Here is a 45,754-nt window from a genome sequence, read left to right as displayed (position 1 = left end):
GCGCGGCGGCGACCGCGCCGGCCCACGGCGCCCAGGTGCGCGCGGCGCCGTGCCGGACCCGGTCCACTGCGAGCGCGAGCAGCACCCCGAGCACCGGTACGCAGACCAGCGCGAACCGCGCCGGCACCACCAGGTCCAGCAGCGGCACGCCGGCGAGCAGGCGGTACGGGCCGGGCAGCCCGGTGTCGTGCCGGTTCACCACCACCGGGGAGCCGAGCGACAGCAGCGCGAACAGCAGGCCGCACGCGGCGAGCGCGCGCACCAGCGGCCGCCGCCACAGCCGCACCACCACGAGGACGGCCAGCAGCGGCAGGAACGGGCCGAAGAACGAGTTCTGCTCGGTCGGGTTCGGCGACAGCAGCCCGGCCCGGTGGGCGTCCCCGGCGACCGTCTGCCGGGCGGTGGCGGCGAACGAGACCACGTCCAGCCGGTAGCCCTCGGTGTGGAACGGCATCCCCCGGTAGTGGCCCGGGCCGGCGAACTGGAACCACAGCGGGTACGCCAGCAGCACGCCCGCCACCAGTGCGCCGACGCCCAGCCGGCGGGCCACCACCGGCGCCAGGCGGCGGGCGGCGGCCCGGTCGGCGAGCGCGTACGCCCCGGCGAACACCCCGGCTGCCAGCGCCAGGAAGACAAGCACCTCCTCGCCGAGGAACACCTGGTACGCGACTGCGAGCCCGAGCAGCACGCCGTCGCGGCGGACCCGGTCGGTGGCCGGGCGGAACACCAGCGCGAGGATCACCGGCACCAGGAACTGGGCGGCCATGTGCAGGTGCGCCCCGGCCTGCGCCACCATGCCCGGGGCGAAGCCGCAGAACAGGCCGCCCACCGCGGCGGCGGACCGGGAGCGGACCAGCCGGCGGGCGAGCAGCGCGTACCAGGCGGTGGCGGTGCCGGCGAGGCTGAGCGTCACGGCGACGAGGAAGGCCGCCTGGGAGCCGAAGACGACTGTGACCGGGGTGAGCGGCACGCCCAGCCCGAGCACCGACGTGTTCGCCATCAGGTTCACCCCGTCCGGGGCGTTCAGCGCGCCGCTGTACAGCGGGTTCTCGCCGCCGGTGACCGCGCGGGCGGCCCGGGCCAGCATCCACTCGAACAGCATCTGGTCGCCGGCCTGGTGGAACAGCCGTTCCGGCCGGCGCCACTGGCCGGTGGTGAGCAGCACGGCCAGGCCGAGGTAGCCGGTCACCACCAGCACGTCGACCGGGCGGGGCCGGCGGCGGCGGGGCGCGGGGGCGGGGACCGCCGGTTCGGTCAGGCGGACCGGCTGGTCAGTTTCCGCACGTCCCACAGCCACACGTCCAGCTCCTGCCGTCCGGGGCCGACCAGCTGCTCCACGGTGCGGCGCAGCGGCTCGGCGTTCTGCTCGTCGCGCGGCAGCACCACCACCGCCGCGTTCCAGTGCCGCAGCTCGTCCAGGTAGCGGCGCCGCTGGCGGTCGTCCAGCTTCGGCATGCGGCCGGTGGACGATACCTCCCGCAGCATCTCGCCGATGCCGCTGGGGCGGCCGCCGAAGCGTCCGGGATCGCCGGTGACGCCGTTGCGCGGCGCGAGGAAGTAGCCGCCGGGGATCTTGAAGTCGAGGTTGGTGCTGGCCGCCCAGCGCATCGGGTCGGTGTTGCCCATCGCGGGCACCGGCACGGACACGAGCGTCTGATCCGGCCCGACGTACTTGCGCCACCGGTCGGCGGTGATGAACTCCGGCACCGGCTCCCGGGTGGTGACCTGCAACGGCATCGGCGCGATCGGCAGCAGCGCGAGGACCAGGCCCGCGGCGGTGAGCCTGCGGGCGGTCCGCCGGTCCACGCCGCGCAGCGCCCAGGCGCGCCGGACCGCGTACGCGAGCAGGATCGCCACCGTCACGCCGGTGATCAGGCCGAAGCGGGTCGGGACCACGGCGTCGAGCAGCGGCAGCCGTACCAGCAGCTCCCACGGGCCGGTGGCGATCTCCCGGTCCCACCAGGAGATCCGCTCGCCGAGGGAGAGCACGGCGAAGAACAGCCCGGTGGCGGCGAGCGCGCGGACGATCACGTCCCGCCGCAGCCACACCACGATGCCGACGACGAGCAGCGACAGGCTCCAGCCGAAGAACGCGTTCTCCTCCGAGTAGTTCGGCGCGAGGTTGACGTTGGCGCGTTCGTTGCCGCCGAACGTGGGCGAGCCGGGGGCGAAGAACGCGGCGATGTCGTTGCCGTAGTCGCGCACCGCGTCGCTGAGCCCGTGGTACGCCATCGGGCCGGCGAACTGCACCCACAGCGGGTACGCCAGCAGCGCCCCGGCCAGCGCCGCGCAGACCGCCAGCCCGGCGCCGAGCGGCCGCCACGCGGTGCTCCACCGCTCCCGCTGCTGCACCACCACGGCGATCAGGAACACGCCCAGCGCGAGCGCGGTGAAGAGCAGGATCTCCTCGTTGATGAACGCCTGCGCGGTGACCAGCAGCGCCAGCAGCACGCCGTCGCGGACCGGCCGGGTCGAGCGGGTCAGCACCAGCACCCGCCACACGATGAACGGCAGCAGGAACTGGCTGATGATGTTCGGGTGCCAGTTGGCGTGCGACAGCATGGCCGGTGAGAAGCCGCAGAACCAGGCCGCCACGGCGGCGGCCGGGCGGTGCCGGATCAGGTGCCGGGACAGCACCCGGTACCAGGCGGCGGCGGTGCCGGCCAGGCCGAGCGTGACCAGCGTGACGAACGAGACCGCCGGTCCGAACAGGAGGGTCACCGGCACCATCGGGATGCCGAGCGCCAGGATGGCGGTGTTCGCCATCAGGTTGACGCCGTCGGGGTAGTTGAACTGCTCGGTGAAGAACGGGAACTCGCCGTGCAGCACCACCCGCACCGAGTGGGCGAGGAAGAACTGCACCTGCGCCGGGTCGCTGCTGTAGAGCGCGGCCACCCGTCCGGCCGGGTCGACCCAGATGCCGCTGGTGACCCAGATCGCGGCGAGCAGGAATCCGCCGTACACGGTGAGGTCGATCCGGCGGCGCGTCCACCGCCACCGGCGCGCGCGCCGTGCGCCCGGCGCCTCCGGCTCGGCCGGCGCTTCGGGCGGGGTGGTGGTCGCCGGCTCCGGCTCGGCGGTGATGGTGACCGATGGTGGGTCCAGGGTGACGGCGCGGTGGCCCGTCGGGGCGGCGGCGTCCGGCGTCGAGGCGCCGCGGGTCTCGGCAGGCGTCACAGTCGGCGGAGTCTACCGGAGCCGGATATTGGTACCCGAATCGCCCGTCACGTTCCGCAGTGGCCGATCGGCCGAAAGGGTGAGCCGGGCGCGGCCGGGTGACCGGTCGTCTCGTACCATGTGGGCTTCCGACCGACGACCGGCGAGGGGATCAGGGTGCTTTCAGCCCGCCGAGGCGCTACGACGGGCATCGCGCTGGCAGCTCTGCTGCTGGTCACGGCCGGTTGCGGACCGGTCGCCGAACGGCGGCCGGCGGACCTGCGGGTCGGCTACGACAGCCTGGACGGCACCCTCGCGGTGTGGCCGCCGCGCGGCAGCCTGGCCCGCGACGCCGAGGCTACCGCCGCGATCACGACAGCGGTACGCGACTGGCGCTCCCCGGTGGACGACCGGGTGCACGTGCCCACGTCCGGCATCCTCTTCTCCGGTCAGGTCGCCGGGTCGGCGCTCGCGCTCGTCGCCGCCGACGTGCCCGGCGAGTCGGCCTCCTGGCTGCTGCAACTCGACCGGGACGGGCAGCGCTGGCGGGTCGTCCACGCCACCGAGTACACCGACCCCGGCTACCTGGTCTACTCCGACGTGCTGCCGGTGCGGGAGCCGTCCGGCCGCCGCTACCTCACCTCGGCCCGCGTCGAACGCCTGACCGGGCCCGACGGCAAGGTGCTCGGCGGCACCGACGGCGTCAGCGACCCGGTCGCCGTACCGGCCTGCCGGGCCGTCGAACTGACCGCGACGCTGCGGGCCACACCGTCGCTGCCGCGCGGCAAGGCCGCGGACCGCGTCCTCGACCTGGGTACGGCCACCGAAGCACCCCGCTACCCCCTGGTACGCGACGAGACGGGCGCCGGCAAGCGCGCGCTGACCGGGCTGGACACCTGTGTGCTCGCCGGTGAGCGGGGCCCGTTCGGCAGTGTGCCGCGCCGCATCGGCGACCGGGAGGCGCCCCGCTCCGCGCCGGAGTCCTGGCCGATGGCGAAGATCGCGACGCGTTCGCTCGGTTCGGTGGCCCTCGGTGACGGGGAGCCGGGCGAGTTGGAGCAGCTCAGCTGGGAGACCCCGGGCGCGACCATGACGGCGGTGGTCTACCGGCCGGCCGACGGCGGCACCCCGGTGGTCTCCCCCGCCGACCGGTCCACCACGCTTCAGGCGTACCACCTGCCGATGCCGGGCCGGCCGCTGGCGGTGCTGTCCTGGCGTACCCGGGACGCCTCGTTCTCCGCACCGCCCGGCACGACGCGCCTGGTGGACCGTCCCGGCCTGGTGGTGGTCGAGCACACCGACGCCAGGCAGACGTTCAGCCTGGCCGGCACCGAGAAAACGTGGTACCGCTCCCTCCCCACCCCCTGACCCGCGTCCCGCCCCGCGCGTTGTCCCGGCCCCGCCTCGCGCGTTGGCCCGCTCCCGTCGATCATGAACTTGACGGCGACAAACCGGACACCCCACACCGCCAACCTCATGATCACCCACCCTGCTCGGTGATCAAGGAGTTTGTGCCATCCGGAGGGCCCTCCACGCACCCGAACTCCTTGGTCAACAGGACGGAGCCAGGCGGGGCGGGGCTGGCTCGGCTCGGCTCGGCTCGGCGATCTTGCAGTTGGGGCCCCGCTGAACAGGGCATAACCGGCAATCTGGGGGCCGGAAGTGCAAGATCGACGAGGTCGGGGCGGGCTGAGGGCTGGGTGGGCTAAAGGCGGGTCAGCCGCATGCCCAGGTAGGGGGTTTGGGCTGGGCCGGGGCGGGAGGTGCCGTCGGGGCGCCAGCCGTGGCGGGTATAGAACGCGCGAGCCCGGGTGTTGCGCTTCCACACCTCCAGCACGCCCAGCGCCAGTCCTTCGTCCTGGAGGTGCCGTACGAACAGCGCGTACAGCGCACTCCCCACGCCTCGTCCCCACATCTCCGGGTCGACGTGGATCTGGTAGAGCTGCGCCGTCGTGCGTGGATCCAGGCCGGACGAGGGCGGCGGTCCCATGGCCAGCACGCCGGCCACTGCACCGTCCACGATGGCGACTCGCACCTGCTTGTGCGCCGAGGTGATCGCCGCCGCCCAGCCCTCCCGCTGCTCCCGGGCCGGCTCCGGGGTGAGGATCTCCCCGACCGGCAGCCCGCCGGCCCCGTAGTAGGCGACCCGCGCCCGGCTGTGCAGCCCGACGATCCCCGAGAGATCCCCCGGCACCGCCTCGCGTATCTCCACGAGGCCCTCCTTCCACGTCAGGCCCCGCGATCTTGCGATTGCGGCCCTCCCTGATCGGGCGAAACCGACATCAGGAGGGCCGCAAGTGCAAGATCGACGAGGCGGGCTGGACGGAGGCAGGCTCAGCTCTGGGCTCGGGCTCCGTTCGTGGCCGGGTCCACCGGGGCGGCGTCCAGGCCGGAGATCCAGCCGGTGACGTCGCGCGCCACGTCCTGCGCGGTCAGCCGCAGGTCGGCCAGGATCTGCGCGCGGCTGCCGTGCGGGTGCCAGTCGGCCGGTACGCCCATGTCCTTGACCGGTACGCGGACGTCGGCGTCGCGCATCGCCTGGGCCAGCGCGGAACCGACGCCACCGATGCGTACGCCGTCCTCCACGGTGACCACGAGCCGGTGCGCGGACGCCAGCTCGACCAGCTCGGCCGGCACCGGGCGCACCCAGCGCGGGTCGACCACAGTCACGCCGTAGCCCTGCTCGGCGACCCGGGCGGCGACCTCCACGCCGAGGCCGGCGAACGAGCCGACCGCTACCAGCAGCACGTCGGTACGCGCCGACTCGGCCAGCACGTCGACCGGGCCGACCCGGCGTACGGCCGGCAGGTCGGCGGCGACGGTGCCGGTCGGGAAGCGCAGGATGGTCGGGCCGTCGTCGACGGCGACCGCCTCGCGCAGCTCCTCGCGCAGCGTGGCCGAGTCGCGGGGCGCGGCGATCCGCAGGCCGGGCACCACACCGAAGACCGACATGTCCCAGATGCCGTAGTGGCTGGGCCCGTCCGGACCGGTGATGCCGGCCCGGTCCAGCACGAACGTGACGGGCAGCTTGTGCATGGCCACGTCCAGCAGGACCTGGTCGAACGCGCGGTTGAGGAACGTGGCGTAGACCGCGACGACCGGGTGCAGCCCGCCCATGGCGAGGCCGGCGGCGGAGGTGGCGGCGTGCTGCTCGGCGATGCCCACGTCGTACACCCGCTCCGGGTACTTGCGGGCGAGCGTGGCGATGCCAGTGGGCTCGGCCATGGCGGCGGTGATGCCGACCACGTCGGGGCGCTCGTCGGCGATCGCGACCAGCTCGTCGGCGAAGACGTTCGTCCACTTCACCGACGGCACGGCGAGCAGCTTGCCGGTCTCGGCGTCGAACGCGCCGGGGCCGTGCAGGCAGTCGGCCTCGTCGTCCTCGGCGGGACGGTAGCCGTAGCCCTTGCGGGTGACCGCGTGCACGATCACCGGGCCGCCGAAGTTCTTCGCGGCGCGCAGTGCCGCCTCGACGGCCGGTACGTCGTGGCCGTCGACCGGGCCGACGTACTTGATGCCGAGGTCCTCGAACATGGCCTGCGGGGCGACCGCGTCCTTGATGCCCTTCTTGACCGCGTGCAGCACCTCGTACATCGGCTTGCCGACGAACGGGGTGTTGCCCAGCGCGTCCTTGACCGTGTCGAGCACCTTCTCGTAGCCGGGGTTGAGCCGCAGCGACGACAGGTGGTCGGCGAGGCCGCCGATGGTCGGCGAGTAGGACCGGCCGTTGTCGTTGACGACGATCACCAGCGGGTTGCCGGCGGTGGCGATGTTGTTCAGCGCCTCCCAGCACATGCCGCCGGTGAGCGCGCCGTCGCCCACCACGGCGACCACTGAGCGCTTCTCGCCGCGCAGCGCGTACGCCTTCGCGAGGCCGTCGGCGTACGACAGGGCGGTGGAGGCGTGCGAGTTCTCGATCAGGTCGTGCTCGCTCTCCGCCTGGCTGGGGTAGCCGGAGAGGCCACCGCGCTGGCGGAGCTTGTCGAAGCCCTCCTGCCGGCCGGTGAGGATCTTGTGCACGTACGCCTGGTGACCGGTGTCGAAGAGGAGCCGGTCACGCGGGGAGTCGAAGACCCGGTGCATCGCCAGGGTCAGCTCGACCACACCGAGGTTGGGGCCGACGTGGCCGCCGGTGCGGGAGACCTTGGCGATCAGGAAGTCACGGATCTCGGCGGCGAGGATGTCCAGCTGCTCGGCGGTCATCCGCTTCACGTCCTGCGGGCCGCGGACGGTGCCCAGCAGCCGACCGTGGTTGGCCGTGCCCTCTTCAACACTCATGACCGGAGAGTCTATCGGCCGCGGAACAGTCCGCAGCCCGGCCGTGCATCGACCCAGGTCAGGCGTCGACCACCAGCCGCCGGGGCGCGGGTGGGCGGGGTGCTGTGGCGGACGGGCCCGCCGGCGTCCAGGAGCCGAGCACGGCGGCCCGGGACGCCCCGGTCACCGAGGGCACCGCGCCTGGCAGCCCGTGCCAGGACAGCCAGCCGAGCAGCGCGAACGCGTACGCCTCCTTGGCCTGGGCCGGTACGCCCAGCTCGTCGGTGGTGCGCAGCCGCCAGCGTCCCGCGCCCAGCGCGGCCAGCCGCGCCCGGAGTGTGGGATTGCGCACTCCCCCGCCGGCGGCCACCACCTCGGTGACCCGGTGCCGGTCGCAGGCGTCGGCCACCGTGCGGGCGGTCAGCTCGGTGAGCGTGGCCAGCACGTCGTCGGCGGCCACCGGCTCGCCCAGCCCGCTCAGCGCGGCGTCCAGGTAGCCGCCGTGGAACAGCTCCTTACCCGTCGACTTGGGCGGCGGCGCGGCGTAGTACGGCTCGGCGAGCAGCCGGGCCAGCAGCGCCTCGTGCACCCGCCCGGCCGCGGCGCGGGCCCCGTCGACGTCGCAGGGCCGGTCCAGGAACCGCCGGGCTGCGGCGTCCAGCAGCGCGTTGGCCGGGCCCACGTCGTACCCGAGGACCGGCGTGCCGGGCGCGACCACGGTGAGGTTCGCGATCCCGCCGAGGTTCAACGCGGCGCGGGGTGCAGCACCAGCGGCCGGGTCGAGCAGCAGCGCGTCGAACGCCGGGACCAGCGGCGCGCCCTGGCCGCCGGCGGCGACGTCCGCCGAGCGCAGGTCGTGCAGCACCGGTATGCCCACCCGGGCGGCCACCCGGGCCGGCGCGCCGAGCTGGAGCGTGCCGCGCACCCGGCCGTCCTCGACCCAGTGGAAGACCGTCTGCCCGGGCGACACGACCGCGTCGGCGGTGCCCCCGGCCAGCTCGACGCCGGCCGCGGCCGCCTCGGCGAACACCTCGCCGAGCCGGTTGTCCAGCCGGCAGACCGCCTCGATCGTGGTGGCCGCCGGGGGCAGCAGCGCGCCGATCTCGGCCCGCAGGTCGTCCGGGTACGCCAGTTCCCGGTGCCCGAGCGGCCGCAGCCGCAGCGTGTCGCCGTCGGCGGTGAACTCGGCGGCCACCACGTCCACCCCGTCGTAGGACGTGCCCGACATCAGCCCGACGATCTTCATCGGGTCAGGCTAGCCAGGCAGGAACAGGCCCACCAGCTCCACGTGCTGGGTCATCGGGAACAGGTCGAAGCCGCGCAGCGCGGCCAGCCGCCAGCCCGCCTCGGTGAACGTGCGCACGTCCCGGGCGAACGCGGCCGGGTCGCAGGCCACGTAGGCGACAGCGCGCGGCCCGGCGCCCGCCACCGCACGCACCACCGGCGCGCCCGCGCCGGAGCGCGGCGGGTCGAGCACCACCAGGTCGACCGGTCCGGTGATCCGGCGCCGGGACAGCGCCGCCTCCACCCGCGCGGCGACCACCTCGACGGCGCGCAGGTCGGCCAGGTTCTGCCGGGCCGCGGCCACCCCGTCCGGCGCCGACTCGACGAGCGTCACCCGGGCCCCGTCGACCCGTTCGGCGAGCGCGGCGGCGAACAGGCCGGCCCCGCCGTACAGGTCCCAGGCCGTCTCGCCCGGCTGCGGGTCGAGCAGGTCGAGGACCGCGCCGGTCAGCGCGTCCGCCGCGGCCGGGTGCACCTGCCAGAACCCGGAGGCGGGCAGCGTGAAGGACCGCCCGGCCGCCGTCTCCCGGACCCGCTCCGGCCCGCTCACCGCCGTCGGAACCCCATCGGTGTACGCGACCACGGCGACGTCCCCGCCGGTGCTGGCGACCGTCTCCACCGCGTCGGCGTCGGGCCAGCGGGCACCGGTGGGCGGGAGCACCGGCAGGTCCTGGATCGCCGGGTGCGCGATCAGGCACCTGTCGATCGGCACGACCTCGTGCGAGCGGTGCTTGAGCAGCCCGGCCCGCCCGGCCGCGTCGACCGCGTAGCGGACCCGGGAGCGCCAGCCCAGCGGCCCGCCGGGCAGCGCCTCGACGTGGACGCCGAGCGCGTCGATCTGCTCCGCGGTGAGGCCGCCCAGCCGGGTGAGCTGCTCGCGCACCACGGAGAGCTTCCAGTCGAGCTGGGCGGCCGGGGCGACGTGCTGGAGGTCGCAGCCGCCGCACCGGCCCGGCCGGGCGTACGGGCACGGCGGGGTGACCCGGTCCGGCGAGGCGTCCAGGATCTCCACCGCGTCGGCGCGGGCGAAGCCCCGGTGCAGCTCGGTCACCTCGGCGATCACCCGCTCGCCGGGCAGCGCGTGCCGGACGAAGACCACCTGGCCGCCGACGCGGGCCACGCAGTGCCCGCCCGGCGCGACCGCGTCGACTGTCAGCTCGACCCGCTCGGCCTCCTCCAGCCCGGGCCGCTGCGCCGCCGGCACAGGAACGGGACGCTCGTCGGCGCTCACGACCGCTCCTCCCGTTCGGCAGAGGGCGCGGACGGCGTGGACGCCACCGGCGGCGGCAGCGTGCTCTGCGGCGCCACCCGGGGGCCACGCGCCGGTCCCCGGCTCAGCGTGGCGTCCAGCCGGTCCAGGTTCTTGCTGGCGGTGGACGCGAGCTGCCACGGCACGCTGGTCACCATCACGCCCGGCTCGAACAGCAGCCGCCCCTTGAGCCGCAGCGCGCTCTGGTTGTGCAGAAGGTTCTCCCACCAGCGGCCCACCACGTACTCGGGGATGAAGACGGTGACCACGTCGCGCGGCGACTCCCGGCGCACCGACGCGACGAAGTTGAGGATCGGGCGGGTGATCTCCCGGTACGGGGAGTCGATCACGGTGAGCGGCACCGGCAGCTCGCGGCGCTCCCAGTCGGCCTGGAGATCGCGGGTGTCCTGCTCGTCCACGTTCACGGTGACGGCGGTGAGCGTGTCCGGCCGGGTGGCCCGGGCGTACGCGACGGCCCGCAGCGTCGGCTTGTGCAGCTTGCTGACCAGCACGATGGCGTGGTTGCGGGCGGGCAGGACGCCGCGCTGCTCGGTCGGTTCCAGTTCCTCGGCGATCCGGTCGTAGTGGCGGCGGATGCCGAGCATCACCACGTACATCACGGCCATCGCGACGATCGCGATCCACGCCCCGAGCAGGAACTTCGTGGCCAGCACGATGATCAGCACGACGCCGGTCATGACCATGCCGAACGTGTTGATCGCCCGGGAGCGGATCATCCGCCGGCGCGCCTCCGGGTCGCGCTCGCGGCGCAGGTGCCGGTTCCAGTGCCGGATCATGCCGGCCTGAGAGAGCGTGAACGAGACGAACACCCCGACGATGTAGAGCTGGATGAGCTTCGTCACCTCGGCCTGGAAACCGACGATCAGCACGATCGCGAAGACGGCCAGGAAGAGGATGCCGTTGGAGAACGCCAGCCGGTCGCCGCGGGTGTGCAGCTGGCGGGGCAGGTAGCGGTCCTGCGCGAGGATCGAGCCGAGCACCGGGAAGCCGTTGAAGGCGGTGTTGGCGGCCAGGAACAGGATCAGCGCGGTCATCCCGGCGACCACGTAGAGCAGCACCGAGCCGCCGCCGAACACGGTCTCGCCGAGCTGGGTGGTGACCGTCTTCTGCACGTACCCGTCCGGGCCGGAGACGATCTGCCTGCCCGGGTCCTCGACGAACTGCAGGCCGGTGAGGCGGGCCAGCCAGATGATGCCGACCAGCATCGCCACCGCGATGCCGCCGAGCAGCAGCAGCGTGGTCGCCGCGTTCTTCGACTTCGGGCTCTTGAACGCCGGTACGCCGTTGGAGATCGCCTCCACGCCGGTGAGCGCGGCGCAGCCGGAGGAGAACGTGCGCAGCAGCAGGAACACCAGCGCGAACCCGGTGACGCTGTGCTCGGCCTGGATCTCCAGGCCGGCGCTCGGCGCACGCAGGTCGTCGCCGAGCACGAAGATGCGGACCAGCCCGGTCAGCAGCATGCCGCCGATCACGATCACGAAGCCGTACGTGGGGACGGCGAAGGCGGTGCCGGACTCGCGCAGGCCGCGCAGGTTGATCGCGGTGAGCAGCACCACCGCGCTGACCGCGATGAGCACCTTGTGGGTCGCCACGAACGGCACCACCGAGCCGAGGTTCGCCACGCCGGAGGAGACCGAGACGGCGACCGTGAGCACGTAGTCGACGAGCAGCGCGCTCGCCACCGCCAGGCCGGCCTTGGGACCGAGGTTGACCGTCGCCACCTCGTAGTCGCCGCCGCCGGAGGGGTAGGCGTGCACGTTCTGCCGGTAGCTCGCCACCACGGTCAGCATGACCACGACGACCGCGAGCGCCACCCATGGCGAGAAGAAGAACGCCGAGGCTCCGGCGATGGACAGCGTCAGGAGGATCTCGTCCGGGGCGTACGCCACGCTGGAGAGCGCATCCGAGGCGAAGACCGGCAGCGCGATGCGCTTCGGCAGCAGGGTGTGCTGGAGGCGGTCGGACCGGAACGGTCGACCGAGGAGGAGTCGCTTCAGCAGCGAGGTGGGTCGGGCCACAACCGCCAAGCGTACGACCAACGGGTCCGGGGCGCGGGGGTGGTCGATCTCCCCCGCGTGCGGCCGCGCGGTACGGTTCGGTCCCCCGTCCCGTGGGGGGACGTGGCAGGCTCGCAGGCGACGGGTCGGCGGGCGGCGCCGTGGGAGGAGCGGACACCGTGCATGTGGTGATCATGGGCTGCGGCCGGGTCGGATCGACCCTGGCCCACAGCCTGGAGTCGCGTGGGCACTCGGTGGCGGTGATCGACCAGGACGCGGACGCGTTCCGCCGTCTCGGGCCGGACTTCGCCGGCATCACGGTCACCGGTGCGGGCTTCGACGGCGAGGTGCTGCGCCAGGCCGGCATCGAGCGGGCCGACGCGTTCGCGGCGGTGTCCAGCGGCGACAACTCCAACATCATCTCGGCTCGGCTGGCGCGGGAGACGTTCGGCGTGTCCCGGGTCGCGGCCCGCATCTACGACCAGCGCCGCGCCCAGGTCTACGAGCGGCTCGGCATCCCGACCGTGGCGACCGTCCGGTGGACCGCCGACCGGATGCTGCGCCACCTGGTCCCCGAGGGCAACGTGGAGATCTTCCGCGACCCGACGAGCACCGTCTCGATCATCGAGGTGCCGGTGCACAAGGAATGGATCGGCCGGCCGCTGCGGCAGCTGGAGCAGGCCGTCGGCGCCCGGGTGGCCTACCTGAACCGGTTCGGGATCGGCACCCTGCCCACCGCCTCCACGGTGATCCAGGAGGGCGATCAGGTCTACATGCTGGTGACCGACGACATCAACGGCCCGGTCACGTCGGTGGCGGCGGCGCCGCCGGAAGGGGGGCACTGAGCCATGCGGATCGCCATCGCCGGCGCCGGCAACGTGGGCCGCTCGATCGCCCAGGAGCTGATCGACAACGGCCACCAGGTGATGCTGATCGAGCGGCAGCCGAAGATGCTGCGGCCCGACCGGGTGCCGGCCGCCGACTGGGTGCTCGCCGACGCGTGCGAGCTGGCCAGCCTGGAGGAGGCCGACGTGGCCGGGTGCGACGTGGTCGTGGCCGCCACCGGCGACGACAAGGTCAACCTGGTGGTGTCGCTGCTGGCCAAGACCGAGTTCGCGGTGCCCCGCGTGGTCGCCCGGGTCAACCGGGCGGAGAACGAGTGGCTGTTCACCGAGCAGTGGGGCGTGGACGTCGCGGTGAGCAAGCCGCGGGTGATGGCGGCGCTGGTCGAGGAGGCGGTCACCGTCGGCGACCTGGTCCGGCTGATGACGTTCCGTCAGGGCGAGGCGAACCTGGTCGAGATCACGCTGCCGCCGACAGCGCCCTACGTGGGGCAGCCGATCCACGCGGTGCCGATCCCCCGGGACGCGGCGCTGGTGGCGATCGTGCGCGGCAAGCGGGTGCTGGTGCCCACCCCGGACGACCCGATCGAGGCCGGCGACGAGCTGGTGTTCGTCTGCACCGCGGCGGTGGAGGACGACGTGCGCGCGGTGATCCTCGGCCCGGCCAGCGCGGACCGGCACCGCGACCGCGCCTGAGGCGGGGTCAGGAGCCGGGTAGCGGGGTGGGTGCGGTCTCCCGGGTGACCCGGCGCACCACCCACACCGTGATCAGCAGCAGCAGCGCGTACGGCGGGTAGCCCAGGGCGAGCCGGGCCACGCCGAGCGCGGTGTCCTGGTGTGCCAGGTAGAGCCCGGCCTGTACGCCGACCTTGGCCAGCCACACCACGCCCCAGAGCACGGTGAGCTGGGTGAAGGTGCGGACCAGCTTGGGGTCGTCGCGCCACTCGGAGCGGCCCTTGGCGACCAGCACCGACCAGATCCAGCCGACCAGCGGCTGCCGGATCGCGGCCGACAGCAGCAGCGCCAGGCCGTACCCGATGCCGTAGAGAATGCCCGGCAGGTAGAAGTCGCGCTCGTCGCCGGTGCGCAGCGCCAGCAGCGCGCCGATGCCGACGCCGAACAGCCCGTTGACGGCGTGCCGCACCGGCTTGCGCTGGGCCAGCCGCAGCCCGGCGATCAGCAGCGCCACCGCCACCGAGGCGTACACGGCGGGGCGCAGCTCGCCGATCACGTTGGCGATCACGAAGACCACCACCGGGATGCTCGACTCGACCAGCCCGCGCCATCCGCCGAGCTGGTCGGCCATCTGCTCGGCGAGGCTGGGCAGCCGCTCCTCGTCCTGCGGGCCGAGGCCCGACGGGGTGTGCTGCTGTCCGGTCGTCACTTCGGCGACTCCAGCTCGTAGTACGGGTTGTAGATCACCTTGCGGTCGTCACGCACCGCCACCCGGCCGCGCGCGGTCAGGTGCCGGCCCGGCTCGATCCCGGCGATGTGCCGGCGGCCCAGCCAGACCAGCGTCACCACGTCGTTGCCGTCGTAGAGGTCGGCCTCCAGCGTGGGCAGGTTCGTGCGGGGCGTGTAGACGACGGTACGCAGCCTTCCGGCCACCGACACCACCTGACCCCTGTTGCACTGGTGGGCGGGCGTGCCGCCGGACTCGGCGCTCTCCCGGCGCAGCTCCTGCGCCTCGATCTCGGCCTCGCTCGCGGTGAGCCGGTGCAGGAGCCGCCGCAGCGACCCCCGGCTCTCGTCGGTCGTCATGACCTCCGCGTCACCCTCTCCACAGCGGGGCCCCGCGGGCGGCGGAACCGTCCCGCCAGCGTACGCCGGTGTGGCCCGCCGGCGGGAGCGGCGTGTCGCGCGTAGCGCCGCCGGCGAACCGGACACGGCGCGGGCCGGGCGCGGAGCGGCGCCGGGCCCGGGCACGTGTGGCTCAGACCTCCTGCTGGTCGGCGGCCTGCTGCTCGGCGACCTCGCGGGGCAGCCGCAGCGGCAGCGGCTCGCGCACCGGCTTGGCCTCCTGGCCGCGGTCGACGACCAGGCCGTCCAGGCAGGCCGCGAGCGGGCCGGCGGCGGCCGGGTCGGTGGCGGCCGCGCCCTGGAAGACGCCGCGCACCATCCAGCGCGGGCCGTCGATGCCGACGAACCGCAGGTCGGTCGGCCCGTCCGGGGTAACCACGCGGGCGCGCAGCTCGGGCCCGTGCTCGCCCTCGACCTCCCGGGCGGTCGCGCCGTCGTTCACGAGCGACTGGCGGATCTCCTCGCGCACCTCGTCCCAGATGCCCTCGGACCGGGGCGCGGCGAAGACGCCGAGCTGGAGCGCGTTCTGCCCGTGCACGAGCACGACCTGCTGGATCACGCCCTGCGGGTCGGCCTGGACCCGCACCTCGACGTCCGGCACCGCCGGGATCTGCAGGCTGCCCAGGTCGAGGCGAGGCGCGTCCGGCGCCTCGCTGACGTCGTACGGGCCGCGGTCCGGCGCCGACGGGGTCTCCTCGGCGTCGAGGACCCCATTGTCACGCGCCTCGTCGGCCCGCTTCCGGGAGAAGATCACTGCGCCCACCCTCCGCTGTTCACACTCACCCTGCCACCTCTTCGCTCTGCCCGCCGGACGGCGCCGGGACCAGCCCGGCGTGCCCGCCGGTGGATCCGTGCCCGCCGGTGCCACGCCGGGACCCGGGCAGCTCGGCCACCGGCCGGAACTCGGCCCGGGCGACCCGCTGGACCACGAGCTGCGCGATGCGGTCACCCCGGCTGATCCTGGCCGGTGTGTCCCGGTCGTGGTTGATCAGGTTGACCAGGATCTCACCCCGGTAGCCGGCGTCGACCGTACCGGGCGCGTTGAGCACCGTCACGCCGAGTCTGGCCGCGAGTCCGGATCTGGGGTGCACCAGCCCGACGTAGCCGTCCGGCAGCGCCACCGCCACGCCGGTGGGGACCAGGGCCCGGCCGCCGGGGGGCAGCTCGACGTCCGCGGCGGCCACCAGGTCCGCCCCGGCGTCGCCGGGATGGGCGTACGCCGGCAGTGGCAGCTCCGGGTCGAGCAGCCGCACGGGCACGGGTACGACGTCTGTCACGGTCATCCTCTTCCGTCCGGTCCTGCGGGGTGCCCCTGCCATCCTGCCGGTTGCCGGGCCGCCCGCGCGCCGTACCCTCGTCTGTGTGCGTCAGTCGTCATCTCCGGCCGCCCCGACGGCCACCGCCGCGCCGTACGCGGAGCGCCTCGGGCTGCCCTGGTGGGCCTGGCCGGCCGGGCTGGCCGCGGCCGTCCTGCTCGCGGTCGAGCTGTGGATGGGCGCGACCGGGGCACGCGCCTGGCTGCCGTTCGTCCTGCTGATCCCCGCCGCCGTGGCCGGCCTGTGGTGGCTGGGCCGGATCCGGGTCGAGGTGCGTGACGGCGAGCTGCGGGTGGACGACGCCCACCTGCCGGTGCGGTACGTCGCGGACGTGGTGCCGCTGGACGCGGCCGGCCGGCGCGAGGTGCTCGGTGTCGGCTCCGACCCGCTGGCCTTCGTGGTGCAGCGGCCGTGGATCGGCGGCGCGGTGCAGGTGGTGCTGGACGACCCGGCCGACCCGACCCCGTTCTGGGTGGTCAGCACCCGGCATCCGGTCCAGCTGGCGACCGCCCTGCTGGCCGCCCGCGACGCGGCCTGACGGCCCGGCCCGGCGCTGCCGCCGAGGCTCGGCGCAGCCGGTCAGGACGGCTTGTCCGGGAGGGCCCGCGCGGTACGCCGCAGGTCCTTGCGCAGCTGCTCGCCGAGCGCGCGGGTGGCCCGGCGGTTGAGGTAGCCGGCCACGGCGGCGCCGGTCAGGAACGGCCCGAGCGTGGTGAGGTTGCGCCCGAAGCGACGCATCAGGCTGTCGCGTAGTTCGCGGCGGGCGGCGGTGCCGAGCACCGCGCTGACCCCGACACCGGGCATCATCGGGTTGATCCCCCGCTGGGTGGCCCAGGACTGCACGAGCGCCACGGCACGGCCGGTGCCGCCGGCCGGCAGCGCCACCCGGTGGACCTCGTGCAGCTCGCCGATCAGCTTCAGCTCGATCGCCACCACGGCCACCGTCTCGGCGGCCAGCAGCACGGGTGCGGAGAGCAGGGTGGGCGTCACCGCCCACTCGACGGCGGCGACCCCGCCGCCCGCGGCGCCGACCCCGGCGGTGGCGCGGGACGCGTTGCGGACCAGCCGGTCGGCGAGCGCCTCGTCGTCCAGGCCGGGGAAGTGCCGCCGCAGCGTGGCGAGGTCACGGATCGGCACGTGCGGTGCGACCTCGGCGACCGTGTCGGTCATCCAGCGCACCGCGGCACGGGGCTTGAACAGGTCGCTGATCCCGCGGGCGCGGGCCTGCCCGACCAGCCGGGTGAGCAGTTGCCGCCGGCGGGCGGGCGCGATGTCGTCGGCGGTCAGGGCGGCGACGGTGGCGCCCAGCTCCACGGTGTCCGGGCTGTCCGGGCCGGGTACCTCCGGGCCGGGCGTGTCCGGGCCGGCTTGTTCGCTGCGCTCGCTCACCCGTCCGCCCTCCTGCTCCGCGCGGCGTGGCAGCCGCCCGTACGAGTCAAGCAGCTCCCGGCCACGCGCGCACGGCGGCGGCTCGAACAGCGGCGGCCCCGTCGAGGAGGCCGCCGCTGGTGTCCCCGGTCGGGATCAGACGCACTCGCGGCAGATCAGGTCGCCGTTGCGCTCGACCGCCAGCTGGCTGCGGTGGTGGACCAGGAAGCAGCGGGCGCACCGGAACTCGTCCTGCTGCATCGGGAGGACCTTGACCGTGAGCTCCTCGTCGGCCAGATCGGCGCCGGGCAGCTCGAAGCTCTCGGCCACCTCGGCCTCGTCGACGTCCACGGCGCCCGACTGTGAGTCGACCCGCCGGGCCTTGAGCTCTTCCAGGCTGTCCTCGCCGAGGTCGACCTCGTCGCGACGCGGGGCGTCGTAGTCGGTGGCCATCGGTTTCACTCTCCAATATCGATATTGTCGCTGCCGGTTGTAACGCCGGACGACGCCGTTTCGGTTCCCCTGACCGGCCACCATCTCTGTCGGGCACCCGACCCGACGAGCGGTGGGCCGGGCCCGCCGGTGCGAAATGCCCCCGGTGAGCGCGGAACCTTACCCCCCCTGTGGGCGAGGCATGTATACCGCCCTTGCGGGAGAGATGTACGCCTCTGCGCCCGAAGTTGTTCCCAATGTGACTCAGGCGACACGAAGATAGGGGTAGTCCTACCGGTTCACCGCCCGGCGCGCCGGTATGTCGGACTGTTTCCACGCCTGAGCCGGACAAGCGTTAACCTCAGCGGCGTACTGGACGGCCGACCGGTCGCGGCCCGACCGCGTCGCCCGCCACCACCCAATCACTGTCCGGGGAGCGCCCAGGATGAGTTTTGCGCGAGTGCGAGCACTCGTTGTCGTCGGACTGCTGGCGGCTGTCGCCCTGGTCGTCGTGGTCGTCGCCGTGCTGAAGGACAGTCAGGGCACAGCCGGTACGGCGGCCGCCTGCCCGGACGGCTGGCCGCTGGTCGACCTGCGGCTGCGGGAGCAGAAGGACGTCAAGATCAACGTCTACAACGCCACCGACGAGGCCGGCCGGGCCGGCAGCGTCGCGGACGACTTCCGCAACCGCAAGTTCCAGGTCAAGAAGGTCGGCAACGAGAAGAAGGCGTTCGACGGCGTGGCCGAGCTCCGGTTCGGGCCCAAGGCCGTGGGCTCGGCACACCTGCTGCGGGCGTACTTCCTCAACGAGGCCAACCAGGCTTTCGACGCGAACCGCAAGGACGACGTGGTCGACGTGGTACTGGGCAACCAGTTCCAGCAGCTCGCCACCACCACCGAGGTCAACCAGTCGCTCGGCGACCTGGGCGCGCCGCAGGCGCCGCCCGAGACCTGCCCGATGCCGATCGAGAAGTAGCCGACGGCGGCCCGGCGACGCGGGGCGGTCTCCCTCCGGGGAGGCCGCCCCGTCGCGTGTCCGGCGCCGGTCACGGCCCGCCGGAGGCGTCCAGGTCGGCCAGCCGGTCGTGCAGCGGCCCGTGCAGCGCCGGCGGCGCGGCGAGCACCATGTCCGGTCCGGCCGGGCGGCCGGTCAGGCCGGTCACCAGCAGCCCGGCCTCCCGGGCGACCAGCCCGCCGGCGGCCAGGTCCCAGTCGGCCAGCCCCTTCTCGTAGTACGCGTCCACCCGCCCCTCGGCGGCCAGGCAGAGATCGAGCGCGGCGGCGCCCATCCGGCGGATGTCCCGGATGTGCGGGATCAGCTCGGTCACCACCCGCGCCTGGTGCGCCCGGCGGCCGGCGTCGTAGCCGAACCCGGTGGCGACGAGCGCCTGCCCGAGGTCGGTCGCGGTGGAACCCTGCAGCCGCTGCCCGTCGCGCCACGCGCCGCCGCCGAGCGTCGCGGTCCACTCCTCGCCGGTGACGACGTTGCGGACCACCCCGGCGACCACCTCACCGGCCACCTCGGCGGCCAGCGAGACGGCGCAGTAGGGCAGCCCGTACAGGTAGTTCACGGTTCCGTCGATCGGATCGAGGATCCAGCGCACGCCGTCGTCGCCGGCCGGGCCGGTCTCCCCCGCGCCGTACTCCTCGCCCAGCACCGCGTCGCCGGGCCGCCGCTGCCGCAGCGCGGCGACCACCTGCCGCTCCACCGCCCGGTCGGCGGCCGTGACCACGTCGGTCACCGTGCTCTTGGTCGCGGCCACCGAGACACCCTCGACCCGCATCCGGTACGCGGTGGCGGCTGCCTCCCGGGCCACGTCGACAGCGATCGTGAGCAACTCCCGCGCCGTGGGCGTCGAGGTGATCATGTTTCTCCCCTTCCCGCACGATCGGGACCGGCCGTCTCGCGCGCGGGTATCATCCTTACAAAGTCCACATCTGCGCCGAATCTGCGGTCCCGGACCGCGGGTCCGCCGTGCGGCGCGGGATGATCGCGGCAGACGGCGTTACAATTCACCCTGCCCACGCGCCACGGACCGCCAGCGACCGGACGGGCCGGGACACGGGGGTCCTCAACGACTCGCCCGGCGCGGCCGTCCCATGCTGCGCCGGACGACCCGGCCGTGCTCGCTCTTTCGCCTCCGGAAGGTCTTCGTGACAGATCCCCGCCAGACCGGCGCCGACGTTCGCTCGCTCACCGACACCCTGATCGCCCACGCGCAGAGCGCCGGCGGCCAGCTCACGTCGGCCCAGCTCGCGCGCACCGTCGAGTCCGCTGAGGTGACCCCGGCCCAGGCCAAGAAGATCCTCCGCGCACTCTCCGAGGCGGGCGTGACGGTGGTGGTGGACGGCTCGGCGAGCACCCGCCGCCGCGTCGCCGCCGCCCGGTCCGCCACCCCGGCCTCCCGCGCGACCACCGCCAAGACCACCAAGAAGGCCGCCGCGCCCGCCCCGAAGCAGGCTCCGGCCGCCGACGAGTCGCCCGCCCCGGCCCCTCGGAAGGCGACCGCGCGCAAGGCCACCACCGCCGACGTGGCCAAGGCCGCGGCCCCGGCGAAGGCCACCAAGGCGACCCGCGCCACCAAGGCCACGGTGGCGGCGAAGACCGCCGCGGCCAAGCCGGCCAAGGCCGGTGGCAAGGCCGAGGGCCCCGACGGTGAGATCGACCCGGAGGAGCTGGCCGCCGAGATCGAGGACGTGGTGGTCGAGGAGCCGGCCGAGCTGACCCAGGCCGCCGAGGCCGACGCGGCCAGCTCCGCCACCGACAACGACTTCGAGTGGGACGACGAGGAGTCCGAGGCGCTCAAGCAGGCGCGCCGGGACGCCGAGCTGACCGCCTCCGCCGACTCCGTGCGGGCGTACCTGAAGCAGATCGGCAAGGTGCCGCTGCTCAACGCCGAGCAGGAGGTCGAGCTGGCCAAGCGGATCGAGGCCGGCCTCTACGCCGCCGAGCGGCTGCGCGCCGCCGACGAGGGCGAGGAGAAGCTGGTCCGCGACCTCCAGCGCGACCTGATGTGGATCTCTCGGGACGGCGAGCGCGCCAAGAACCACCTGCTGGAGGCCAACCTCCGCCTGGTGGTCTCGCTGGCCAAGCGCTACACCGGCCGCGGCATGGCCTTCCTCGACCTCATCCAGGAAGGCAACCTCGGCCTCATCCGCGCCGTCGAGAAGTTCGACTACACCAAGGGCTACAAGTTCTCCACCTACGCCACCTGGTGGATCCGCCAGGCCATCACCCGCGCCATGGCCGACCAGGCCCGCACCATCCGCATCCCGGTGCACATGGTCGAGGTGATCAACAAGCTCGGCCGCATCCAGCGCGAGCTGCTCCAGGACCTGGGCCGCGAGCCCACCCCGGAGGAGCTGGCCAAGGAGATGGACATCACACCGGAGAAGGTGCTGGAGATCCAGCAGTACGCCCGGGAGCCCATCTCGCTCGACCAGACCATCGGCGACGAGGGTGACAGCCAGCTCGGCGACTTCATCGAGGACTCCGAGGCGGTCGTCGCCGTCGACGCGGTGTCGTTCTCGCTGCTGCAGGACCAGCTCCAGCAGGTCCTGCAGACGCTGTCCGAGCGTGAGGCGGGCGTGGTGCGCCTGCGTTTCGGCCTCACCGACGGCCAGCCACGCACTCTGGACGAGATCGGCCAGGTGTACGGCGTGACCCGGGAACGCATCCGGCAGATCGAATCCAAGACCATGTCCAAGTTGCGGCACCCCTCGCGTTCCCAGGTGCTCCGCGACTACCTGGACTGACCGCGCACGTCAACAAATCGTGCCGGTTTGATCACCAACCGTAGAACACTCTTTAGTGATCGTTCGGTTGCCTGTTTGTGATCGTTGACGTGGCACCCTTGGTGCACGGCACACTGTCCTCCACGCCAGGTGTGACCTCGGTCCCCCGCGGGCACACAGGGAAGGCAGGGCCCGAGATGGGTGTTGCACGATAGGTGAGCAACCGAAGAGAGTGTTCATCGGTGACGACCAGAGGAGGAAGGCGATGACCCCGACCCTCACGCCGCCGCCCGAGACGGTGAGCCCCCCGGCCGCCGATGAACGGTGCGACCGCTGCAATGCTGCCGGCAAGCTCCGGATCACTCTGGCGGGTGGGAGCGAGCTGGTGTTCTGTGGGCACCACGCGAACAAGTACGCGGAGGATCTGATCAAGATCACCGTGCGCTACGCGTCGGACCCGGAGTTCAGCTGGCGAGGCGCCGATCTCATGGCGAACTGAGGTCCGACAAGAAGTCCACAACCCGACATGACCGGCCGGAGGCACCCGCAAGGGGAGCCTCCGGCCGGTTTTTCGTGCGGGTGCCGCCTGATGCCGCGCGGTGCCGCCCGGTGCTAAGGAGGGGCCCCTGCTCTACCGGAGGCGTTAACAGGGGGCCCTTCCTTACAGGGTCTGCACGGTGGCGATGCGCTCCTCGAGCTGCTCGATCGTGGCCTGCGCGCTGGGCGGGCCGCCGCAGATCCGGCGCAGCTCGGCGTGGATCTTCCCGTGCGGCTGGCCGGTGTGGTGGTGCCGGGCGGCCACCAGGGCGTTCAGCTGCCGCCGTAGCGCCACCCGGCGCTGGGCGGCACTCATCGGTGGGGGCGCCGCCGCCGGGGCCGCAGCGGCCGGCTCAGCGGTCCGCTGGGCGGCCCGGCGCTTCTGCGCGGCGAGCTGCTCGGCCTGCCGCTTCGTCAGCAGCAGCGAGACCTGGTCGGCGGTGAGCAGACCGGGCAGACCGAGGTATTCCTCCTCCTCGGGCGTGCCGGCCTGGGCGGCGGTGCCGAACGAGGCGCCGTCGAAGATCACCTGGTCCAGCTCGGCGGTCGCGGAGAGCGCCGCGAAACGCTTCTCCAGCTCCCCGCTGGCGCCGTCGTCGCGCTGGGCACGCTCCAGCAGGTCGTCGTCGAAGCCCTCGCGGTCCTTCGGCTTGCCGAGCACGTGGTCCCGCTCGGCCTCCATCTCGCTGGCGAGCCCGAGCAGGTGCGGCACGCTGGGCAGGAAAACCGACGCGGTCTCGCCGGAACGGCGGGCCCGGACGAACCGGCCGATCGCCTGCGCGAAGTACAGCGGGGTGCTGGCACTCGTCGCATACACGCCGACGGCGAGCCGGGGGATGTCGACACCCTCGGACACCATCCGCACCGCGACCAGCCACCGCTGCCGGGAGGCGGCGAACGTCGCGATCCGCGCGGACGCGCCCTGGTCGTCGGAGAGCACCACGGCGGCCTTCTCACCGGTCACCTGCTCCAGCAGCTTCGCGTACGAGCGGGCCACCTGCTGGTCGCTGGCGATGACCAGGCCGCCCGCATCAGGCATGCCGTTGGCGCGCAGCACGCTCAGCCGGGCGTCGGCGGCACGCAGCACCTGGGGCATCCAGTCGCCGGCCGGGTCCAGCGCGGTACGCCACGCCTGGGCGATCAGGTCCTGCGTCATCGGCTCGCCGAGGCGGGCGGCCAGTTCCTCACCGGCGTTCGTGCGCCAGCGGGTCTCCCCCGAGTACGCCAGGAACAGCACCGGCCGGACCACGCCCTCGCGCAGCGCGTCGGAGTAGCCGTAGACCGAGTCGGCGCGCGAGCGCAGCAGCCCGTCGCCGCCGCGCTCGTAGCTGACGAACGGAATCGGGTTGTCGTCGGAGCGGAACGGCGTACCGGTGAGCATCAGCCGGCGTACCGCGGGCTCGAAGGCCGCCTTCACGCCGTCGCCCCAGGTACGCGAGTCGCCGGCGTGGTGGATCTCGTCGAGGATGACGAGCGTGCGCCGGGTCATGGTGCGCCGCCGGTGCACCTGCGGCGCCATGCCCACCTGGGCGTAGGTGACCACCGCGCCGTGGAAGTCGGCGGCGGAGTGCAGGTCGGCGTTGCGGAACGCGGCGTCGAGCTGGATGCCGACCCGGGCGGCGGCCTGCGCCCACTGGGTCTTCAGGTGCTCGGTCGGCGCGACCACGGTCACCGCCTCGACGGTGCCGTCGGCGAGCAGCTCGGCGGCGATGCGCAGCGCGAACGTGGTCTTGCCGGCGCCGGGCGTGGCGACCGCGGTGAAGTCCTCGGTCCGGCGGCGCAGGTATTCGACGAGCGCCTTGCGTTGCCAGGCGCGCAGGGGCGGGAACGTGTCGAGCGTCGGCATCCGCGGTGGCACGCGTAGCTCCTCTCCGCCGCGGACGGCGGCGGGCCCGACCGGGGCCACGGGAGCCGCCGCCCATGAAAACGCCCTCGCGCATCCGGTGCCGCGAAGGCCGGTTCAGCATAACCAGCGCGGGCCGTACGCCCCACTCGACGCCACGCCTGTCACATCCGCCCGCCCCGGCGCAGGGCGGGTCAGGTCAGTGGTCCCCGGGTGCCGGTGCGTGGCGGCCGCATCGTCGCCACCGGGGCGGACCAGCGCCGGCGCAGCGCGATCAGGCGCAGCCCGAACACGAGCAGCACGGCGCCGGTCAGCGGCACGGCGGTGGCCTGTCCGCACGCCGACAGCAGCGCCACAGTGATCGCTCCGGCGAGCGCCGCGAGGGCGTAGATCTCGCGGCGCAGCACCACCGGGATCTCGCCGGTGAGCAGGTCCCGGCCGAGACCGCCGCCGATGGCGGTGAGCATGCCGATCATGCAGGCGCCGACGGCCGGCACGGCGGCGTCGAGGGCCTTGAGCGTGCCGGTGACGGTGAACAGGCCGAGGCCGGCGGCGTCGAGCACCAGCACCGTGGTGCGCAGCCGGGCGAGCTGGGGGTGCAGCCAGAACACGGCCGTGGCGACGACCGCCGCGGTGGCGGCGTAGCGCCAGTCGGCGAACGCCAGTGGGGGCACCTCGTCGATGGCCAGGTCGCGGAAGATGCCGCCGCCGAGCGCGGCGACCACGCCGACGAAGACCACGCCGAACAGGTCGAGCCGTTTCGCCACCGCCGCGGAGGCGCCGGAGGCGGCGAAGACCGCCACGCCGGTCAGGTCGGCGAGAAGCAGGGCGGTGGAGGTGGTCACCGCCGCAGGTTACGTCCAGGGGCCGCGGAGCCGCCCGCTGTCACTCGGAGTACGAGTCGTAGATCTCCTTGCACTTCGGGCAGACGGGCGAACCCGGCTTGGCCGCCTTGGTGACCGGGAACGTCTCGCCGCAGAGTGCGACCACGTAGGTGCCCATGACGGCACTCTCGGCGATCTTCTCCTTGCGGACGTAGTGGAACATCTCCGGACCAGTGTCCGCGTCCTTCAGCTCGGGACGCTCGAGAACCTCTGTGCTCACGACTACACCTCCGGCGTTCCAGTTTTGCAGGTCGGTCCGCCCCGGTCCACCTGGGCCCCGGCCGGAAGCGGCCCGTACGGTAACCGACGTGACCAACTTTCACATCAGTCTCGGTAGTGAGGTGGCCGACGCCCTGCGGGACGGCCGCCCGGTCGTGGCGTTGGAGAGCACGATCGTCTCGCACGGGCTGCCCCGCCCGGACAACCTGCGGGTGGCGCGCGAGATCGAGCAGGCGGTACGGGACGCGGGGGCGGTGCCGGCCACCATCGGCATGGTCGCCGGCGAGCTGCGGGTGGGGCTGGACGACGCCCAGCTCACCCGGCTCGCCACCGTCGACGGCGTGAGCAAGCTCTCGGTCCGTGATCTGGCCCTGGCGGCGGCGACCGGCGCTGACGGCGCCACCACCGTGGCGGCCACGAGCGCTGTCGCGGCGGCGGCCGGGATCGGTGTGTTCGCCACCGGTGGGCTCGGCGGCGTGCACCGGGAGGCGGCGCAGACGTTCGACGAGTCGGCCGACCTGGTCACGCTGGCCCGGACGCCGATCGCCGTGGTCTGCGCCGGGGTGAAGTCGATCCTCGACGTGGGCGCCACGCTGGAGCGGCTGGAGACGCTCGGGGTGGGCGTGGTCGGCTACCGCACCCGCCGCTTCCCCGGCTTCTACCTGACCGACGCGGGCTTCGACCTGGACTGGTCGGTCGAGTCGCCGGAGCAGGTGGCGGACGTGCTGGCCGCCCGCGCGGCGCACGGCGTGCACCACGGTGGCCTGGTGGTGGCCAACCCGCTGCCCGCCGACGAGCAGCTCGACCCGGCGCTGCACGACCGCACGCTCGCCGAGGGACTGGCCGCGCTGGCCCGCGAGGGGATCACCGGCAAGGCGGTCACCCCGTTCCTGCTGTCGCACTTCCATTCGGCGACCGAGGGCGCGAGCCTGACGGTGAACGTCCGGATCATCCTGCGTAACGCCGACCTCGCGGCCCGGATCGCGGTCGCCACGGCGACCCGCCGCGCCCCATGAGCGCCACGCCGCGAATAGTCGTCGTCGGCGACGTGATCACCGACGTGCTCGCGGTGCTGTCCGGGCCGCTCGCCACCGGCTCGGACACCGCGGCCGGGATCCGGTTCAGCGGCGGCGGGCAGGCGGCGAACACCGCGGCCTGGCTCGCCGGGCAGGGCGCCGCGGTGACGCTGGTCGCCGCCGTCGGCGACGACGAGACCGGCCGGGAGCGGGTGGCCGAGCTGACCCGGATCGGTGTGGACTGCGCGGTGGAGCGGCACGAGGGCTACCCGACCGGCACCGTCATCGTGCTCGCCCACGACGGGGAGCGCACGATGATCAGCCAGCGGGGCGCGAACCTGCGGCTGACCGCCGGGCACGTGGACGCGGCGCTGGCCGCCGCGCCCGACGCCGGGCATCTGCACCTGTCCGCGTACACCCTGTTGGACGTCGGGTCGCGCGGCGCCGGCCTGCGCGCGCTGGCCACCGCCCGCGAGCGCGGGCTGACCGTCAGCGTCGACGCGGCGTCCGCGGCACCGCTGCGGCGCGTCGGCGGGGCGTTCCTGACCTGGGTACGCGACGTCGACCTGCTGCTGGTCAACACGGACGAGGCGACGGTGCTGGCCGGCGGGCTGGACCCGGCGGCGCAGGCGCGGGCGCTGACAGCCGTGGCGCACCGGGTGGTGGTCAAGCGCGGCGCGGCGGGTGCGGTGTGGGTGGAGCGCGGCGGTGTGGTGGAGTTCGCGCCGGCGCCCGGGGTGGACGTGGTGGACGTGACCGGCGCCGGCGACGCGTTCGCGGCCGGGCTGCTCACCGCATGGCTGGCCGGGGCCGACCCGCGTGCCGCGCTGGCCCGCGCCGGTGACCTGGGCGCGCTCGCCGTGACGACGGTGGGCGCCCGCCCGGCGCCCTGACGGCGGTGGCCGGTCCGGGCGGTGCTCCGCCCGGACCGGTCAGGGCTCGGCGTCGATGATCTTGTGCGGGTTCTCCTCGGCGGTGAGGGCGGTGGGCGCGGGCTCCTCGCGGCGCCGGTTCTGGAACCGGTTCGCCAGCCGGTGCTCCTCCTTGGGCGGCCGGTCGTTGGCGAGCAGCACGGCGAGCCAGGGCACGAGCACCATGCCGAGCGCGCACAGCGGCAGCCAGAGCCAGAGCAGTGGGGCCTTCGCGCCGACCAGGATCGCGCCCGCCACCAGACACGCGACCCGGATGGCCATCATCAGCACGTATCGCTTCTGCCGGCTGTTGAGCTGGTCGTCCTGGCTGCGCGGGGCGTCGGTGATCAGTATCGGCTGGTACGCCTGACGCTTCACCACGGACCTCCTACGAGGGGATAGGGCCCATCCTGTCACTCCGGACGGATGATCGGCGAAATTCGTGACAGCCGGACGCGTGTTACGTGCGTGGTACGCTTCGCCCGTGGCCAACCGGTTCAGCTTCACCGACGAGGCGCTGGCGAACCTGCGGGTCTACGACGTCACACCCGGGGAAGTCTGGGAGGCCCTGCACAGCAACCGCCGGGTCATCCGGCACCTCGGTGACGACGTGATGGTGGTCTACGCCACCGACCACCGGGGCCGGCGGCTCGCCGTGCTGCTGGCCGAGGCCGACGGCACCGACAACGACTGGGACATCCTCTCCGCCCGCGAGCTGAGCGACGTCGAGGCCAAGCGCTACGACGAGGCGGTGCGGAGATCACGCCGACGAGGAGGCGGTCACGATGCATCGTGACGAGGCGACCAAGCGGTTCCACGCCGGAGGCGACGCGTTCGCCGAGCTGATCGACGACACGTCACCGGCGCAGCTGCCCACCCCCGACACCGACGTGCCGATGGTCAGCCGGTCGGTCCGGCTTCCGCTGGAGACGTACGAGCGGGTCCGCGCCGCCGCCGACGCGCGCGGCATCGGCGTGACCACGCTGATGCGGCAGTGGATCGAGGCCGGCCTGGCCGACCTGGACGACTCGGCCACCGTCTCGCTGGCCGACGTGCGCCGCGCGCTGGCGTCGCTGTCCCGCCCGACCGCAGCCTGACGGCTCACGCCTCGGGCCCTGCCTCGTCGAGCGCCTCCCGCCCGATCGGCGAGGCGGAGGGCTCCGGCGGCCGGTGCCAGGCCCGGCGGGCGTCGGCGAACGCGACGAGCGCCAGCACGACTGCCACCGCGCCGAGCGCGAACATCGCCGGCACGGCCGCCAGCGCGGGCAGGAGCAGCACCAGCACCACCAGCCCGGTCAGCCGGGGGCGGGACACCCGGCCGAAGATCTCGTACTCGAACCGGGAGCGGGCGGCCAGGAACAGCGCCGGGCCGCCCACCACGAAGACCAGCCAGCTCGGCCGGGCCGTGTCGTACGGGTGGGCGATGACCAGCTCGTAGCCGACCGCGGCGCCGATCACGCCGAGCACCATGAACAGGTGGGTCTGCGCCGCCGACTCGGCCAGCCGCCCCGGAGTGCCGGCCACCCGCAGCGCCTCCGCGAGCAGGTGACCGGCCCGGTAGAAGTAGATCCGCCAGAGCAACGCGGTGATCACGAACGAGATCGTGAACGCCACCGCCGCGTCGCCGGAGAACTCCTTCCCGCTGTAGGTCACGCCGATCACCAGGATCGACTCGCCGAGCGCGATGAGGAAGATCTGCTGGTAGCGCTCGGCCAGGTGCTCCCCGGCGACGAGCCACTGCCGGATGCGCGAGGCCCCGATCCACGGCAGCGGCCAGCCCAGAATCGTGCCGAGGTGGTCCACCGCCAGCGCGACGACCCACAGCGCCAGGCGGGGACCGGGCATCAGCGCGCCGGCGATCCAGAGCGGGGCGCTGAATCCCGCCCAGGCGGCCAGCCGCAGCGGCACCAGGCGCCGCGGGTGCGCGCGCAACGCCACCAAGATCAGCAGCGGCCGGCCGACCATCACCACCACGTACGCGAGCGCGAACGGCAGCGCCCGCTCCTCCAGGGCGCGCGGCAGCGTCACGCCCAGCACCAGGCTGCCGAACATCGTGCCGACCACGACGACCTGGATGACGGTGCGCTCCGGCTCGTACCGGCTGGTCACCCAGGTGGTGATCGTCCAGACCTGCCAGAGCACCAGGAACAGCAGCAGGGTCCTGCCCACGTCGGCGGCCACCGCCCCGGCGGAGCCGTCCAGACCGCTGATCAGCCGCTGGGAGACCCGGGTCAGCGCGAACACGAAGACCAGGTCGAAGAAGAGCTCCAGAAAGGTGGCCCGCCCGGGACTGGACGCGGTACGCAGCAGCGCCCCGCCCCGCTGCTCGGTCATCGTCCGCCCCCGTCCCCCGTCCTGGCGACAAACGACAGGGACGGCGGGCCGGTTGCGGCGGCGGGCGGCGGATCAGCCCTTCGCGGCCTTCGCCTCCGCCTTCATCCGCTGCTTGAACTCGCGTACCCGGCGCAGCGACTCCGGATCGGTCACGTCCGCGACCGACCGGTGGGCGTCCGCGTCGCCGTAGTCGCCGGCCGCCTCGCGCCAGCCGTCCGGGGTGATCCCGAACCGCTTGCCGAGCAGCGCGACGAAGATCTGTGCCTTCTGCCGGCCGAACCCGGGCAGCTCACCCACCCGGCGCAGCAGCTCCCGGCCGTCGGTCACGTCGGACCAGAGCCGGGCCGGGTCGCCGTCGTAACGCTCGACGAGCGCCCGGCACACCTCCTGAACGCGGGCCGCCATCGCCTTGGGGAAGCGGTGCAGCGCGGGCGGCCGGGCGAAGATCTCCACCAGCGCCTCCGGGTCGTACCCGGCCAGTTCCGCGGCGTCGGGCTCGTGGCCGAGCCGCTGCGCCAGCACGTACGGGGAGGAGAACGCCTTCTCCATCGGCACCTGCTGGTCCAGCACCATGCCGAGGAGCAGGGCCAGCGGGCTGCGGCCCAGCAGTTCGTTCGCCTGCGGGTCGATGGGCAGTGACAGCGTCATGGGGACCATAGTGCCGCGCCGCCCGCCGGTCGGGGGCGGCGACTCCCCGACGACGTGACGCGGCCCGGCGGACCCTTGGGAGGTCCACCGGGCCGCGGCCCACGGTGTGGTCAGGTCACCGGTGTCGTCAGTTGACGACGAAGAGCAGCCGGTTCGGCGAGCCCGAGCCCGGGCTGGTCACCTTGCCGGTGGTGGCGTTGCTGGTCAGGTAGCTGGCCACCTGAGCCGGGGTGTAGGAGGTGTTGGCGGACAGGACGAGCGCTGCCGCGCCGGCCACGTGCGGGGACGCCATCGAGGTGCCGCTGATCGTGTTGGTGGCGGTGTCGCTGGTACGCCACGCCGAGGTGATCGACGAACCCGGGGCGAAGATGTCCACGCAGGAGCCGTAGTTCGAGTAGGAGGCACGGGCGTCGGTGCTGGTGGTGGCGCCCACCGTGATCGCCGAGGCGACCCGGGCCGGCGACGAGTTGCACGCGTTGGCGCTGGAGTTGCCGGCCGCGAGCGCGTACGTGATGCCGGAGTTGATCGAGTTGGCCACCGCGTTGTCCAGCGTGGTGCTGGCGCCGCCGCCGAGGCTCATGTTCGCCACCGCCGGCTTCACCGCGTTCGAGGTGACCCAGTTGACGCCGCTGATCACGCCGGCGGTGGTGCCGCTGCCGGAGCAGTTGAGCACCTTGACGGCGACCAGGCGCACGCCCTTGGCCACGCCGTACTTGGTGCCGCCGACGGTGCCGGCGACGTGGGTGCCGTGGCCGTTGCAGTCGGTGTTGTTGGTGTCGACCGTGTTGGTGCCCCAGGTGGCCCGGCCGCCGAAGTCGCTGTGCGTGGTGCGGATGCCCGTGTCGATGATGTAGGCGCGCACGTTGCTGGCGGTGTTCGGGTAGGTGAAGGTGCTGTTCAGCGGCAGGTTGCGCTGGTCGATCCGGTCCAGGCCCCAGGTGGCGCCGGTCTGGGTGCCCTGGGTGGTCATGACGCGGTCCTGCTCGACGTACGCGACGGACGGGTCGGCGGCGAGCCGGCGCGCCTGGGCGGGGGTCATCTTCGCGCTGTAGCCGGTGAGAGCGGAGCTCCACACCGTGCCGACGTTGCCGCCGTAGCGCTTGGCCAGGCCGGCGGCCCGGTCCGGCACGGCGGTACGGGCGGCGAGGGTGTTCGCGGTGCCGACCGCGTCGCCCTTGAGCACGACCACGTAGCTGCCGCTGACGGCGTCGGCGGCACCGGCGTACCGGATCTCCCCGGTGGGTGCGGCGAGAGCGGGCGTGGAGGCGGCGGCGGCGAAGGCCGCGGCGGCGGCCGTGACGGCGAGCGCACGCAGCGCGCGGCGCCGGGGAAGGGACACGTCGGGCATCGTCTGGCTCCCTACCGGGGCAGCCCGGTTTGTGGCCGGATCACCCCATCGACGGATGTTGGCAGGAATGCTAACCAGAGATCGACAAACATGAAAGAGATAGTTGCCGATAGATACGGTCCACGTTATGGATCGGCGGGTGCGCGCCACGCCGGACGACGCCCGAGGCAGGATGAGCACGTGGACCGTCACGACATGCTGCTCTCCCTCGCCGGGGTCGACGCGCTGCGCACCGCGCTGACGCTCGCCCGCTTCACCGCCAACGGGATCGCCGACCGCCTGGGCCCGCAGACCACCGGCGCGGTGGCCCGCAACGACTACCGGGCCGCGCTGCGCGCCACCGAGGACCGGGACCGGCTGGCCACGCTGATCCGCGTCTTCATCTGCGACCAGACCGAGCCGGAGGCGGCGGTCGCCGACGCGCTGGCTCCGCTGGCGCTGGACGAGGCGCTGGCCGGGGGCATCGTGGAGCGGCACGGCGACGGCCTGCGCGCCGGGGTCGACCTGGAGCCGTACGGCGACGACTGGTGGGTGCTCGCCGACGTGCCCGCCAGTGCGCGGCCCGGGCGCCCGCTGCACTCCGAGCACGTGCTGGGCATCGGCGGCGCCACCCAGACGCTGATCTCGGCCGCCGTGCGCCCGGTCGTGGACACCGCGCTCGACCTCGGCACCGGTTCCGGCGTGCAGGCGCTGCACCTGGGCACCCACGCCCGCCGGGTCACCGCCACCGACGTCTCCGAGCGGGCGCTGCGGTTCGCCGCCACCACCGCCGCGCTCAACGGTCAGGACTGGGAGCTGCTGCGCGGCGACATGGTCGCCCCGGTGGCCGGGCGCCACTTCGACCTGGTGGTCAGCAACCCGCCGTTCGTGGTCGGCCCGGGCACCACCACGCACGTCTACCGGGACTCCGGGCGGGTGGGCGACGCGATCGGCGCGGAACTGGCCGCCGCCGCGCCGGACCTGCTCACCGAGGGCGGCACCATGCAGTACCTGGCGAACTGGGTGCACGTCACCGGCGAGGACTGGGCCGAGCGGGTCACCGGCTGGTTCGCCGGCACCGGCCTGGACGCCTGGGTCATCCAGCGCGAGGTGGCCGACCCGATGGCATACGTGAACCTGTGGCTCACCGATGTCGGCGAGAGCGCCGACCCGCAGCGGATGGCGGCCTGGCTGGACTGGTTCGACGCGCACAAGGTCGAGGCGATCGGCTTCGGCATCGTCTCGCTGCGCCGCTCCGGCCACGACCAGCCGGTCGTGCGGGTGGAGGACCTGCGCCAGCGGGTCGAGCCGCCGCTGGGCGACCGGATCGGCGAGTGGTTCACCAGGCAGGACTGGCTGCGCGCCCGGGACACCGAGGGCCTGCTCGCCGCCCGCTACCGTGCCGCCGAAGGGCTCCAGCTCCGGCAGGAGGCCACCATGGGCGACGACGGCTGGGCGGTGGACCGGCAGGTCCTGGCCGTGCCGCGCGGCCTGCGCTGGTCGGAGGAGATCGACCCGCTGGTGCTCGCCCTGGTCGGCGGCGCCGACGGCCGGCTGCCGCTGCGCGACCAGCTCGCCCTGCTGGCCGCCGCGCACGACGTGGCGCCGGACGAGCTGGCCGAGGCGGCCGGACCGATCGTGGCGCACCTGGTCGAGCGCGGCATCGTCGAGCCGGTGACCGACTGATGCGGGCGGTGGTGCAGACCGTCGGCCGGGCCCGGGTGACTGTCGGCGACGAGGTGACCGGCGAGATCTCCGACGGGCTGCTGGTGCTGCTCGGCGTCACCCACACCGACACCCCGCAGGTGGCCGCCACGATGGCCCGCAAGCTGCACGAGCTGCGCATCCTCGACGACGAGCGCAGCGCCGCCGACGTCGGGGCGCCGCTGCTCGTGGTCAGCCAGTTCACGCTCTACGGCGACGCCCGCAAGGGCCGGCGGCCGAGCTGGACCGCCGCCGCTCCCGCCGAGGTGGCCGAACCCCTGGTGGACGCCGTGGTCGAGCAGCTGCGGTCCCGGGGCGCGAAGGTGGAGACCGGCCGGTTCCGCGCCCACATGCTGGTGGAGAGCGTCAACGTCGGTCCCCGGACCCTCGTGCTCGACCTCTAGAAGAACAGGCCCCGGCGGGACAGCGACTGCCGCAGCCAGCCGTCGAGCTGGGCGGCCCAGTCCGTGTGGTCCGCGGTCGCGTGATCCACGGTGAACCGGCCGAACGCGTCGCGGCCCTCGGTGAACAGGCCGCCCCGCTTGTCCAGCTCCAGCACCACGTGGACCTGGCGCGGATCGGTCACGAAGGTGACCTCCAGCTGGTTCATCGCGCCCGCGTACTGCGGCGCCGGGTAGAACTCGATCTCCTGGTAGAACGGCAACTGCTGGTGCAGGCCGTAGATGTGTCCGCGCTCGACGTCGGCACGGGCGAAGCGGAAGCCCAGCCGCAGCAGCGCCTCCAGCAGCCGCTCGTGGGCCGGCAGCGGGTGCACCGCCACCGGGTCCAGGTCACCCTTGTCCATCGCCCGCGCCACCTCCAGCTCGGTACGCAGACCCATCGTCATGCCGTGCAGGTGCTGGCCGTACAGGTCGGTCAGCGGGGTCTCCCAGGGCACCTGGAAGCGGAACGGCACGTCGTGACGCTGCCCCGGCTCCAGCCGGAACGGGCCGGTCATCTGGGCCCGGCCGAACTCCTGGTTGACGTCGTACTCGCTGTCGGAGCTCTCCACCTCGACCCGCGTGACCAGGCCGAGTGCGATGTAGCTCACGTCCACCGGGTGGTCACCGCCGACCACCTGGATCCGGCCCTCCAGAACGCCGCCCGGGCGGCAGTTCGGGTTGGCCAGCACCGTCTCCACCGACGGTCCGCCCACACCCATCGCCTGCATGAGCCGCTTGAAGACCACCACGTTCTCCGATCGTCAGTGCCGGGCCGGCCCCGACGGCCGGTCGGTGGCACGGTAACCGCGCCGGGCAAGGGAATGCCGGATTCCCACGTGGATTCCTGTCGGGTCCCCGATCGCCTCACTCCCGTCTCACGCCCCGACCGCCAAGCTGTTTGTCATCGGCCACCACCGCGTGGGCGGCACGGGACCGGTAGGCACGTCGGACACGGGGAGAACAGAGATGACCCAGCAGATGATCGAGCACCAGGACATGGACGTCACCCTCACGGACCTCGACGCCACCGACGAGCGCGGCGTCTCCACCGACCTGGTCCGGGCGTACCTGAACGGCATCGGCCGCACCAAGCTGCTCACCGCGGCGCAGGAGGTCGAGCTGAGCAAGCGGATCGAGGCCGGCCTCTTCGCCGAGGAGAAGCTGGCCACCTGCACCCCCGTCTCCGCCGAGCTGCGCGCGGACCTGGCGCTGATCGCGGCCGAGGGCCGCGCCGCCAAGGACCACCTGCTGGAGGCCAACCTGCGGCTGGTGGTGAGCATCGCCAAGCGCTACACCGGTCGCGGCATGGCCTTCCTCGACCTCATCCAGGAAGGCAACCTCGGCCTCATCCGCGCCGTCGAGAAGTTCGACTACACCAAGGGCTACAAGTTCTCCACCTACGCCACCTGGTGGATCCGCCAGGCCATCACCCGCGCCATGGCCGACCAGGCCCGCACCATCCGCATCCCGGTGCACATGGTCGAGCAGGTCAACCGGATGGTCCGGGTACGCCGCGAGCTGTCGGTGACGCTGGGCCGCGAGCCCACTGTGAGCGAGGTCGCCACGGCGCTGGAGATCCCGGAGTTCCAGGTGATCGAACTGATCTCCTACGACCGGGAGCCGGTCAGCCTGGACCAGGCCGTCGGCGAGGACGGCGAGAGCGCGCTCGGCGACTTCGTCGCCGCCGTCGACCCGCGAACCGAGCCGGGCGACGCCGCCACCAACGGCGAGCTGCGCAACGAGGTCCGCATCGTGCTGGCCACGCTGTCCCAGCGGGAGCAGGCGGTGATCCGGCTGCGCTTCGGCCTGGACGACGGCCGGCAGCGCACGCTGGACGAGGTCGGCCGCGAGTTCGGCCTGTCCCGGGAGCGGATCCGGCAGATCGAGAAGGTCACGCTGCTCAAGCTGCGCGACCCGGAGCGGGCGAACCGGCTGGAGGCGTACGCCTGCTGATCCATCCCTGCCCCGACAGGCCCCGGCGGTTCGCCGGGGCCTGTCGTGCTTGACCTGGACGCTCCCACCGTATACAACCGACTGGTTACACAACCAGGAGGTTATGAACGTGTCCGCGGATCTGCTCGACGCCACCTTCGCCGCGCTCGCCGACCCCACCCGGCGCGCCATCCTCACCCGGCTGGCCGCCGGGGAGGCGACTGTCACCGAACTGGCCGAGCCGTTCGCGATGAGCCAGCCGGCCGTCTCCAAGCACCTCAAGGTGCTCGAACGCGCCGGCCTGGTCACCCGGGGCCGGGACGCGCAACGCCGTCCCTGCCGGCTCGACGCCCGGCCGCTGCGGGAGGCGGTCGCGTGGCTGGCGGACTACCGGGACTACTGGGCCGAGAGCTACGCGCGACTGGACGAGGTGCTCGCCGAACTGACCACCGGGGAGCAGCGGTGACCGGCCTGACCGTGAGCCTGCCCGGCGACCGGGAGATCCGGCTCAGCCGCGACTTCGCCGCTCCGCGCCACCTCGTGTTCGCCGCCTTCACCCGCCCCGAGTTGCTGGTCCGCTGGTGGGGCGCCCGCGGCTGGCACCTCGTCGAGTGCGAGGTGGACCTGCGGGTGGGCGGGCGGTGGCGGTTCGTCTCCCGGGGGCCGGACGGCGACCTGATGGGCCAGGGCGGCACGTACCGGGAGGTCGACCCGCCCGCGCGACTGGTCTGCACCGAACTCTTCGACGACCAGTCCTATCCGGGCGAGACACTCGTCCGCCACGACTTCACCGGCTCGGCGGACCGGACGACAGTCGTCACCCACCTGCGGTACGCCACCGCGCAGGGCCGCGACACCGTCCTGCGCTATCCGATGACCCGCGGCCTGAGCGAGGCGTTCGACCGGCTCGCGGCAGTGCTGCACACCGATTCGACGACAGGAGCGACGACATGAACTGGACGCTGGAAGTGGTGGTCATACCGGTCTCCGACCTGGACCGGGCCAAGGAGTTCTACGCGCAACGGCTCGGCTTCGTCCTCGACCACGACACGGACCTGGGCGGCGCGGGGCGGATCGTCCAACTCACTCCCCCGGGCTCCGGCTGCTCGATCGTCCTCGGCCGGGGCGTCGTACCGGAGATGCCACCGGGCTCGCTCAAGGGCGTGCAACTGGTCGTACCGGACCTGGAACGGGCGCGCGCCGAACTGGTCGAGCGGGGCGTCGAGGTGAGCGAGATCCAGGTGATGGGCCAGAACCCGTACCCGGTGCCGCACCCGCTGGACAACGTCGGCTTCGTGTTCTTCCGCGACCCGGACGGCAACGAGTGGTCGGTGCAGCAGATCTCCGCGCGCGGCTGAGGTCTACAACCTTCGCGGGCCGGTGTCCGGGCGGGCGGCCTCGGCGCCGGTGCGCACGGTGGCGTGCAGCACCGAGATGCCGTCCGGCCGGGCCAGCACCGGATTCAGCGTGAGCGACCGCACCCGGGGCTGCTCGTCGGCGAGCCGGCCGACCCGCACCAGCAGGTCGACCAGGGCCGCCCGGTCCACCGGCGCGGCGCCCCGGTGCCCGCGCAGCAGCGGCGCCGCGCGGGGCTCGTCGACCAGCTCGGCGGCGTCCCGGTCGGTGAGCGGGACCGCGCGCCAGGCCCGGTCGCCGAGCAGCTCGGTCGCCACGCCACCCAGCCCGAAGCCGACCACCGGCCCGAACGCCGGATCCTCCACCAGCTCCACCACGCACGCCACACCCGGCGCGACCATCGGCTGGACCAGCACCTCCGCGCCGAACACCGGGGCCATCTCGGCGTACGCGCGGCGCAGCGCGGCGGCGTCGGCCAGGTCGAGGCGTACCGCGCCGAGGTCGAGGCGGTGCCGCAGCCCGGGGGCGGCGGCCTTGAGCGCCACCGGCCAGCCGAGCCGCTCCCCCACCGCCGCCGCCTCCTCGGCCGAGCGGGCCGGCACCGAGTCCACCACGTCGATCCCGTACGCGCGCAGCAACGCCGCCGAGTCGGCCCCGTCCGGGCGCAGCGCGGCGTGCCCGGCCGCCCGGTCCACGTCGGCCAGTTCCGGCAGCACGCCCGGTGGCCGGCGCAGCCAGTCCGCGTACGCGGTCACCCGGCCCAGCGCGCGTACCGCCTCCTCCACGCTCGGGTACGCCGGCACCCCGGCCGGCACCAGCCCGGCCAGGAACGTCGCCACCACCGGCTTGCCGGTGACCTTCGCGTCGGGCAGCGCCGCGGCGAAGTCGGCCACCGGGTCGGCGAGCTGGCCCGGCAGCGGCGGCGCGAACACCGCCACCACGGCGTCCACCCGCTCGTCGGCCACCGCGTCACCGAGCGCGGCGGCGTACGCGGCGGCACCGGCGCTCGGCCCCACGTCCTGCGGGTAGCCGTCGGCTACTGCCAGTCCCTGGGCGGCGCAGGCGGTCGCGGCCAGCCCGGTCAGCGCCGACGAGTTGCCCACCACCGCGACCCGCCGCCCGGCCGGCAGCGGCTGGTGGGCCAGCAGCACACCCACGTCGAGCAGTTCGGACACGGTGTCCACCCGGATCACACCGGACTGGGCGAACAGCGCGCTCACCGCCGCCGCGTCCAGCGCGGGTGCCTCCCCCACGCCCGGCGGCCGCGCCAGCGAGGCGAGTGCCACCACCGGCTTGCTGCGGCCGATGCGCCGGGCCAGCCGGGCGAACTTGCGCGGGTTGCCGAACGTCTCCAGGTAGAGCGTGATGACGTCGGTGGCCGGGTCGTCCTGCCAGTACTGGAGCAGGTCGTTGCCGGACACGTCGGCCCGGTTGCCGGCCGACACGAAGCTGGACAGGCCGAGCCCGCGCCGGGACGCCTCGGCCAGCAGCGCCACCCCGAACGCGCCGGACTGGCTGAACACGCCGACCCGGCCCGCCGCGGGCAGCACCGGGGCGAGCGTGGCGTTGAGGCGTACCGCCGGGTCGGTGTTGGCGACGCCGAGGCAGTTCGGGCCGACCACCCGCATGCCGGCCAGGTGCGCGGCGCGGACCAGCGCGCGCTGCGCCGCCGCGCCGGCCGGGCCGGACTCGGCGAACCCGGCCGAGATCACCACCAGCCCGTGCGCGCCGGCGCGTGCGGCGTCGTGCACCACGTCGGTCACCGCGTCCGGCGGGACCGCCACCACGGCGAGGTCGACGTCCTGGCCGGCGTCGGCCGCCGACGGGTACGCGGGCAGCCCCGCCACCGTCGCCGCGCTCGGGTGCACCGGCACGATCGCCCCGGCGAAGCCGCCGTCGCGCAGGTGCCCGAGCAGCGCCGCGCCGACGCCCTGGCCGGTGGTGCTGGCGCCGTACACGGCGATGCCACGCGGCGCGAGCAGCCGGGCGATCGACCGGGCCTCGGTGCGGTGCTCCCGGCCGCGCTGCACCGCAAGCGTCGCCTCGGTGGGCGCGATCGGGAAGCTCAGGTGCACCACGCCGTCGGCGTACTGGCGCTGGACCTGGTAGCCGAAGTCGGCGAAGACCCGCAGCATCGTCCCGTTGGCCGGGAGCACCTCGGCGACGAAGTGCACGATCCCGTGGCGCCCGGCCGCGTCGGCCAGGTGCTCCAGCAGCACCGAGCCGATGCCCCGGCCCTGGTAGGCGTCCTCGACGACGAACGCCACCTCGGCCTCGGGCGAGGCGGGGCCGAGCCGCTCGTAGCGGCCGACGGCGACGATCCGCTCGCCGGCCAGCACCACGAACGCCTCCCGGTCGCGGTGGTCGACGTTGACGAAACGCTTCAGGTCGCGTTCCGGGATGCGCGGGTACGGCGAGAAGTACCGCAGGTATCGGGTGCGCTCCGAGAAACGGCCGTGCATGGCCACGATCTCGGGCGCGTCCTCCGGACGGATCGGTCGCAACTGGACGGTCGTGCCGTCGCTGAGCAGCACGTCCAGCGGTTGTTCGACGGTGGTCACCGGTCGGTCCTCCCCTGCCGCCGGCTCAGTCGCGCGGGTCGTGCGGATCGAGCCCGAGCAGTGGGAAGACGGCCTTGCGGGTGGCCGCGACGGCCCGGTCCACCGCGTTCGGCTCGCCGCTGGGCTGCCACGGCAGGTACGACGGGTCCACGTCGTCGGTCATCCGCAGCGGCACGTCGTGCCCGGGTAGCCGCCGCGCGGCCAGCTCCCGCCAGCCGGGCGGGGTCAGCATCGCCGGGTCGACCGGCTCACCGGTGGCGATCGCGAGCAGGTGCGTCCACGCCCGGGGCACCACCTCGACCAGCGCGTACCCGCCGCCGCCGGTGGCGACCCAGCGACCGTCGCACAGCTCGTCGGCGAGCGCCCGCAGCGAGCGGTACGTGGCCCGCTGCCCGTCCACCGACAGGTGCAGGTCGGCCAGCGGATCCTTGCGGTGCCCGTCGGCGCCGCACTGGGTGACGAGCACCTGCGGCCGGAACGCGCGCAGCACCGACGGCACGATCGCGTGGAACGCCCGCTGCCAGCCCGCGTCACCCACACCCGGGGGCAGCGGCACGTTCACAGCGGTGCCCTCCGCGCCCGGGCCGCCGGTCTCGTCCGGGAACCCGGTGCCGGGGAACAATGCGAGCGGCGTCTCGTGCAGGCTGATCGTGAGCACCCGGGGGTCGCGGTAGAAGATCTCCTGCACGCCGTCGCCGTGGTGCACGTCCACGTCCACGTACGCGATGCGCTGCGCGCCGAGGTCGAGCAGCCGCGCGATGGCCACGGCCGGGTCGTTGTAGACGCAGAACCCGGCGGCGCGGGCGGGCATGGCGTGGTGCAGCCCGCCGGCGACGCTGACCGCGCGCCGGGCCTCGCCGCGCCACACCGCCTCGGCGGCGGCCGTCGTGGCGCCGGCGATCAGCGCGCTCGCGTCGTGCATCCCGTCGAAGACCGGATTGTCCGAGGTGCCCAGACCGAAGCCGGCGAACAGCGGGTCACGCGGCGCGGCCCGGACCGCGTCCAGGTAGGCCGGATCGTGTACGCGGGTGAGCAGCGCGTCGTCGGCCGGCTCGGGCTTGACCAGCCGTACGCCGGGCCGGTCCAGCACACCCAGTTCACGGGCGAGCGCCATGGTCAGCTCGACCCGGACCGGGTCGAGGGGATGGTCGCCCATGTCGTAAGCGAGGAGAGCCTCGTCCCACACCACCACCGTGTCGTCGGCCATGCGGCCATCGTCGCACGTGGTCCGGGACGCGCCCACCAGTCGTACGCTCACCGGCCGGACGTGCCACCTGTCGCGACCGGACGGTCCGGGTCGGCCACCCACTCGCTCCACGAACCGACGTACAACGCGGCGTCCGGGCGACCGGCCAGGTGCAACGCGAGCACGGCCTGCGCGGCGGTCACCCCGGAGCCGCAGTACGCACCGACCGGCGCGTCCGCGTCCACCCCGGCGGCGGCGAACCGCTCCCGCAGCGCACCGGCGTCGGGGAACCGGCCCTGCGTGACGTACTCCGGTGCGGGCACGTTCACCGCGCCCGGCACGTGCCCGGCGACCGGGTCGACCGGCTCGTGCTCGCCCCGGTAGCGCGGCGCGGCCCGGACGTCGATCAGCACGCCGGGTTCGGCGGCGGCGAGCCGGGCGGCCTGCGCGGCGTCGAGTACCGGCAGCGCCCCAGGCGCCACCGTCACGTCGCCCGGCGCCGGGGCGGGCACGCTCGTGTCGACCGGCAGCCCGGCGGCCGTCCAGGCCGGGAAGCCGCCATGCAGCACCCGCACCTGCCGGTGCCCGGCCCAGCGCAGCGTCCACCAGGCGCGGGCGGCGGACATGCCGTCGCCGTCGTACACGACCACCGGATGACCGGTGCGGACGCCGGCGGCCCGCAGCGCGGCCTGCAACGCCGCCGGGTCCGGAAGCGGGTGCCGCCCGGCGCCGCCGGGCGGTCCGCACATCTCGGTGTCCAGGTCGACGAAGACGGCGCCGGGCAGGTGGCCTGCGGCGTAGTCGTCGCGCCCGGGCGGGCCGGTCAGCCGCCAGCGGACGTCGAGCAGGGTCGGCGGGTCGGCGTGATCGAGTTCGGCGGCGAGCCGGTCGGGCTCGACCAGCAGGTCTGCGGTGGCGGACATACGGTCCAGTCAACACCATTCGGCGCGCCACCTCCGGCTTCGCCTCCGTCGATGGTCGGTGGTAACGGGTACCATCGGAGCCCAGGAGGCCGCAGACGTGAAGCACGACCTTGTTGACACCACCGAGATGTACCTGCGCACCATCCTCGAACTCGAGGAGGAGGGGGTGCCGCCGCTTCGTGCCCGCATCGCCGAGCGGCTGAAGCAGAGTGGCCCGACCGTCAGCCAGACCGTCGCCCGCATGGAGCGCGACGGCCTGCTCACCGTCGAGGGCGACCGGCACCTGACCCTCACGCCGCAGGGCCGCAACACCGCCGTGTCCGTGATGCGCAAGCACCGGCTGGCCGAGCTGCTGCTGGTGAACGTGATCGGGATGCCCTACGAGGAGGCCCACGAGGAGGCCTGCCGGTGGGAGCACGTGATGAGCGACGCGGTGGAGAAGCGGGTCTTCGACCTGCTCAACCGCCCGACCCGCTCGCCGTACGGCAACCCGATCCCGGGCCTGGAGGAGCTGGGCGACCCGGGCCAGTTGCCCGCCGACGCGGTCGAGGGTGAGCGCAACCTGGCGTTCCCCGGCCTGTCCGGCACTGTCGTGGTGCGGCGGATCTGCGAGAGCGTGCAGACCGACTCGGACGTGCTCCGGCAGTTGCACGCCGCCGGCGTCGACCCGGGCGCGACGGTGACGGTGGCGCAGGAACGCGACGCCGTCTCCATCGACCGCTCCGGTGACCGGGTCCGGCTGCCCCGCGAGGTGGCGTCCCGGGTGTTCGTCGCGGCCCGCTGACGCGGCTCCCGGTCAGAGCTGCCGGGTGTCGATCACCTTGGCCAGCGTGACCAGCTTGCCGGCCGTCTTGTCCGCCTCCGCCTTCGCGGTGCCGGTCGGGGCGGTCCAGCGCAGCGTGGCGAGCCGCCCCTCGGTGGCCAGCCAGCCGACCTCGGCGGCCGGCCCGGACTTCGCGGTCTTGGGCAGCGTGCGCCGGTAGGCGGCCTTGCCCAGCTTGCTGATCTTCGCCGCGCCGCTGGGCTGCACGTCCAGGGCGAACGTGGCGGCGTCGATCGACGTCTCGGTCACCGACAGCGTCAGCTCCGGCAGCACCGCCCCGGCGGCGCGGACCACGCAGGTGTGGGTGTCGCCCCGCTCGGTGGCCGCCGCCACGTCGAACGTGCCGCCGGTGTGCTCGGCGATCACCGCGAAGTCGAGCAGCCGGCACGCCCCGCCCGAGGACGCCGCCGCGACCGGGACCGGCGGAGGCGGGGGCGGCGGCCCGGCCGCCGTGGGCGCCTCGTCGGCGCAGCCGGCGGCGAGCAGGACGGCCGGAACGGCCAGCCAGAATCGGGCACGCACGGGAGACCTCCGCGGTCGGCGGCGGGTTCGACCCGCCGGAGTTCCGTCGGACACCGTACGGCGTGCCCCAGCGGGGACGGAAGCCCCCTAATCGGCCACGTACGGGCAGTGCCGGCAGCCTCGCCCGCAGCACGTGCCACGCCGGGCGAGAAATCCCGCGCTGAGCACGAACAGCCCGGTCTCCGGGTCCAGGTAGCCGGCCTCCCCGGCGGCCAGCGCGGCGGCGTGCGCGGCAAGGATCCGTTCCCGTCCGGGGTGATCCGGCGACAGCCGCGACGGGTGCGGTTCGGTAAGGGGCCGGTCGGCCGGCTCGTCACGCACCGCTGGAGTCTACGGAGTGGCCTCCCGTACCCTCGCGCGGCGCCTGGGTGCTTACGCTGGTACCTCCCGTCGCGCCGGCTGTCCGGGAGGGACACCAAGACCGGTGCGGTTCCGCCGTGAACCGGTCCGCGCCGACCGGGCATGAACGGGTGTGACAAACAAGATGCACCGGGCCGAGGCCCACGAGCGGGGACATCCCGGGGTCGGGCCGCCCGACGAGCCCTCGGACGACGACGTGATCCGCGCGTCCGTCGCGGAGCCGGAGCGGTTCGGGCCGTTGTTCGACCGGCATGCCGTCCCCGTGCACCGTTATCTGGCTCGTCGCATCGGCCCGCCGGCCGACGACCTGTTGGCCGAGACCTTCCTGGTCGCATTCCGGCGGAGGGCGTCCTACACCTCGGACGTCGGCGTACGGCCGTGGCTGTTCGGTATCGCCACCAACCTCGTGCGCCGGCACGTGCGGACCGAGGAACGCCGCTACCGCGCGCTGGCCCGGCTCGCCGCCGGCGAGGTGGCACCGCCGGTGATCGAGGACGCGATCGACCGGCTGGACGCCGGCGCCCTACGCCGGGACCTGGCCCTGGCGCTGGCCTCGCTGCACCGGCGGGACCGGGACGTGTTGCTGCTCACCGCGTGGGCGGACCTGTCGTACGAGCAGATCGCCGCCGTGCTCGACATCCCGCTCGGCACCGTCCGTTCCCGCCTGCACCGTGCCCGCCGACTCACCCGACTCGCGCTCGCCATCGAGGAGCCGACATGAACGAGATCAACCTGCTGCGGACGCACGGGCCGGATGCCCCGGAAGCGTCCACCGAGACGCTCCGCCTCGCGAGGGAACGCCTCGCCGGCGAGTTCACCGCCGCATCCGTACGCCGGACCGTCCCGCCGCTGCGGCGGCGGACGCTCCTGGTGGCCGCCGCGGCCGCGGTGGTAGCCGGGGCGGGCGTCGGCCTCGCGGTACGTCCGCTCGATCGATCGGCGGAGCCGTTGACCCTGGTGGCTGCGACGATCCCGGAGTTTCCGCTGACCCTGCGGTCGCGGCCGGCGACGCTGAGCCCACCTCGCTACAGCTACGCTCCGGGCCAGTTCCTCGCCGTGTACCTGTCCCGCAGCACCACCGACGACGTCCACCTCTTCGTCTGGGACAGTGCACCGGCACGGATCACGAAGACGTCGCGTCCGGTGGCCGTCGCAGGCCGCCCGGCCGAGATGTACGAGGAGCCGAATCCCGGCGGACCGCGTCGGCTCGTCGTGTCGTGGGAGCGCAGGCCCGGTCAGTGGGTGACGCTGACCGGCCACGGCATGTTCGCCGACGACGCGGCGCTGCTCCGGCTGGCCGAGCACGTCGTCGACGAGCCGCAGCAGGTGCCGCTGCGGGTGCGGCTGGCGCCGCGCGGTTGGCGGGTCGCCATGTTCAAGGACGACACCATCCTTACCCTGCGGGGCGACTCCCCCGACGAGACGCTCACCGTGCAGGTGGTGCCGCGCCGTGACCCGGACCTGCTGCGCACCGTGATGGGAGCCCGGGACGAGCGAAGGGTCACGGTGGGCGGCCGGGAAGCCCATCTGATCCGCACCGACGAGCTCTGGTTCCTGCAGGCCGAGGTGCCCGGCGGGGCCGTGGTCAACCTGCAGGCGCCGCTGCGGCTCTCCGCCGGCCAGGTCGTCGCGATCGCCGAGCAGGTATCCGTGACTCCGCGCCGCCCCTGACCGGCCCCCCTGCCGGCACCTGTCCGAGTGGCCTCCTGCCTAGTTGCCGCCCGGGCCGCCGTCGCTCCCGAGGCGTTCCAGGTACGGCAGGAACGCCTCGGGCCGCTCGAACATCGAACGGTGCCCGGCACGCGGGATCACCAGATGGTCCTTGCGCGGCGCTTGGAGCTGCGCGTACCACTCGTCGAACAGGCGCAGCCGGCCCGGCACCTCCTGCGCGCCGTCCACGAAGTACGCCGGCACCGCGAGCTGCCGCACGTCACGCCGGAAGTCGATCTCCTGCAACCGGGGGTAGAGCACGTCCCAGCCGTCCAGGAAACCGAACAGGTGCACCTTCTCCAGCAGGCTGTACTCGGACACGCCCAGGTTGCCGACGGTCCCGGTCTCGTCCTCGCTCGCGCCTTCCCGGTCGACCGGGAAGGCGCCGGCCTCGTTTGTCAGCAACGGCTCGTACGCCCAGACGTCGCGGTAGGGCGGCGGACCCTGCGCGGTCATCCGGTCCGCGAGCGCCGTCCGGCCGGTGCGGCGGGCCCAGGCCACGGTGTCGGAGTACTGACTGCGGTCGGCCTCGCGCAGGCTCACCACCTGCCCGACGCCGACGTACGCGGCGAACAGTTCCGGGTGCTGTCGCACGGCGAGCAGGCCGGCGATGGTGCCGCCGGAGTGCGCGACCAGGTGGATCCGATCCCGGCCCAGCCGTTCCCGCAGGTGCCGGGCCACCGCGACCAGGTCGTCCACCTCGTCGTCCAGGCGCCAGTCAGACGGAGCGCGGAACCCCGACCAGGAGCGTGGCCCGCCGGCACGGTCCCACACGGCCACCACGAATCGGCGCTCCAGCTCGGGCAGGTGGCGACGGACCGAGCCGATCTCCGAGCCGCCGGGCGGCCCGGGCACCACGAGCAGCACCGGAGCGCTGCGGTCCGTACCCCTGATCAGCAGGCCCAGCTCGCGCCCGGAGGACTCGACGGTGTCGAAGCGGGCGATGCCGCCGGGGATCGGGTCGGTGCGGCCCGGCACGGCCGCGCCGAACGTGACGAGCGCGAGCAGCGCGGCCAGCAGGCCGACGCCGATCCGGCCCGCCCAGCGCGGCACCGGCC

At 73.7% G+C, this 45,754-nt stretch carries 48 protein-coding genes; 20 read left to right on the top strand and 28 right to left on the bottom strand.

Annotated elements, in window-relative coordinates; genetic code table 11:
• Both AC2CHG_RS09300 and AC2CHG_RS09295 read right to left on the bottom strand, forming a co-directional pair.
• The coding region (locus AC2CHG_RS09300) for a DUF6311 domain-containing protein (protein ID WP_484524546.1) at positions 1 to 1,297 on the bottom strand (1,297 nt) is incomplete at its 3' end.
• The gene (locus AC2CHG_RS09295; protein ID WP_484524548.1) at positions 1,255 to 3,084 is read right to left on the bottom strand and encodes a DUF6311 domain-containing protein; all 1,830 of its coding nucleotides are present in this window, start codon (positions 3,082 to 3,084) and stop codon (positions 1,255 to 1,257) included. The genes AC2CHG_RS09295 and AC2CHG_RS09300, both read right to left, overlap by 43 nt.
• Before the next feature lie 249 nt (positions 3,085 to 3,333).
• On the opposite strand from AC2CHG_RS09295, the gene AC2CHG_RS09290 reads away from it, so the two are divergent.
• A complete protein-coding gene (locus tag AC2CHG_RS09290) occupies positions 3,334 to 4,524 on the top strand; it encodes a hypothetical protein (RefSeq protein ID WP_262013535.1) in 1,191 nt (396 codons plus the stop codon).
• A gap of 337 nt (positions 4,525 to 4,861) precedes the next feature.
• Here the strand turns inward: AC2CHG_RS09290 and AC2CHG_RS09285 are convergent, their stop codons facing one another.
• From AC2CHG_RS09285 to AC2CHG_RS09265, 5 genes are all read right to left on the bottom strand, one after another.
• A complete protein-coding gene (locus tag AC2CHG_RS09285) occupies positions 4,862 to 5,368 on the bottom strand; it encodes a GNAT family N-acetyltransferase (RefSeq protein WP_484524545.1) in 507 nt (168 codons plus the stop codon).
• A 122-nt stretch (positions 5,369 to 5,490) separates the two neighbouring features.
• On the bottom strand, positions 5,491 to 7,434 hold the full coding sequence (dxs, locus tag AC2CHG_RS09280) for a 1-deoxy-D-xylulose-5-phosphate synthase (RefSeq protein WP_318333054.1): 1,944 nt from the start codon (positions 7,432 to 7,434) through the stop codon (positions 5,491 to 5,493).
• A 58-nt stretch (positions 7,435 to 7,492) separates the two neighbouring features.
• Complete coding sequence (locus AC2CHG_RS09275) at positions 7,493 to 8,659, bottom strand: anhydro-N-acetylmuramic acid kinase (protein WP_402811458.1); 1,167 nt, start codon at positions 8,657 to 8,659, stop codon at positions 7,493 to 7,495.
• Positions 8,660 to 8,668: 9 nt separating this feature from the next.
• Positions 8,669 to 9,928 (bottom strand): class I SAM-dependent RNA methyltransferase, encoded by a 1,260-nt coding sequence (locus AC2CHG_RS09270; RefSeq protein ID WP_262013539.1) that lies wholly within the window; start codon positions 9,926 to 9,928, stop codon positions 8,669 to 8,671.
• Entirely contained in the window at positions 9,925 to 11,985 is a 2,061-nt protein-coding gene (locus tag AC2CHG_RS09265; RefSeq protein WP_484524544.1) for an APC family permease, read from the bottom strand. Before AC2CHG_RS09265 ends, AC2CHG_RS09270 begins: the two co-directional genes overlap by 4 nt.
• A gap of 158 nt (positions 11,986 to 12,143) precedes the next feature.
• Between AC2CHG_RS09265 and AC2CHG_RS09260 the strand changes: the two genes are divergently transcribed.
• Both AC2CHG_RS09260 and AC2CHG_RS09255 read left to right on the top strand, forming a co-directional pair.
• Positions 12,144 to 12,809, top strand: a complete 666-nt coding sequence (locus AC2CHG_RS09260; RefSeq protein WP_262013541.1) for a potassium channel family protein — start codon at positions 12,144 to 12,146, stop codon at positions 12,807 to 12,809.
• A 3-nt stretch (positions 12,810 to 12,812) separates the two neighbouring features.
• A complete protein-coding gene (locus tag AC2CHG_RS09255) occupies positions 12,813 to 13,502 on the top strand; it encodes a potassium channel family protein (RefSeq protein ID WP_262013542.1) in 690 nt (229 codons plus the stop codon).
• Positions 13,503 to 13,509: 7 nt separating this feature from the next.
• On the opposite strand, the gene AC2CHG_RS09250 is transcribed toward AC2CHG_RS09255, so the two are convergent.
• The 4 genes from AC2CHG_RS09250 to dut all read right to left on the bottom strand — a co-directional run bounded on the left by AC2CHG_RS09250 (position 13,510) and on the right by dut (position 15,883).
• The gene (locus AC2CHG_RS09250) at positions 13,510 to 14,190 is read right to left on the bottom strand and encodes a DUF3159 domain-containing protein (RefSeq protein ID WP_194803002.1); all 681 of its coding nucleotides are present in this window, start codon (positions 14,188 to 14,190) and stop codon (positions 13,510 to 13,512) included.
• Positions 14,187 to 14,567: an OB-fold nucleic acid binding domain-containing protein gene (locus tag AC2CHG_RS09245; RefSeq protein WP_013284795.1), complete on the bottom strand. Its 381-nt coding sequence runs from the start codon at positions 14,565 to 14,567 to the stop codon at positions 14,187 to 14,189. The genes AC2CHG_RS09250 and AC2CHG_RS09245 overlap by 4 nt, the downstream gene beginning before the upstream one ends.
• 172 nt (positions 14,568 to 14,739) lie before the next feature.
• Positions 14,740 to 15,360, bottom strand: coding sequence for a DUF3710 domain-containing protein (locus AC2CHG_RS09240; protein WP_262013543.1), 621 nt, complete (start codon positions 15,358 to 15,360; stop codon positions 14,740 to 14,742).
• A gap of 25 nt (positions 15,361 to 15,385) precedes the next feature.
• Positions 15,386 to 15,883 carry a dUTP diphosphatase gene (gene dut / locus AC2CHG_RS09235; RefSeq protein ID WP_181726802.1) on the bottom strand — a complete coding sequence of 166 codons (498 nt, stop codon included), beginning with the start codon at positions 15,881 to 15,883 and terminating at the stop codon, positions 15,386 to 15,388.
• Between the two features lie 85 nt (positions 15,884 to 15,968).
• Between dut and AC2CHG_RS09230 the strand changes: the two genes are divergently transcribed.
• A complete protein-coding gene (locus AC2CHG_RS09230; RefSeq protein WP_128139123.1) occupies positions 15,969 to 16,460 on the top strand; it encodes a DUF3093 domain-containing protein in 492 nt (163 codons plus the stop codon).
• Positions 16,461 to 16,501: 41 nt separating this feature from the next.
• Here the strand turns inward: AC2CHG_RS09230 and AC2CHG_RS09225 are convergent, their stop codons facing one another.
• Both AC2CHG_RS09225 and AC2CHG_RS09220 read right to left on the bottom strand, forming a co-directional pair.
• On the bottom strand, positions 16,502 to 17,236 hold the full coding sequence (locus tag AC2CHG_RS09225; protein WP_262013653.1) for a hypothetical protein: 735 nt from the start codon (positions 17,234 to 17,236) through the stop codon (positions 16,502 to 16,504).
• Between the two features lie 210 nt (positions 17,237 to 17,446).
• On the bottom strand, positions 17,447 to 17,743 hold the full coding sequence (locus AC2CHG_RS09220) for a DUF4193 domain-containing protein (RefSeq protein ID WP_013284790.1): 297 nt from the start codon (positions 17,741 to 17,743) through the stop codon (positions 17,447 to 17,449).
• 439 nt (positions 17,744 to 18,182) lie between these two features.
• On the opposite strand from AC2CHG_RS09220, the gene AC2CHG_RS09215 reads away from it, so the two are divergent.
• Positions 18,183 to 18,698, top strand: a complete 516-nt coding sequence (locus AC2CHG_RS09215; RefSeq protein WP_262013654.1) for a LytR C-terminal domain-containing protein — start codon at positions 18,183 to 18,185, stop codon at positions 18,696 to 18,698.
• A gap of 70 nt (positions 18,699 to 18,768) precedes the next feature.
• On the opposite strand, the gene AC2CHG_RS09210 is transcribed toward AC2CHG_RS09215, so the two are convergent.
• Positions 18,769 to 19,590: an inositol monophosphatase family protein gene (locus AC2CHG_RS09210; RefSeq protein WP_262013544.1), complete on the bottom strand. Its 822-nt coding sequence runs from the start codon at positions 19,588 to 19,590 to the stop codon at positions 18,769 to 18,771.
• A 286-nt stretch (positions 19,591 to 19,876) separates the two neighbouring features.
• Between AC2CHG_RS09210 and AC2CHG_RS09205 the strand changes: the two genes are divergently transcribed.
• Positions 19,877 to 21,478, top strand: a complete 1,602-nt coding sequence (locus tag AC2CHG_RS09205; RefSeq protein WP_121684303.1) for an RNA polymerase sigma factor — start codon at positions 19,877 to 19,879, stop codon at positions 21,476 to 21,478.
• A gap of 244 nt (positions 21,479 to 21,722) precedes the next feature.
• Positions 21,723 to 21,956, top strand: a complete 234-nt coding sequence (locus AC2CHG_RS09200; RefSeq protein WP_262013545.1) for a DUF7455 domain-containing protein — start codon at positions 21,723 to 21,725, stop codon at positions 21,954 to 21,956.
• 162 nt (positions 21,957 to 22,118) lie between these two features.
• Here the strand turns inward: AC2CHG_RS09200 and AC2CHG_RS09195 are convergent, their stop codons facing one another.
• From AC2CHG_RS09195 to AC2CHG_RS09185, 3 genes are all read right to left on the bottom strand, one after another.
• Positions 22,119 to 23,852: a DEAD/DEAH box helicase gene (locus AC2CHG_RS09195; RefSeq protein WP_484524543.1), complete on the bottom strand. Its 1,734-nt coding sequence runs from the start codon at positions 23,850 to 23,852 to the stop codon at positions 22,119 to 22,121.
• A 179-nt stretch (positions 23,853 to 24,031) separates the two neighbouring features.
• On the bottom strand, positions 24,032 to 24,682 hold the full coding sequence (locus AC2CHG_RS09190; protein ID WP_262013547.1) for a trimeric intracellular cation channel family protein: 651 nt from the start codon (positions 24,680 to 24,682) through the stop codon (positions 24,032 to 24,034).
• Between the two features lie 40 nt (positions 24,683 to 24,722).
• Positions 24,723 to 24,941, bottom strand: coding sequence for a DUF3039 domain-containing protein (locus AC2CHG_RS09185; RefSeq protein WP_091579574.1), 219 nt, complete (start codon positions 24,939 to 24,941; stop codon positions 24,723 to 24,725).
• Between the two features lie 88 nt (positions 24,942 to 25,029).
• Here AC2CHG_RS09185 and AC2CHG_RS09180 point away from each other — a divergent pair, with 88 nt between their 5' ends.
• Together AC2CHG_RS09180 and AC2CHG_RS09175 are read left to right on the top strand one after the other, a co-directional pair.
• Entirely contained in the window at positions 25,030 to 25,956 is a 927-nt protein-coding gene (locus tag AC2CHG_RS09180) for a pseudouridine-5'-phosphate glycosidase (protein WP_484524542.1), read from the top strand.
• On the top strand, positions 25,953 to 26,849 hold the full coding sequence (locus tag AC2CHG_RS09175) for a carbohydrate kinase family protein (protein WP_262013549.1): 897 nt from the start codon (positions 25,953 to 25,955) through the stop codon (positions 26,847 to 26,849). Before AC2CHG_RS09180 ends, AC2CHG_RS09175 begins: the two co-directional genes overlap by 4 nt.
• Positions 26,850 to 26,888: 39 nt before the next feature.
• Here the strand turns inward: AC2CHG_RS09175 and AC2CHG_RS09170 are convergent, their stop codons facing one another.
• On the bottom strand, positions 26,889 to 27,245 hold the full coding sequence (locus AC2CHG_RS09170; RefSeq protein ID WP_013284780.1) for a DUF3099 domain-containing protein: 357 nt from the start codon (positions 27,243 to 27,245) through the stop codon (positions 26,889 to 26,891).
• 106 nt (positions 27,246 to 27,351) lie between these two features.
• On the opposite strand from AC2CHG_RS09170, the gene AC2CHG_RS09165 reads away from it, so the two are divergent.
• Together AC2CHG_RS09165 and AC2CHG_RS09160 are read left to right on the top strand one after the other, a co-directional pair.
• A complete protein-coding gene (locus tag AC2CHG_RS09165) occupies positions 27,352 to 27,663 on the top strand; it encodes a hypothetical protein (RefSeq protein WP_262013550.1) in 312 nt (103 codons plus the stop codon).
• Positions 27,653 to 27,964, top strand: coding sequence for a hypothetical protein (locus AC2CHG_RS09160; protein WP_262013551.1), 312 nt, complete (start codon positions 27,653 to 27,655; stop codon positions 27,962 to 27,964). The genes AC2CHG_RS09165 and AC2CHG_RS09160 overlap by 11 nt, the downstream gene beginning before the upstream one ends.
• Positions 27,965 to 27,968: 4 nt before the next feature.
• Here AC2CHG_RS09160 and AC2CHG_RS09155 read toward each other — a convergent pair whose 3' ends face one another.
• The 3 genes from AC2CHG_RS09155 to AC2CHG_RS09145 all read right to left on the bottom strand — a co-directional run bounded on the left by AC2CHG_RS09155 (position 27,969) and on the right by AC2CHG_RS09145 (position 31,197).
• A complete protein-coding gene (locus AC2CHG_RS09155; protein ID WP_402811484.1) occupies positions 27,969 to 29,201 on the bottom strand; it encodes a low temperature requirement protein A in 1,233 nt (410 codons plus the stop codon).
• 72 nt (positions 29,202 to 29,273) lie between these two features.
• A complete protein-coding gene (locus tag AC2CHG_RS09150) occupies positions 29,274 to 29,858 on the bottom strand; it encodes an HhH-GPD-type base excision DNA repair protein (RefSeq protein WP_135238934.1) in 585 nt (194 codons plus the stop codon).
• A 118-nt stretch (positions 29,859 to 29,976) separates the two neighbouring features.
• Entirely contained in the window at positions 29,977 to 31,197 is a 1,221-nt protein-coding gene (locus AC2CHG_RS09145) for a S8 family peptidase (protein ID WP_194802991.1), read from the bottom strand.
• A gap of 180 nt (positions 31,198 to 31,377) precedes the next feature.
• On the opposite strand from AC2CHG_RS09145, the gene AC2CHG_RS09140 reads away from it, so the two are divergent.
• Together AC2CHG_RS09140 and dtd are read left to right on the top strand one after the other, a co-directional pair.
• A complete protein-coding gene (locus tag AC2CHG_RS09140) occupies positions 31,378 to 32,862 on the top strand; it encodes a DUF7782 domain-containing protein (protein WP_484524541.1) in 1,485 nt (494 codons plus the stop codon).
• Positions 32,862 to 33,284 (top strand): D-aminoacyl-tRNA deacylase, encoded by a 423-nt coding sequence (dtd, locus tag AC2CHG_RS09135; protein ID WP_262013555.1) that lies wholly within the window; start codon positions 32,862 to 32,864, stop codon positions 33,282 to 33,284. Before AC2CHG_RS09140 ends, dtd begins: the two co-directional genes overlap by 1 nt.
• Here the strand turns inward: dtd and AC2CHG_RS09130 are convergent.
• Positions 33,281 to 34,069 (bottom strand): sporulation protein, encoded by a 789-nt coding sequence (locus AC2CHG_RS09130; protein WP_262013655.1) that lies wholly within the window; start codon positions 34,067 to 34,069, stop codon positions 33,281 to 33,283. The two genes, dtd and AC2CHG_RS09130, sit on opposite strands and share 4 nt — an antisense overlap.
• A gap of 220 nt (positions 34,070 to 34,289) precedes the next feature.
• Here AC2CHG_RS09130 and sigB point away from each other — a divergent pair, with 220 nt between their 5' ends.
• The 4 genes from sigB to AC2CHG_RS09110 all read left to right on the top strand — a co-directional run bounded on the left by sigB (position 34,290) and on the right by AC2CHG_RS09110 (position 36,613).
• Positions 34,290 to 35,276: an RNA polymerase sigma factor SigB gene (gene sigB, locus AC2CHG_RS09125; RefSeq protein WP_355507104.1), complete on the top strand. Its 987-nt coding sequence runs from the start codon at positions 34,290 to 34,292 to the stop codon at positions 35,274 to 35,276.
• Between the two features lie 109 nt (positions 35,277 to 35,385).
• Positions 35,386 to 35,721 carry an ArsR/SmtB family transcription factor gene (locus AC2CHG_RS09120; protein WP_484524540.1) on the top strand — a complete coding sequence of 112 codons (336 nt, stop codon included), beginning with the start codon at positions 35,386 to 35,388 and terminating at the stop codon, positions 35,719 to 35,721.
• Entirely contained in the window at positions 35,718 to 36,209 is a 492-nt protein-coding gene (locus tag AC2CHG_RS09115) for an SRPBCC family protein (RefSeq protein ID WP_262013558.1), read from the top strand. The genes AC2CHG_RS09120 and AC2CHG_RS09115 overlap by 4 nt, the downstream gene beginning before the upstream one ends.
• Positions 36,206 to 36,613, top strand: coding sequence for a VOC family protein (locus AC2CHG_RS09110; protein WP_484524539.1), 408 nt, complete (start codon positions 36,206 to 36,208; stop codon positions 36,611 to 36,613). The genes AC2CHG_RS09115 and AC2CHG_RS09110 overlap by 4 nt, the downstream gene beginning before the upstream one ends.
• Positions 36,614 to 36,616: 3 nt before the next feature.
• Here AC2CHG_RS09110 and AC2CHG_RS09105 read toward each other — a convergent pair whose 3' ends face one another.
• Genes AC2CHG_RS09105 through AC2CHG_RS09095 form a run of 3 tightly spaced genes read right to left on the bottom strand, consistent with a single transcriptional unit; the run spans position 36,617 to position 41,281 of the window.
• On the bottom strand, positions 36,617 to 39,172 hold the full coding sequence (locus AC2CHG_RS09105) for a bifunctional acetate--CoA ligase family protein/GNAT family N-acetyltransferase (RefSeq protein WP_366620822.1): 2,556 nt from the start codon (positions 39,170 to 39,172) through the stop codon (positions 36,617 to 36,619).
• 25 nt (positions 39,173 to 39,197) lie between these two features.
• A complete protein-coding gene (locus AC2CHG_RS09100) occupies positions 39,198 to 40,379 on the bottom strand; it encodes an acetoin utilization protein AcuC (protein WP_366620824.1) in 1,182 nt (393 codons plus the stop codon).
• A gap of 47 nt (positions 40,380 to 40,426) precedes the next feature.
• Positions 40,427 to 41,281, bottom strand: a complete 855-nt coding sequence (locus AC2CHG_RS09095; RefSeq protein WP_366620826.1) for a sulfurtransferase — start codon at positions 41,279 to 41,281, stop codon at positions 40,427 to 40,429.
• Positions 41,282 to 41,378: 97 nt separating this feature from the next.
• On the opposite strand from AC2CHG_RS09095, the gene AC2CHG_RS09090 reads away from it, so the two are divergent.
• Positions 41,379 to 42,065 carry an iron-dependent transcriptional repressor DtxR gene (locus AC2CHG_RS09090; RefSeq protein WP_355507095.1) on the top strand — a complete coding sequence of 229 codons (687 nt, stop codon included), beginning with the start codon at positions 41,379 to 41,381 and terminating at the stop codon, positions 42,063 to 42,065.
• A gap of 12 nt (positions 42,066 to 42,077) precedes the next feature.
• On the opposite strand, the gene AC2CHG_RS09085 is transcribed toward AC2CHG_RS09090, so the two are convergent.
• Positions 42,078 to 42,626 (bottom strand): hypothetical protein, encoded by a 549-nt coding sequence (locus tag AC2CHG_RS09085; RefSeq protein WP_135238924.1) that lies wholly within the window; start codon positions 42,624 to 42,626, stop codon positions 42,078 to 42,080.
• A gap of 87 nt (positions 42,627 to 42,713) precedes the next feature.
• Positions 42,714 to 42,947, bottom strand: a complete 234-nt coding sequence (locus AC2CHG_RS09080; RefSeq protein WP_262013563.1) for a DUF5522 domain-containing protein — start codon at positions 42,945 to 42,947, stop codon at positions 42,714 to 42,716.
• Positions 42,948 to 43,110: 163 nt separating this feature from the next.
• On the opposite strand from AC2CHG_RS09080, the gene AC2CHG_RS09075 reads away from it, so the two are divergent.
• Together AC2CHG_RS09075 and AC2CHG_RS09070 are read left to right on the top strand one after the other, a co-directional pair.
• Complete coding sequence (locus AC2CHG_RS09075; RefSeq protein ID WP_484524547.1) at positions 43,111 to 43,707, top strand: RNA polymerase sigma factor; 597 nt, start codon at positions 43,111 to 43,113, stop codon at positions 43,705 to 43,707.
• Positions 43,704 to 44,657 (top strand): hypothetical protein, encoded by a 954-nt coding sequence (locus AC2CHG_RS09070; protein WP_355507091.1) that lies wholly within the window; start codon positions 43,704 to 43,706, stop codon positions 44,655 to 44,657. Before AC2CHG_RS09075 ends, AC2CHG_RS09070 begins: the two co-directional genes overlap by 4 nt.
• 39 nt (positions 44,658 to 44,696) lie before the next feature.
• On the opposite strand, the gene AC2CHG_RS09065 is transcribed toward AC2CHG_RS09070, so the two are convergent.
• Positions 44,697 to 45,754 (bottom strand): alpha/beta fold hydrolase (locus AC2CHG_RS09065; RefSeq protein WP_484524538.1); only part of this gene is annotated, 1,058 nt, incomplete at its 5' end.

It is taken from the genome of Micromonospora sp. ATLC20 (assembly GCF_057196585.1).
The sequence above is the reverse complement of the archived record's forward strand: the minus strand, read 5'-3'. Positions and strand labels throughout refer to the sequence as shown.

Excerpts from the sequence above, each read along its gene's own strand:
- dxs (WP_318333054.1), bottom strand. The coding sequence starts at position 7,434 with ATGAGTGTTGAAGAGGGCACGGCCAACCACGGTCGGCTGCTGGGCACC.
- AC2CHG_RS09275 (WP_402811458.1), bottom strand. The coding sequence starts at position 8,659 with ATGAAGATCGTCGGGCTGATGTCGGGCACGTCCTACGACGGGGTGGAC.
- AC2CHG_RS09255 (WP_262013542.1), top strand. The coding sequence starts at position 12,813 with ATGCGGATCGCCATCGCCGGCGCCGGCAACGTGGGCCGCTCGATCGCC.
- AC2CHG_RS09245 (WP_013284795.1), bottom strand. The coding sequence starts at position 14,567 with ATGACGACCGACGAGAGCCGGGGGTCGCTGCGGCGGCTCCTGCACCGG.
- AC2CHG_RS09220 (WP_013284790.1), bottom strand. The coding sequence starts at position 17,743 with ATGGCCACCGACTACGACGCCCCGCGTCGCGACGAGGTCGACCTCGGC.
- AC2CHG_RS09210 (WP_262013544.1), bottom strand. The coding sequence starts at position 19,590 with ATGATCACCTCGACGCCCACGGCGCGGGAGTTGCTCACGATCGCTGTC.
- AC2CHG_RS09200 (WP_262013545.1), top strand. The coding sequence starts at position 21,723 with ATGACCCCGACCCTCACGCCGCCGCCCGAGACGGTGAGCCCCCCGGCC.
- AC2CHG_RS09175 (WP_262013549.1), top strand. The coding sequence starts at position 25,953 with ATGAGCGCCACGCCGCGAATAGTCGTCGTCGGCGACGTGATCACCGAC.
- AC2CHG_RS09160 (WP_262013551.1), top strand. The coding sequence starts at position 27,653 with ATGCATCGTGACGAGGCGACCAAGCGGTTCCACGCCGGAGGCGACGCG.
- AC2CHG_RS09155 (WP_402811484.1), bottom strand. The coding sequence starts at position 29,201 with ATGACCGAGCAGCGGGGCGGGGCGCTGCTGCGTACCGCGTCCAGTCCC.
- AC2CHG_RS09150 (WP_135238934.1), bottom strand. The coding sequence starts at position 29,858 with ATGGTCCCCATGACGCTGTCACTGCCCATCGACCCGCAGGCGAACGAA.
- AC2CHG_RS09145 (WP_194802991.1), bottom strand. The coding sequence starts at position 31,197 with ATGCCCGACGTGTCCCTTCCCCGGCGCCGCGCGCTGCGTGCGCTCGCC.
- dtd (WP_262013555.1), top strand. The coding sequence starts at position 32,862 with ATGCGGGCGGTGGTGCAGACCGTCGGCCGGGCCCGGGTGACTGTCGGC.
- sigB (WP_355507104.1), top strand. The coding sequence starts at position 34,290 with ATGACCCAGCAGATGATCGAGCACCAGGACATGGACGTCACCCTCACG.
- AC2CHG_RS09110 (WP_484524539.1), top strand. The coding sequence starts at position 36,206 with ATGAACTGGACGCTGGAAGTGGTGGTCATACCGGTCTCCGACCTGGAC.
- AC2CHG_RS09100 (WP_366620824.1), bottom strand. The coding sequence starts at position 40,379 with ATGGCCGACGACACGGTGGTGGTGTGGGACGAGGCTCTCCTCGCTTAC.
- AC2CHG_RS09095 (WP_366620826.1), bottom strand. The coding sequence starts at position 41,281 with ATGTCCGCCACCGCAGACCTGCTGGTCGAGCCCGACCGGCTCGCCGCC.
- AC2CHG_RS09075 (WP_484524547.1), top strand. The coding sequence starts at position 43,111 with ATGCACCGGGCCGAGGCCCACGAGCGGGGACATCCCGGGGTCGGGCCG.
- AC2CHG_RS09070 (WP_355507091.1), top strand. The coding sequence starts at position 43,704 with ATGAACGAGATCAACCTGCTGCGGACGCACGGGCCGGATGCCCCGGAA.